Genomic DNA, 55,619 nt, shown 5'->3' on the forward strand with positions numbered 1-55,619 from the left:
CTCACTGACCACGTTGGCCATTACAGCGCGTATCGGCTCTTCGCGCAGCCCCTGTGACGGTTCCGTGAAGTCCCTGAGAGCACCGCTCGCCGTGCGCGCCGGGCGTTCAGGAGGGAGCCTTGATCCGGGGGACCCGTCGCGCGGCCGTGCGTGTACGAGGAGGTGGTCGGCGTGTCCGAGGGCCGACCGTCCGGACTGGCGCCGCCGACCGGCACCGGAGCGGTCGGGCGACCGCTGCTGTCCCTGGCGCTGGCGGCCATGATGGACGAGGTCCACGCGCACTCCGGTGCGGTCTATCTGCTCGCGCCCGACCGGCCGGTGCTGGAGATGGCCGTGATGGCGGGCATGCCCCGCGCGTTCGCCGCGCCCTGGGAGCGGGTGGGGCTGAGCGCGCCGGTGCCGGTCGCCCAGGCGGTGCGCGAGCGGGGGCTGGTCTGGGTCGGCGGGGAGGAGGAGATGGCCCGCTGCTTCCCGCGGATCGCCGTGGTCCTGCCCTATCCGTTCGCGCTGGCCGCGCTGCCCCTGGCGACGCCCTCCGCCGTGTACGGCGCCGTCTTCGTGACCTGGCCCGCCGAGCACCCTCCGGTGCTGGGCGACTGGGAGCGGGAGCATCTGACCGGAGCCTGCGCCCGGCTGGCGAGGCGTCTGGAGCGGGCGGCGACCGAGCGCCGCAGGCTGCCTCCGGAGCCGGATCTCCTCGCCGTCCCGCCGGCGGGCGGCACGGCCGGGGGGCTGGGCTCCATCGAGGCGGCCCGTATGGTGCACCGCCTGCCGTACGGACTCGCCTCGCTCGATCTGCACGGCCGGGTGTCCTACGCCAACGCCGCCGCGGCGGAGCTGCTCGGCCTGCCCGTCAGCGAGCTGCTCGGCACCCGGCTGTGGGCGTCGGTGCCCTGGCTGAACGACCCGATGTACGAGGACCGCTACCGGGGCGCGCTGCTCAGTCAGCACGTCACGTCCTTCGTGGCGCTGCGCCCGCCCGGGGACTGGCTGTCGTTCCGGATGTACCCCGACACCACCGGGCTGAGCGTCCGGATCAGCCACGCCCGGGCGGTGGCGGAGCTCGGCCGCGCGACGCCCCCGCCCGGCGAGTCCTCTCCGCCGCCCAGTCTGGTGACCATCTCGCAGGTCCTGAGCCTGGCCGGGGCGCTGACCGAGGCCGTGGGCGTGCAGGACGTGGTGCAGCTGGTCGCGGACGAGATCGTCCCGGCGGTCGGCAGCCAGGGCCTGATGATCCTCGGTTCCCAGTCGGGGCGGCTGCAGGTGCTGGGGCAGCGCGGCTACCGGGACGCGCGGGCCGTCGAGCAGTTCCACGGGACTCCGCTGTCCGCGCCGGCGCCGAGCACACACGTGCTGACGACCGGGGCGCCCGCGTTCTTCGACTCCCGCGAGCAGCTGGAGCGGCTGTATCCGGTCCGGCAGGCGATCCGGGACGGCTTCGCCGCCTGGGCGTACCTGCCGCTCATCGCGTCCGGGCGCCCGGTGGGCACCTGTGTGCTGGCCTACGCCGACCCGCATCCCTTCCCCGCGGAGGAGCGGGCCGTGCTGACGAGCCTGGGCGGGCTGATCGCGCAGGCGCTGGAGCGGGCCCGGCTCTACGACGCCAAGCACCGGCTGGCCCACGGTCTGCAGCAGGCGCTGCTGCCGCACTCGCTGCCGCGGCTGCCCGGTTTCGACGCGGCGGCCCGCTATCTGCCGGCCACCCAGGGCATGGAGATCGGCGGCGACTTCTACGACCTGGTGCCCGCCCGGCCGACGGCCGCCGCCGTGATCGGGGACGTGCAGGGGCACAACGTGACCGCCGCCGGCCTGATGGGACAGCTGCGTACGGCCGTACGCGCCTACACGACGGTCGGGCAGGAGCCGCAGGACGTCATGCGGAGCACCAACGGGCTGCTGATGGACCTGGGAGTCGAACTGTTCGCGAGCTGTCTGTACCTGCGGCTCGACGCGGCCGCCGGCTCCGCGGTGATGTCCCGGGCCGGGCACCCGCCGCCGCTGCTGAGACGGCCGGACGGACGGGTGCGCGTGCTCGACCTGGCGGGCGGCCCGCTGCTGGGCATCGACCCGGCCGCCACGTATCCGACGACACGCGTCGACCTCGCCCCCGGCTCGGTGCTCGTCCTCTACACCGACGGGCTCGTCGAGACCCCCGGGGCGGACATCGAGGACGCCCTCGCCGAGCTGGGACAGCGGCTCGGCGCGGCCGGGGACGTGCCGCTGAGCCAGCTGGCCCATGTCCTGGTGGAGCAGTCGGCGGTGGTACGGGAGCGGATCGACGACGTGGCGGTGCTGCTGCTGCGGGCGCGCGGGAACCGCTGACGCCGAGGGGGCGGACGGGACGGCGGTGGAGGGGCCGGGGAAGTACGGATCGGTCCGGCCGTCCCGCCGGAGAGCCGGACCGATCCACTGACCGGTGGGAACCGCCGGGTGTACCGGTCAGTGGCTCTGGGCCGTCCCGGAGCCGTCTGCCGCGCCGGAGTTGTCCGCAGCGCCGGAGTTGTCCGCAGCGCCGGAGCCGTCCCCGGTGCCCGACGGGTCGCCGGGCGCGGTCTCCGAGCCGGCGCCGGACTGCTGGTCTCCACCGGCCTGCTGGTCACCGCTGCCCTGCGCGCCGCCGGTTCCCTGGTTCCCGGCACCCTGCTGCCCGGCACCGTCGCCCGCGCCGTTGCCACTGCCGCTGCCGGCGCCGAGGGTCGCGCCGGTCGCCTGAAGCGCCGCGGTGACCGGCTGGAAGAAGGTCTCGCCGCCCTGGGTGCAGTCTCCGCTGCCGCCCGAGGTGAGGCCGACCGCGCCGCCGTCCTGGGTGAACAGCGAGCCGCCGCTGTCGCCGGGTTCGGCGCAGACGTTCGTCTGGATGAGGCCGCCCACCGTGTCGACGCCGTTCGGGTCGGTCTCGCTCTGGAAGTTGACGGTGGCGTCGAGGCCGGTGACGGTCCCGTTGTGCAGGCCGGTGGTGCTGCCCATGCGGAAGACGGTCTCGCCGACGGTGGCGTCGGCGGCCTGGGTGATCTGGACGGTCTGCCCGTTGCCGACGTTGACCTCGCTCGGCGCCCGGGTGTTGGGGTCGTCGTACTTGACCAGGGAGAAGTCGTTGCCGGGGAAGGTGGCCTGGTCCACCGTGGCGATCGGCCGGCCGTTCTGGGAGTCGGCCCACTGCTTGGCCGCGACGCCGCAGTGCCCCGCGGTCAGGAAGGCCGGACTGCCGTCGGAGGAGGTGACGTTGAAGCCGAGGGAGCAGCGGACGGTGCCGCCCTGCGCCTGGGCGAAGATGGCGTCGCCGCCGGAGGCGAAGGTCTTGAAGGTGCCGGCGGACCTCTTCAGGGTCGCCATGCCGGAGCCGAGGCTCCGGACGGTGGACTGGAGTCTGTCCCACCGGGCGCCGGTGACCGTGCTGTCGGCGGTGACCTGGACCTTGTTCGTCCGCGGGTCGACGGCCCACGAGGTGCCGGGGATGGTGGCCCTGGCCTTCAGGGTCCGCGCGGCCGACTTCAGCTCGGCGGTGCTGTTGTCGACCCGGCGCACGGCCGCGCCCGCCTTCTTTGCCCGGACGACGACGTTGTCGTCGCCGCTCACCACGTTCACGACCAGTTGCTGCCTGGCACTGTCGTAGTAGGCGCCGGCGAGGGCGTCGCCGAGCGACGCGGCCAGTCGGGTGGCGAGGTCCGAGGCGTCCGTCGCCTTGAGGGTTCTGGGGGTGGCGTCGTCCGCCGCGCCGTCCTGGGAGGCGTTGGCGTCGGGGAGCAGCATCGCCGCCGCGCCGAGCGCCACCACGCCGCCCGCCGCTATCGCGGCCTTGCGCTTCGGAATTCGCTTGTGACTCAAACTTCTCGACCTCCTGGGGACGGGGCCGGGACCGCCGTCCGGCAGTGGGTTGGGGGGCGCCTGGATGGCTGTTGGTACGCACGGCTCGGGCGGGGCGTTCAATTCCGTTTCCCGGCCGGCCCCGTGCTGCGCTTCCCAACTGGCCCCGAGGCGCACGGAATCGGCGACTCGCCCCTCGGGCGCGGGCAACTGACACTCACGGCGGACGGACTACGCGAAGCGATCGATCGACGACGTTCCGTCGACGAACCGCCGTCGATCACGAGCGGAATCACGGCTTCAGCGAATCTGCACAGCGAATGCCCAACGAAGTCACCGCGCGCGGCGGATCTGCACAACCGCACACCCCCGGAGGCGGCATTGGCGCGGAGTGCCGGATTCGTCACCACCGGGGCAAGGGCCTGAACGCGCCGATGCCGTGGGGCATGTGAAGAAGTGGCCGACAAGTCGTGCCCGCACATGCACGGATGGGACGGACGAAGCGACAAGTTCCCAGGTGAGAGGCCTGGTTGAGTGGAATCCACGGGTGGCGGCGTGCTTTGATCCATCGCACCGCGGGGCCCGCCGGTCGCACCTGAGTCCGGTGTCCGGCACCCGTGGTCGCGGCCGTCCATCTGTCCAGAAGGGGCCGCTTCCCCCTTGTGAATCCCCATAGGAAGGGAAGTTCCATCATGAACTCCACCCCCCAGGTTGAGACCGTCGAGATCTCCGACGCCGAGCTCGACAACGTCTCCGGCGGTCTGTCGGCGAACGCTCTCGGCACCGCCACCGGCCTGGTGGACGGCGTTGCCCCGGTGTCCGGTCTGGTCGACACGGGCGTCGGCACCGTCGAGGGTGTGACCGGCCTGAGCACCGCCCCGGTCACCAACCTGGTCGCCGGTCTCTGATCGCACCGCGTCACCTGAGTCCCGGAGCCGATTCCTGGTTCCGGGGCTCTCGGGCGTGCCCCATTTCTTATGGCTCGGTTCGCCTCCGGGGCGCCGCAGCGCCGGATATGCGGCTACCGCCGCGTGGCGGTGTCGAGAGCCCGATCGTGCTCAGCGCTCCGTGCCTCCGCGCTCCCCCACGCTCGAATGCGCTCGCGCGGGGGGACCCCCATGCTCTCTCGATACCGGCGCGCCCCTTCGGCTCGCTCGCCGAGCTGTCCGCAAGTCATCACAAGTGAGCGAGGTTCCGTGCAGTTCCGCCAACAGGCCCTCGCCAAGCTCCAGTCACCCGAAGAGCTCGACCTTCCGGTCCGGCTCGCCCGTCCGCAGGGCTGGCTCGTGCTGTCCGTCACGCTCGTGGCGATGGCCGCCGCCTGTGTGTGGGCCGTGACCGGGTCGGTGGCCTCCACGGTCTCCGCGCCGGCCGTCCTCACCCACGGTCAGGGCAGTTACATCCTGCAGAGCCCGGTCGCCGGACAGGTCACCGCGGTCCTCGCCGAGCAGGGCCAGCGGCTGCCCGCGAACGCGCCCGTGCTGAAGGTGCGGACGGCTCAGGGCGAGTCGGTCGTCCGCTCGGTCGCCGCGGGCCGGATCACCGCGCTCGCCGCCACCATCGGGCAGATCGTCTCCACCGGTGCGAACGTCGCCGCCGTCGAGAAGGTTGCCCACGCCTCCGACCCGCTGTACGCCACCGTCTACGTCCCCGCCCAGAACGCCGCCGCCATCCCCGCCCGCGCCGCCGTCGACCTGACCGTCTCCTCCGTGCCGGCCCAGCGCTACGGCGTGCTGCGCGGCCATGTGAAGTCGGTGGACCGCTCGGCGCAGTCGGCCCAGCAGATCGCCGCGTACCTCGGGGACAGCCAGCTGGGCGAGCAGTTCAGCCGGAAGGGACGCCCGGTCGCCGTGCTCGTACGGCTCGATGTGTCGTCCAGGACGAAGAGCGGCTACCGGTGGTCGTCCGCGGACGGCCCGCCGTTCCGGCCGGACTCCATGACCCTGGCCACGGCCTCGATCCGGCTGGCCGACCAGCGTCCCGTCGATTGGCTGCTGCCGTGACCACCACCGCTCCCGAGACCCGGGGCCGCCGCCGCGCCGCCCCGCCCAGGCGCCCGGTCCCCAAGGGACGGGGCCGGACCGTCCGTACACCCACCGTGCTCCAGATGGAGGCCGTGGAGTGCGGCGCCGCCTCGCTCGCCATGGTGCTCGGCCACTACGGCCGCCATGTCCCGCTGGAAGAGCTGCGCATCGCCTGCGGTGTCTCCCGCGACGGCTCGCGCGCCAGCAATCTGCTGAAGGCGGCACGGAGTTACGGCCTGACGGCCAAGGGCATGCAGATGGACACCGCCGCCCTCGCCGAGGTGAAGGCGCCGGCCATCCTGTTCTGGGAGTTCAACCACTACGTCGTCTACGACGGCATGGGCCGCCGCCTGGGCCGGCGCGGGGTGTTCGTCAACGACCCCGCCAAGGGCCGGCGTTTCGTCCCCATGGAGGACTTCGACACCAGCTTCACCGGTGTGGTGCTGGTACTGGAGCCGGGCGAGGGCTTCACCCGGGGCGGGCGCAGGCCCGGGATCCTGGGCGCCATGCCGGCCCGGCTGCGCGGCACCGCGGGCGCCCTGCCGGCGGCGATGCTGGCGAGCCTGCTGCTGGTCGTGGTCGGCGCGGCGGTGCCCGCGCTCAGCCGCACCTACATCGACACCTACCTCATCGGCGGGCAGACGTCGCTGCTGGGCGTGCTGTTCGCGTCGATGGGCGCTTGCGTGCTGCTCACCGTCGTGCTGACCTGGCTTCAGCAGGCAAACCTGCTGCACGGCCGGGTGATCTCCTCCACCCTGGCCGGGGCCCGCTTCCTGCGCCATCTGCTGCGGCTGCCGGTGACGTTCTTCGCCCAGCGCAGCCCGGCCGACCTGGTGCAGCGGCTCCAGTCCAACGACCAGGTCGCCGAGACGCTGGCCCGCGACCTGGCGGCGGCGGGCGTGGACGCGGTGGTCGTGGTGCTGTACGCGGTGCTCCTCTACACCTACGACCCGCAGCTGACCTTCGTCGGCATCGGTGTGGCGCTGCTCAACATCGTGGCGATGCGCGTGGTCGTCCGGCTGCGCGCGACCCGTACGGCGAAGCTGCGGGCGGACACGGCGCGGCTGACGAACACCGCCTACACCGGGCTTCAGCTGATCGAGACGATGAAGGCGACCGGCGGCGAGGACGGCTACTTCCGCACCTGGGCCGGGCAGCACGCCGCCACGCTGGAGGAGCAGCAGCGGCTCGGGGTGCCGAGCGCCTGGCTGGGTGTGGTCGCGCCGACGCTGGCGACGCTGAACAGCGCGCTGATCCTGTGGATCGGCGGGATGCGGGCGGTGGAGGGCCACATCTCGGTCGGTCTGCTGGTCGCGTTCCAGGCGCTGGTGACCCGGTTCACCGCGCCGCTGACCCGCCTCAACGGTGTCGCGGGCCGTATCCAGGACTTCGCGGCCGACGTGGCCCGGCTCAAGGACGTGGAGAACTTCCGCACGGACCCGCTGTACGCCCGTCCCGGCGCCGGCGACTCCACCCGCCGGCTGCACGGCCATGTGGAGCTGCAGAACATCAGCTTCGGCTACAGCCCGCTGGACAAGCCGCTGCTGACGGGCTTCGACCTGGCCGTGGGGCCGGGGCAGCAGGTGGCGCTGGTCGGCGGCTCGGGCAGCGGCAAGTCGACGGTCTCGCGGCTGATCTCGGGTCTGTACACGCCCTGGGAGGGCGTGATCCGCATCGACGGGCAGCGGCTGGAGGACATCCCCAGGGGGGCCCTGGCCGCCTCCGTGTCCTTCGTCGACCAGGACGTGTTCCTCTTCGAGGGCACCGTCCGCGACAACGTGGCCCTGTGGGACCCCTCGATCCCGGACGAGGCCGTGGTGGAGGCGCTGCGCGACGCCGCCCTCCACGACGTGGTGGTGCGCCGTCCGGGCGGCATCCACAGCCGGGTCGAGCAGGACGGCAGGAACTTCTCCGGGGGGCAGCGACAGCGCCTGGAGATCGCGCGGGCACTGGTGCGCCGGCCCAGCATTCTCGTCCTGGACGAGGTGACGAGCGCGCTGGACGCCGAGACCGAGCAGGTCGTCATGGACAACCTGCGGCGGCGCGGCTGCGCCTGCGTGGTGATCGCGCACCGGCTGTCCACCGTGCGCGACAGCGACGAGATCGTGGTGCTCCAGCACGGCACCGTCGTCGAACGCGGACGGCACGAGGAGCTGGTGGCGCGCGGTGGCGCGTACGCGGCACTGGTCAGGGAGCGGTGAGATGACGACCGTCGGCGAAGGCGATCTCGTCCTCGGGGCGCTCGCGTCCCTGGGCACGCCGGTGGACTGCACGGGCCTGAACCGGCTCGACCTGGAAGGGCCGCAGGTGCTGTGGCTGGTCGCGTCCGGCGCGGTGGACCTGTTCGCGGTGGACGCGGCGCAGCAGGGCCACTGGCACCATCTCGGCCGGCTGGAGGCGGGCTCGCTGCTGCTCGGCCCGGTCGCGGGCCCCCGCCACACCCTGGTGGCGCGACCGCTCAGGGACTGCGTGGTGCACCGCATCGGGCTGCGCGAGCTGTACCAGCCGGCCGCCACCCAGACCTGGTCGTACGACGAGTACGGCAACCCCCAGTACGTGCCGCCCACGACCAGCCCGCTGGAGTACGCGCTCGCGCTCGGCGTGGGCCGCAGCCTGTCCGTCCTCTTCCAGGCCCCGATGGCCGAGGACCGGTCCGCGGCGCCCGCCGACGACGACGTGTTCTGGATGCAGGTGCCGCCGGGCAGCGTGCAGTACGGGGCTCTGTACGGCGCCGAGGCGGCGGCCGACCTGCTGATGGATCCCGCCGTGTGGCAGTCCATGGTGGACCAGCAGTACCGGCTGCTGACCTCCCTCGATCGCTGGATCGAGGAGCTGGAACGCACCCACGAGACCCGGACGGCGGCGGGTATCAAGGCCGGTGAGGCGGTCCGCGCCCAGGCCGACCGGACGCTGCTGGCCTCCATCGGCCGGTCCTCGGGGAAGCGTGCCACGGCCGCGGACGCCGATGCCACGTACGCGGCCTGCGAGCTCGTCGCCCGCACCGCCGGGATCCGGCTCGCCGCTCCGCCGCAGTCCGGCACCGGCGGCGACCGGCTGGATCCGGTGGAGCGGGTCGCCCTGGCCTCCGGGGTGCGCACCAGGGCCGTACGTCTGCACGGCAGCTGGTGGCGGGAGAACGTCGGCCCGCTGGTGGGCCACCGCGCGTTGTCGGGCGCGCCGGTCGCGCTGCTGTGGCGGCGCGGCGGCTATGTCGCGGTGCACCCCGCCACCGGGCGGGAGACGCCGATCGAGAAGGCGAACGCGGAGGAGTTCGAACCGCGCGCGGTGATGTTCTACCGGCCGCTGCCCGAGGGCCGGCTCGGCCCCGTCGGGCTGCTCCGCTTCAGTCTGCGCGGCACGCGCGGGGATCTGCTGAATCTGCTGGTCAGTGGGCTGGTGACGGTCGCGATCGGGGCGCTGGTGCCGATCGCGACCGGCAAGGTGCTGGGCGAGTTCGTGCCGCGGGCCGAGCAGGGGCCGATCGCGCGGGTGTGTCTGGCGGTGATGGTCAGCGGTCTGGTGGCGGCGGCCTTCATGCTGCTGGAGAACCTGACCATCCTGCGGTTGGAGGGTCGTATCGAGGCGACTCTCCAGCCGGCCGTGTGGGACCGGCTGTTGCGCCTGCCGACGAAGTTCTTCACCGAGCGGTCCACCGGTGAGCTGGCGAGTGCCGCCATGGGCATCAGCGCCATCCGCAGGCTGCTGGCGGGGGTCGGTCCGGTGGTCGCCCAGTCGGTGACGGTGGGCGTGATGAACCTGGCGCTGCTGTTCTGGTACAGCGCGTCGATGGCGCTGGCGGCGATCGGCATGCTCGTGGTGATCGCGGCCGTGTTCCTGGGGCTCGGGCTGTGGCAGGTGCGTTGGCAGCGGCGACTGGTGGTGCTCACCAACAAGCTGAACAACCAGGCCTTCCAGACTCTGCGCGGGCTGCCGAAGCTGCGGGTGGCGGCGGCCGAGAACTACGCGTACGCGGCGTGGGCCGAGCGGTTCGCGGACAGCCGGGAACTGCAGCAGAAGGTGGGCCGGATCAAGAACCTCACCACGGTGCTGGGCGCTGTGTACCTGCCGGTGTGCACCCTGTTGATGTTCATGCTGCTGGCCGGTCCGGCACGGGGCTCGATGTCGGCGGCGGCCTTCCTGACCTTCAACACCTCGGTGACGATGCTGCTGACCTCGGTCACCCAGCTGACCGGCGCGTTCGTCTCGGCGGTGGCCGCGCTGCCGCTGTTCGAGGAGATCCGGCCGGTGCTGGACGCCGCGCCGGAGGTGCGCGCGGCGAGCACCCGGCCGGGTCCGCTGTCCGGGGCGATCGAGGCGCGGCGGCTGTCGTTCCGGTACGCCGACGACGGGCCGCTGGTCCTCGACGACGTGTCGTTCCAGGTGCGGCCGGGCGAGTTCGTGGCGATCGTCGGGCCCAGCGGCTGCGGCAAGTCGACGCTGCTGCGGCTGCTGATCGGCTTCGACCGGCCGCTGTCGGGCAGTGTGCTGTACGACGGCCAGGACCTGGCGGCGCTCGACCAGTCGGCGGTGCGCCGGCAGTGCGGGGTGGTGCTCCAGCACGCGCAACCCTTCACCGGCTCGATCCTGGACGTCATCCGCGGCACCGAGCCGTGCTCGCCGGAGGAGGCGATGGCGGCGGCGGAGATGGCGGGGCTGGCCGAGGACATCAGGCGGATGCCGATGGGGCTGCACACCATCGTCTCGGGCGGCTCGGCGGTCTCCGGCGGCCAGCGGCAGCGCCTGATGATCGCCCAGGCCCTCGTACGGCGTCCCCGGATCCTCTTCTTCGACGAGGCGACCAGCGCCCTGGACAACGACACGCAGCGCACGGTGATCGAGAGCACCCGCAAGCTCAACGCCACGCGCGTCGTCATCGCGCACCGCCTGTCCACGGTGCTGGACGCCGACCGGGTCGTCGTCATGGAGGACGGCCGGGTCGTCCAGCAGGGCACGCCCTCGGAACTGCTCGCGGACACCGGCGGCCGGCTGCACGAGCTGGTGCGGCGGCAGCTGGCGTGAGACGTCCGGGCCGGTCAGTCCGCCGAGGGCCGGTCCACGCCGGGGATCGGAGCCCCGGAAGGGAGCCCGGCCGCGAGGTAACCCTCGTAGAAGCCCTGCCACGCCGTGCGGACCCCGGCGTGCGGGCCCTCGACGCGCTCGCCTCGTGCCTTCGCGTCCAGGGCGGACAGGCAGACCTCCCAGCCGGCGCCGTTGCGCGCGGCCGTGTTCTCGGCGCTCAGCACGTTGGTGAGGGTGAAACGGGTGCGCTTGTCGTCGAGCTCCTCCAGGTCGAAGCGGAGTTCGTCGCCGCCCCAGTCGAAGGAGACGTGCCGGGGCGGGTCGACGGCGAGCACGCGGCCGGTCGACTCCGGCATGTTCGGGTCGCCGCTGAACGTGATGGCGCCACCGGGACGCAGGTCGATCTCGGCGCGGGAGGGGAACCACTCGGACAGTTCGTCCGGGTCGGTCACGAAGCGCCAGACGCGCTCCACGGGATGGTCGTAGGTGCGGCTGAAGCGGACGGCGGGGCGACCGTCGTCGAGCGTGACGTAGCTGCCGGTGAGGTCGGCGGTCATGGGATCAGTCCTTCTCAGCGTGCGGAGGTCGTTCCCGGGGGGCGTCCGGTGCCGTGTCGAGACGGCGTCCCAGCGCGTCGAGGCTCTCGTTCCAGAGCTTGCGGTACGGGGCGAGCCAGGCGTCCAGTGCGGCCATCGGGGCCGGGTCGAGGGCGTAGACCCGACGCTGCGCGTCCTGCCGCACCCGCACCAGACCGGCGTCGCGCAGCACCCGCAGATGCTTCGAGGTGCTCGGCTGGCTCAGGCCACAGGCCTGAACGATCTCACCCACCGGCCGCGGCCGCTCGAGGAGAAGGGTGACGATGGCACGTCGGTGGGGGTCGGCGAGCGCGGACCAGAGAGCGGCGTCGGACACGAGCTCCAATATGCCTCCACAGTTATATTCCCGTCAAGGCATGTACGCCGGACGGACGACCTGCCCTAAGGCGTGGACGACCCCGCGGCGGGTACCCACCGGCCCGTGCGCACCGGCCCGGTGCGCACGAGGCGGCGAAAGGGAGACGAGAGCGCCATGAGTGAGCACCACGGCGGGCGGCGTCAGGACCGCCCCGACAGCGCGGCCGGCGAGATCCTGCACGAGATCGAGGACGCCGAGACGGACGTCGACGACTCCCGGAAGCGGCGGCACCTGGGCGAGGCCGCGGACGCGATCACTCCGAACGAGCGCGCCCAGGAGGAGTCCCGGGCCGAGGGCGACCGGGAGCGGTAGGCGCCACGCCCGGCACGGTGCGCCGCGGTGGATGGCCGGGCGTTCCGCGGGTACCTGCCTCGCATGGAGCACGATCGTCGAGGGCCCGCACTGCCGGCCGCCCGGGGGCCGGTCTCCGCGGCCGTGGCGGCATACCTGCGGGGGGCCGGCCCGCCGCCCCGTGCCGAGGACGTCGCCGGCGCGCCGGCGTACGACGACGACCTCCAGCTCGCCCTGTACCTGTGTTACGAGCTGCACTACCGCGGCTTCGCGGACACCGCCCCGGACCACGAGTGGGACCCCGATCTGCTGCGGGTGCGCGCGGCGATGGAGCAGCGCTTCCTCGCCGCCCTGCACGCCGACACCCGTGGGCACGCCGGCCTCGACGACGCGCTCGCCGAACTGCTCGTGGAACCGGTCCGGGGCACGGGCGTCTCGCACTACCTGCGGGACGAGGGCGAGCTGTGGCAGCTGCGCGAGTACGCCGCCCAGCGCTCCCTCTACCACCTCAAGGAGGCGGACCCGCACGCCTGGGTGCTGCCCCGGCTGTGGGGCCGGGCCAAGGCGGCCATGGCGGCGGTGGAGTTCGACGAGTACGGGGGCGGGCGGGCCGACCGGGTGCACGCCCGGCTGTTCGCCGACCTGATGGCCGACCTGGGCCTGGACACGACGTACGGCCGCTATCTGGAGTCGGCCTCGGCCGAGGCCCTGGCCACGGTGAACCTGATGTCCCTGTTCGGTCTGCACCGCGAGCTGCGCGGCGCCCTGGTGGGCCACTTCGCCGCGGTCGAGATCACCTCCTCCCCCGGCTCCCGGCGGCTGGCCGAGGCGATGCGCCGCACGGGCGCCGGCCCGGCCGCCGAGTTCTTCTACGACGAGCACGTCGAGGCCGACGCCGTGCACGAGCAGGTCGTGCGCCACGAGGTGATCGCCGGGCTGCTCGAGGAGGAACCGCGGCTGGCACCGGACGTCACCTTCGGCATCGATGCGACGGGACACCTGGAGGACCGCTTCGGCGGCCGGCTGCTCGCCGACTGGCGGGCGGGCCGGTCGTCGCTGCGCGTCCCGCTCGACGCACAGACGGAACACATCGCCCGTATATCGTGAATCAACCCATATCTCGTGAGCCCCGGGGTATTCGCGGGACGTGAGTGAACTGGTGCTTCCCGGTGTCTACGCCCCGCAGGACGACACCGCGCTGCTGGCCGAGGTTCTGTCCGGCGAGCCGTTCCGGCCGGGCGCCCAGGTCCTGGACGTCGGCACCGGCAGCGGCGCGCTGGCGCTGGCGGCCGCGCGGCGGGGCGCCGAGGTGACGGCGGTGGACGTGTCCCGGCGAGCGGTGTGGACGGCCCGCCTCAACGCCTGGCGGGCGAGGGTTCGCATCCGCGCCCTCAGGGGGAACCTCTTCGGTCCGGTGCGCGGGCTGTCCTTCGACGTGGTCCTGGCCAATCCGCCGTACATGCCGGCCCCCGACGCCCCGCGCGCACCGCACGGCAGGTCCCGCTCCTGGGACGCCGGAGACGACGGACGTCTCGTGCTGGACCGGATCTGCCGGGACGGACCCGGGCTGCTCCGGCCCGGCGGTGTGCTGCTGCTCGTGCAGTCCGCGCTGAGCGGCCCCGGCGGCAGCCTGTGCCTGCTGCGCGCGGCCGGCCTGAAGGCCGCCGTGGTGAGCCGCCGCTGGATCGCCTTCGGCCCGGTGCTGCGTTCCCGGCAGGGATGGCTGCGGGAGCGGGGACTGCTGGGCGCGGCCGACGCGAGGGAAGAGCTGGTGGTGATCCGTGCCGAACGTCCCCTCTGAGGCCCCGCGGGGTGACGGGCGCTCCGGCCCGCCTCGCCGGGTGACGATGCAGCGGTGCGGCCCGATCCTCGTCGACGGCCCGGTCGAGGTGGAACTGGAGGACGGCACCACGGTCTCCTCCGACCGGTTCCGGGTCGCCCTGTGCACCTGCCGCCGCAGCCGCCGCTGGCCGTGGTGCGACACCAGCCACCGCGAGCGAACCTAGGGCAGACCCAGGGCTGCCCTAGGAGGGTCGCGCCCCCTGGAACCCACGCGCATTTCCTGTTGTCACGAAGATGCCAGGGGCCGGCGGGCGGCCCCACTCCGCCCGGCCGGCCCCTGGTGCGAGATCGCCGCCGGTCCCCGCGCCAGGGGCTCGCACTCCCCAGCTACGGGACCCTTCAGTGCTGCGCGGGGACCGCGCGATCCCGGTCTCTCAGAACGCGAAGACGCTTGTGACGGAAGCGTTCTTCACGCACTCGTTGGCGAAGGTGCGCTCGTAGGAGACACGCTTGCCCTGCCAGACGCCGGCGGCGGTGATCACCACGGGGTTGTACTCCTTGGTGCACAGCGCGTCACCGCCCACCGTCAGGGCGTCGAAGTCGCCGCTCACGCCGCGTAGTTCGGCGCACGCCTCGACGGCCGCCGGGTGCGTGCCGGAGGCCGCAGGGGCGCAGGTGAGGGTGACCGCGCGTTCCGGGGTCGCGGTGGCGGCGCTGTCCCCGTGGCCCACGGTGAGCACCAGGGCCGACGGGGCGTACAGGGAGGCAGAAGCGCCGGCCGGGGTGGCGAGGGCGGCCCCGGTGAGGGGTCCGCAGACGGCGGTGGCCGTCAGGCCGAGGGTGGCGGCCCAGCGCGCGGTGTTCCGCATTGTGTGCTTCCTTCCGCAGGTTTCGATGAGAGACGCCGTGTCCGACTCGGACGGGAGCCGGACCGGCGAGCGGGAGTCTGCCGAGTCCGCCGCCGAACTCCCAATCGGACCCACGCGTTTCAGTAACCTTGCGTATTGAATCAGTGGCGTGAAGTCACGGAATTCGAACGTTCCAACCCCCGAACCACGGGCCCGTCGATCACGGAATCCGGCCGGTTGGCTGGATTACCTGCGTTGGTTAATCGTCCTGAAACATTCCGCTCCCGCTCCGGGCCGACCGCTCCACGACCCCTTGTGTTCATGTTCGAGCGTGTCCCGCTCCGGGCCTCCCCGCGCGCCGGCCCGTGCCTACCGGCCAGTATGGTCGGCGTACAGCGCAGGACCGGACCGGTGGCGAGACGCGGGAGGGCACGGATGGCGAAGCACTGGGCGGACTTCCAGTACGAGATCTATCTGAACGGGATGACGGGCGCGGTGCCCCGGCTGCCCACCGATCTGACCCGGCTGGAGGAGCTCACGGAGCAGCGGCTCGGCCCGGGCCCGGTGGGCTATGTCGCGGGCAGCGCGGGCAACGGCAGTACGGCCCGCGCCAACCGGGCGGCCCTGGACCGGCGCCGGATCGTCCCGCGGATGCTGCGGGACGTGCACGAGCGCGATCTGTCGGTCGAGGTGCTGGGCCGCACGCTGCCCGCGCCGCTGGCCCTGGCGCCGGTCGGGGTGCTGTCGATCATGCATCCGGACGCCGAGCCGGCGGCCGCGCGGGCCGCCGCGGCGCAGGGTGTGCCGTTCATCCTGTCGTCGGCCTCCAGCACCCCCATGGAGCAGGTCGCGGAGGCGATGGGGGACGCCGAGCGCTGGTTCCAGCTGTACTGGGCCAAGGACCGCGAGGTGACGCGGAGTTTCCTGAACCGGGCGAAGGCGTCCGGGTTCAGCGTCCTGGTGGTCACCCTGGACACCCCGCTGCTGGCCTGGCGGCCCCGCGACCTGGACCACGCGTATCTGCCCTTCCTGCACGGGGTGGGCACCGCCAACTACTTCTCCGACCCGGCCTTCCTCGCGGGCCTGGCCAAGCCGGTGCACGAGGACCCGAACGCGGCGGTGCTGCACTTCGTCGGCATGTTCGCCGACCCCGGCAAGACCTGGCCGGACCTGGCGTTCCTGCGGGAGAACTGGGACGGCCCGATCGTCCTGAAGGGCGTCCTGCATCCGGACGACGCCCGCCGCGCGGCCGAGGCCGGGATGGACGGCGTGGTGGTGTCCAACCACGGCGGCCGCCAGGTGGCCGGTTCCGTCGCCGCCGCCGACGCGCTGCCGGGGGTGGTGGACGCGGTCGGCGACCGGCTGACCGTGCTGTTCGACAGCGGTGTGCGCACCGGCGACGACGTCTTCAAGGCGCTCGCACTGGGCGCCCGGGCGGTGCTGCTGGGCCGGCCGTACGCCTACGGTCTCGGCCTGGACGGTCAGGCGGGCGTGGAGCATGTGATCCGCTGCCTGCTCGCGGAGTTCGACCTCACCCTGGCCCTGTCCGGGCACGCAGGCCCGGCCACCGTCGGCGCCGCCGATCTGGTGGAGGACACCGTCTGACCCGGCGCGGCACCCCCGTGGACCCTCGCCCGGGCGGGCGGCCCCGGGACGTCCGGTGGTGCCGGTGCCGTTCGTGCGCCCCGCGTGAAGGACGAGCCACCGCGTGAAGGACGCGCGAATGCGTGAAGGACGCGAGCCTGTGTGAAGTACACGGACCCGTGTGAAGGACACGCACGCACCGGCGGGCCGCGCACGCTCCCGGCGCGGCCGTCCGGGCGGTGCACTGGAGTCGGCCCCTCGGAACAGGCCCCGTCGCCCGGGGCCCCGCGCAGGACGGCGGCTCTCCTGCGTGCGACGGCCGCCGGCCCCGTTTCTCCCGCCCTCGGTCGGCGGCCAGGGGGCGACCCTGCGGCGAGGGGGGGGGCCGCGCCACAGGCGGACGCGCCGTCAGATCTCCCAGGAGCGCAGCCGGTCGGCGGCGCCGTAGACGTCGGTCTTGCCGTTCATCAGGTCGCGGGCGAGGTCGACGAGCGCCCCGTAGGGCGGGTCGATGCCGACGCCGCTGACGAACATGTAGGCCACGGCCGTCGCGCAGGCGAAGCGGGCGTTGGCGGAGGGCAGGGGCTTGAGCACGGCGAGGGTGTGCAGCAGCGCGGCGGCGCGCCAGGCGGGGTCGGAGTCCACGCCGAGGCGCGGCGGGTCCACGCGATGGCGGGCCACGGCGGCCACCAGGGCCGAGAAGTCGTTGACCGTGGGCTGGTCCGGCAGCACTTCCTCATGGCGCTGGAGCAGCCAGGGCACGTCGATATGGATGACGGGGCTCATCGGTCAGGCGGCCCGTCCCTCTCCCTTGGTGGGCGGCTCGTCGTCGGGGAAGGCGGCGGCGAACTCGTCGGCGTGGGCGGCGAAGAACCGGCGGAAGGCCTCGGCGCCCTCCTGCAGGGCCCGGTGCCTGGCTATGTCGGCGGCGGCGGCCTCGCGCACGAGCGCCTTCATCGACGTACCGCGTTCCTTGGCGATCTGCCGCAGGTCCTCTAGCTCGCGGTCGCTGAACTCCACATTGAGCGCTGGCATGACCCACACGGTACCGCTCGGGTACTTGCACGTAAATAGCCGCAGGTCACAGGGGTGGGCAGACGGTACCGAGCAGGGTGCGCAGGGGTGCGGCACGGGTAGCGGAGCCGGGCGGGGCCGGCCTGGTCGTCCGCGCCCCGGACACCCATCCATGCGTGATCTGCATCACATTCATCCGTGCCGTGTCACACCCCGGCCCCTCACCCTCCTCACAGTGGTGAGCACGCCACCGGGAGGCCCACGCATGTCCGAAAGCACCCCCGCACCCGCCGGGGACACCCCCGAGGACACCTCCGTCGAGGACCCGCTGCGGCGGGCGACCGACCTCTTCCTCGCCCATCGGGAACTGCTGTTCGGCGTCGTCTACACCATGCTCGGCAGCGTCGCCGACACCGAGGACGTCCTCCAGGAGACCTGGCTGTCGTGGACCGCCCGGGGCGCCGGCGCCCCGTTGGAGCGGGTCGCCAACCCGCGCGCGTACCTGGTGCGGATCGCGGTGAACCACGCGCTGGCGCGTCGTGCCGCGATCAGCCGCCGCCGTGAGACGTACGTCGGCCCGTGGCTGCCCGAGCCGCTGGTCGCGGACGAGGCCGCGGACGCCGGCGATCCGGCACTGCGGGCCGAGTCGGTGTCCCTGGCGATGCTCGTGGTCCTGGAGTCCCTGACCCCGCTGGAGCGCGCGGTGTTCGTGCTGGGCGAGGTGTTCGGGTACGCGCACCGGGAGATCGCCGAGATCATCGGCCGCACGCCGGCCGCGGTACGCCAGCTCGCGCACCGGGGGCGCGCCCATGTGCACGCCCGGCGCCCGCGGTACGCGGCGCATCCGCGGGTACGGCGCGAGGCGACCGAGCGGTTCGTGCGGGCCGCGCTCGGCGGGGACATCGCCGCCCTGATGGAGATCCTCGCCCCGGACGTGACGGTGTGGACGGACGGCGGCGGCCTGCGCCGGCAGGCCGGCCTCCGCCCGGTGCACGGGCGCGACAAGGCCGTCCGTCTCCTCACCTCCTACGCCGCCCAGCGCGCCCCGCGGGAGCTGGAGATCCGCCACCGCCGCGTCAACGGCGACGACGCGGCGGTGCTGTTCCAGGGCGACGCCCCCTTCGCGGTGATGGTCATGGACCTCACGCCGGAGGGCGATCAGGTGTCCGGGGTCTACATCGTCACCAACCCCGACAAGCTCCACCACGTGCGGCCCGAGGCCACGGAGGACGCCCCGGACACCGCTACACCTCCAGCTTGCTGATGCGGACAGCTCCTTGGGCCTGACCGGGGCGGCTGCTGGTCAGGGTGAGCCGGATCCGGGAGCCGCGCACCGCGTCGAAGGTGATCACGGTGGGGGCGTCCGAGGTGTCGGCCCAGGCGGTGCGCGCACCGCGCACCGGTGTCCAGGCGCCGTCGCGGAAGACCGCCACCTCGACCGCGGCCGGGAGGCTGTGCGTGGCGTCCACGGTGAAGGAGACGGCCACGCGGTCGACGGTGCGGGTCCGGCCCCAGTCCAGGGACACCCAGTCCTTCGGGCGGGCCCCCGAGACGGCGGGCAGGAGCGCGGTGGCCGCCTTGCTGAAGGCGTTGGTCCAGCCGGTGGCCGGGTCGCCGTCGAGCATGGCGGCGGGCGGCGGGCGGCGGGCAGCGTGTGGTGTGTGTGTCTGCGAGGACTTCGAGGCGGAGCTGAAGGAGTTCAACGGCGAACGCGATCACGTCCACCTCTTGGTGCACTACCCGCCCAAGGCAGCCGTCTCCAAGCTGGTCAACAGCCTCAAGGGCATCTCCGCCCGCCGGATACGGCAGGAGTTTCACCGGCCGGATCGACCGCGCCATCATGCACGGGCACCTGTGGTCGCCCTCATACTTCTCCGCATCGTGCGGCGGAGCACCGCTGACCATCGTCCGCCAGTACATCGAGCAGCAAAAACGTCCGCTCCAACGTGCACGTCAGAGCAGTCTCGAGAGGCATTCATCCCCGGCGTGAACGCCGGGGCTTTCCGCAAGTATCCCCGTAACTCGCGTCCGCGCGCTCCTCGGCCACTCGGCTGGCGGCTCCCGCCCGGTGCGGCCGGGGTCGCCCGACCGCGCGGAGCCGGTACGCACTACGCTGGAACGCGAGTGACACACCTGATCACCGTGAGTGTGCGCGATGGAGTGGCGACGATGAGTCCGGCGTATCCGTTCGACGAGGCCGCCACGGCACGGGCGGTCGTCGACGCGCACGGCGTCCTGGTCGAGTGGAGCGAGGGCGCGCGCCGACTGCTCGGCTGGGCGCCGGAAGAGGTCGTGTCGAAGCCCGTCGCGATCCTGCTCGCGGGCGGCGCGCGGCGCGCCCTCCCCGAGGACGACCGCGCCAGCGGCACACTCATCCTGCGCCACCGCGACGGGCACACCGTCTCCGTCTGGGTACTGGCGCACCGCCGGAGCCCGGAAGAGGACGGCGGCTGGCTCCTGGTCACGCCCCTGGAGGGCGGCCCCGTCCCGGCCGAGGACGCCCATCCCCTGGACCGGGTGCTGCTCACCCAGTCCCCCTGCGCGGTCGCGATCTACGACGAGCGGCTGCGGCTGCACTCGATGAACGACGCCATGGCCGAGGCGCTCGGCGTCCCCAAGGAGCCGCCGCGGGGCCTGCGCGCGTCCGAGATCGGCGGGCGGCCGCAGAGCGCGGACATCGAGGCGCGAATGCTCCGGGTGCTCAGAACCGGCCGGGGACACGACATGCAGTCGTACATCCCGATGGGCGGCGACGGCAACGGGCACGCCTGGCTGGCCCGGATCTCCCCGATCACCGACGCCGAGGGGCGGGTGCGCGGGGTGTGCGTCGCCGCCCACGACTTCACCGAGCAGTACCGGGCGCGCGAGCGGCTGCAACTGGTCAACGAGGCCAGCGTGCGCATCGGCACCACGCTCGACGTCACCCTGACGGCTCAGGAGCTCGCCGACGTCTGCGTGCCGGCCCTCGCCGACTTCGTCAGCGTCGACCTGGTGGACCCGCCCGAGGACGGCGGCGAACTGCCCATCGGGCCGCTCACCGTACCCGCCGCCCTGCGCCGCGTCGCCCACCGCTCCGTACGGCCGGGCGACCCCGACCCCGTGATCCCGGCCGGGCAGTGCGAGGTCTACCCGGCGGCCTCGCCCCAGGGCGCGTCCCTGCTGTCGGGGCAGCCGATCGTCGTCGCCAAGACCTCGGGCGACCTCGGGAAATGGCTCGCCTGGCATCCGGAGCTCGTCCGGCGGGTGGAGCGGCTCGGCATCCACGCCGTCATGTCGGTGCCGATCCGCGCCCGGGGCGTGACCCTCGGGGTGGCCGTCTTCACCCGGTTCGACCAGCCCGCCGCCTTCACACCGGACGACGTGCTGCTGGCCGAGGAGGTCACGGCCCGGGCCGCCGTCTGCATCGACAACGCCCGCCGCTACTCGCGCGAGCGGGAGACCGCCCTCGCCCTGCAGCGCAGCCTGCTGCCGCGTACCCTGCCGCGCACGGCCGCCGTGCAGGCGGCCTCCCGCTACCTCCCGGCGGCGCGTGCCGGAGTGGGCGGCGACTGGTTCGACGTGATCCCGCTGTCCGGGATGCGGGTCGCGCTGGTCGTCGGGGACGTCCTCGGGCACGGGGTGCGGGCCTCGGCCACCATGGGCCGGCTGCGCACCGCCGTGCGCACCCTCGCCGACATCGACCTCGCCCCGGACGAGCTGCTCACCCACCTCGACGACGTCGTCGCCCGGATGTCGAACGAGGCGGACGCCGAGGGCGAGGGCCGGCCCGCCGAGGTCGGCGCGAGGTGCCTGTACGCGGTGTACGACCCCGTCTCGCGGCGCTGCGTCCTCGCCCGCGCCGGACACCCCTCCCCCGTGCTGCTCCCGCCCGACGGCCCGCCGCACCGCATCGAGCTGCCGCCGGGTCCCCCGCTGGGCGTGGGAGGACTGCCGTTCGAGTCGGCGGAGCTCGACCTGCGCGAGGGCAGTGTGCTCGCCTTCCACACCGACGGGCTGATCGAGAACCGCGCGCGCGACGCCGACGCCGGTCACCGGCTGCTGTGCGAGGCGCTGGCCCAGCGGGCGGGCTCGCTGGACGCGGCCTGCGACCGTGTGCTGCACACGGTGGTGCCGACGGGCGGCTTCGCCGACGACGTGGCCCTGCTGCTCGCCCGCACCCGGGGCCTGCCCGCCGCCCAGGTGGCCACCTGGGACATTCCCTCCGATCCCTCGCTGGTGGCCCCGATCCGCAAGCAGGTCCTCGACCAACTCGACGACTGGCGTCTGAGCCTGGCGGCGTTCACCACCGAGCTGGTGGTGAGCGAGCTGGTCACCAACGCCATCCGGTACGGCACCCCGCCCATCCGGCTGCGTCTGATCCACGACGACGCCCATCTGATCTGCGAGGTGTCCGACACCAGCAGCACCGCCCCGCACCTGCGCCGCGCCAGGACCTGGGACGAGGGCGGCCGCGGACTGCTGCTGGTCGCCCAGCTGACCCAGCGGTGGGGCAGCAGGCACACCGCCGAGGGCAAGACCATCTGGGCGGAGCTGAGCCTGCTGGAGGAGGAGTGAGGGCTGACTGGGGCGCGAGGGGGCTCACCGAGGCTTACCGGGGCTTACCGGAGCTTGTTGAGGAGTGAGGGGCTCACCGAGGCTTGTCGAGGCGTGAGGGTCTCACCCGCGCTCACGGCGCACCGGTCAGCCAGGGCCTGACCTGGCGGCGCGCCTCGTGCAGCCGCGACTTGAACGTGCCCAGCGGCACACCGGCCCGCTCGGCGGCCTCCGCGTACTCCAGCTGGCAGATGTCCCGGTACACCAGAGGCGCCACCAGGTGCGGATGCTCCCGCTCCAGCCGCTCCAGCGCCTCCAGGAGGTCGACGCGGGAGCCCGCGATGACGCTGGTGGTACGCGGGTCGGCGAAGTGCGCCGGCTCGATCGGGGCGGGCTGCTCCGCGGCGCGCCGCTTCAGCTCCCGGTACTTCTGGCGGCAGCAGTTGGCGACGACCGTGTAGAGCCAGGTGGAGAAGCGGCTGCGGCCCCGGAACGTGGAGATCCGCCGCGCGACCTGGAGCAGGACGTCCTGTGCGGCCTCCTCCGCGTCCTCCCGGCAGGGCAGGAAGCGTCCGCAGCGCCGCAGCACCTCGGGACGGATCTCCTGCAGCAGTTCCTCCAGCGCCGTGGCATCGCCGGCGGCGGCACGCCGGGCGAGGTCGTCGGTCACCGCCGGGTCCGGCACGGCAGGCCCCCTTGGAGTCGATCTCAGGGCAGGCATGATAGTCGCATGCACTCCGTCGAGCGGATCGGCCGCTACCGGGTCGAACGACGCCTGGGCACCGGGGCCTTCGCCACGGTGTGGCTGGCCCACGACGACGAGCTCCAGGCTCCGGTGGCCGTCAAGGTCCTCGCCGAGAACTGGTCGCACCGCCTCGACGTGCGGGAGCGGTTCCTGTCCGAGGCGCGGCTGCTGCGCAAGGCGGGCTCGCCGCTGGTGGCGCAGGTCCACGACATCGGTGAACTGCCCGACGGCAGACCGTACTTCGTCATGGAGTACGCCGACGGCGGCACCCTCGCCGACCTGCTCGCCGCGGATCTCCCGCTCGTGCCGGAGGCGCTGCGGCTGACCGCGCTCGCCGCCCGCGGCGCGCAGGCCCTGCACGACGCCGGCGTCGTGCACCGGGACGTCAAGCCCAGCAACATCCTGCTGCGCACCGCGCCGGACGGCACCCGGCGGGTGCTGCTCGCCGACCTCGGGCTCGCCAAAAGCCTGGCGGAGGCCTCGGGGCTGACGCTGGCCGCGGGCTCGGCCGGCTACCGGCCGCCGGAGCAGGCCGAACCGGGCTTCGGCATCGACGCGCGGGCCGACGTCTACAGCCTGGGCGCGGTCGGCTACCGACTGGTCACGGGCACGGTCCCGGCCGCGCCGGGCAGGGTCGTGCCGCTTCAGCGGCTGCGGCCGGATGTGGACCCCGGCGTGGCGCGGGCGCTGATGCGCGCGCTGGAGCCGGAGCGCGAGCGGCGCTGGCCCAGCGCCGAGGCGTTCGCCGAGGAGCTGGAGCGGCTGGCCGCCGCGGGGCCGTCCCGCGTCCGGCCCCGCCGACGCGGGAGGGTCGTCGCGGCAGCCGCAGCGGTGGCGGTGGTCGCCGCGGCGGGCGTGACCCTGGCACTGACGTTGCGGCCGTCCCCCGCGTCGAGCGTGCGGGTCGCGGACGCCACCGGCCGGGTCGCCCTGGAGGTGCCGGACGGCTGGGGGCGGCAGCTGCGGGACTCCGGCTGGGACCCGAGCGCCCTGGGGCTGCCCGCCGGGCACGAGCCGGGGCTCGCCGTCGCCGACGACCTGTCCCGGTGGCAGGACCTCGGAGCCGACGTGCGAGGCGTGTTCGTCGGCGTGAGCGAGGACGGCGACGTCACCGCCCGGGTGAACGCCGTGGACCACCCCGGCTGCCACTACGACGGCAGCCGCGCCTGGACGAGCCCGCGCTGGGACGGCCGGATCCGGACCTGGACCGGCTGCCCCGGCGGCGGCCGGCTCACCGAGACCGCCCTGGTCCCGGCCGGCTCCGCGCGGCAGCCCGAGGTGTACGTGCAGATCCGCCAGCACGGCGGCGACGACGCCACCGACCGCGTACTCGGCTCCCTGCGGGTCACCTGACTCCCGAACGGCGTGCGGGGCACCCCGCGCGTAAGGGAGCCCGGCAGCTCCCCGGCACCGCAGGAGAGCCAGGCGGGTACCTGACCCCCGTACGGGTGAACGGCACCCGGCCCGGAAACGGGAATGCATCAGGTGCCCGGCACAGGAGTCGGGTGAATGGGGGAAACGCGCGGCACTCCGCGAACTTTCCGCCGCGACCGTGCATCGGACACCATGTCGGCGCACCAGGCGCCGGACGCACGCCCGACCGCGTGCGACGAACTCCAGGAGCGTGGAACATGGCTTATACCTCCCTCTCCCGCCCCCGCACGGCGCTGCTCGCGAGCTCGGTGGCCGTGCTGGGCCTGCTGACCGCGTGCGGCAACGGCACCGGAACGGTCAGTCCCCCGCAGAAGGTGCCGGGCACCGCCGCGCCCGCGACCGGTGGCCCGACGACCGGCGCGCCCGCCACGAGCACCGCACCGGGCAGCGCGCCGAGCGGCACCACCACCGCCCCGGGCGGGACCGCGACGCACCCGGGCTCCTCCTCGGCCCCGGCCGGCGGCGACTCCGGTTCGGGCACCGGCACCACGGCCCGCGGCACCCGCTGCCACACCTCCGAGCTGAAGGCGACCGTGGGCCGCAACGACCCCGGCGCCGGCCAGGAGAACTTCCCGGTCGTCCTCACCAACACCTCAGGCCGCACCTGCACGGTGCACGGCTATCCGGGCGCCGCCTTCGTGGACGCCTCCGGCCGGCAGCTGGGCCCGGACCCGAAGCGCGAGTCGGGGACGCCCAGCACCGTGACGCTGCGGCCGGGCGCGAGCGCCTGGGCGGGACTGACCTTCTCCAACCCCGGTGTGAGCGGGGCGCGGACGGCGACGCCCGCCGCGCTGATCGTCACGCCGCCCGACGAGCGCGACCACCTGACGGTGACATGGACGGCCGGGCAGGTTCCCGTGGGCGGCAACGCCTCCTCGGTGTTCCTGACGGTCCTCAGCCCCGGCACCGGCCCCTGACGCGCACCGGTCCTCGCACGTCCGCCCGGATCCCCCGCGGCCGTTTGCTTTGATGTGCGGGCACCGTTGATCGCGTCCGGAGGAACGAGCCCTGAACACCCCGCTCGCAGAGGCACTGTCCGTCGCCCTGCTCGTCGCCGTCCTCGCCTGGGCCGTCATCCGCCCCTTCGGCCTGCCCGAGGCGGTGATGGCCGTCCCCGCCGCCGCCCTGGCCGTCGCCACCGGCGCGATCTCGCTGGACCACGCCCGCGCCGAGGCGGAGCGGCTGGGACCGGTGGTCGGGTTCCTGGCCGCGGTCCTGGTCCTCGCCCACTTCTGCGACCTCGAAGGGCTGTTCGAGGCGTGCGGGGCGTGGACGGCCCGCTGGGCCGGGGGCCGTCCGGTCCGGCTGCTGACGGCGGTGTTCGCCCTGGCGTCCGCGATCACGGCGGTGCTCAGCCTGGACGCCACCATCGTGCTGCTGACCCCGGTGGTGTTCGCCACCGCCGCACGTACGGGCGTGCGCCCCAAACCGCATGTGTACGCCTGCACGCACCTGTCCAACACGGCCTCGCTGCTGCTGCCCGTCTCCAATCTGACCAACCTGCTGGCGTTCGCGGCGAGCGGACTGAGCTTCACCCGGTTCGCCGCGCTGATGGCGCTGCCCTGGCTGGTGGCGATCGGCGCCGAGTACATGGTCTTCCGTCGCTTCTTCGCCCGCGACCTGGCCGTCGCGGCGCCCGCTCCGGCCTCCGGCGAACCGCCCGAGCCGCCGCTGTTCGCGCTGGTCACGGTCGCCTGCACGCTGGCCGGGTTCGTCGTGACGTCCACGTTCGGCGTCGATCCGGTGTGGGCCGCGCTGGCGGGTGCGCTGGTGCTCGCCGGGCGCGCGCTGGCACGCGGCAAGGCCGGCGTGCCGACCGTGGTGCGGGCCGCGGCACCGGCCTTCCTGGCGTTCGTCCTGGCCCTGGGCGTCGTCGTGCGCGCGGTGGTGGACAACGGGCTCGCCGACGCGCTCGGGCACGTCCTGCCGGCCGGCACGGGGCTGCCCGCGCTCCTCGGGGTCGCGGCGCTGGCCGCCGTACTGGCCAACCTGATCAACAACCTCCCGGCCGTGCTGGTCCTGCTGCCGCTGGCCGCACCGGCCGGGCCGGGTGCGGTGCTCGCCGTGCTGCTCGGGGTGAACATCGGGCCGAACCTGACCTACGCCGGGTCGCTGGCGACCCTGTTGTGGCGGCGGATCGTGCACCAGCACGAACACGGCGTGGACCTCAGGGAATTCACCCGGCTCGGTCTGCTGGCCGTGCCGTCGGCACTCGTACCCGCGGTGGTGGCACTGTGGGGGGCGCTGCGGATTCTGTGAGTTCCCGTCAAAGGGTCCGACACGCCCGGAGGGCGGGAAGGCTGAGGGAGGCCGTCGTATGCGAGTGATCGCCTGGCTGGTCGAGGGCACCTGGCCCGCCTGTGTGGACGCGGTGCGCACCCATGCGCCCGACGCGTCCGACGTGGTGCTGCTGCATGTCAGCGGGCCGGAGGTGCCCGGCGTGGCGCACGGGGCGTTCGCAGGGCTGCTCGGCCGGGGCCGTCCCGAGCGGGATCCGGGCGACCGGCTGGCGGATCTGGAGGCCACGTCGGGGGCCGAGCTGCTTCAGGCCGCCGCGGCCCGGCTCGGGCGGCCGTGCACCCGGCTGGAGCGGGCCGGGCGGGCGGAGCGCGAGGTGGTGGCGGCGGCCGAGGACGCCGATCTGCTGGTGCTGGCGCGCGACGGGGACCGCGAGCGGCTCGGCCCGCACAGCCTGGGGCCCGCCGTACGGTTCGCCGTCGACCACGCACCCTGCCCGGTGCTGCTGGTGTGGCCGGAGGCGGCGCCGGACCTCACGACCCTGCCGCCTCCACCGCCTTCGGCGCCCCCACCGCCACCCCCGCCGGGACCGCCCCGGCATCGCTGAGTGCGTCGGGCGACCCGGCCGTGACGGCGTTCAGCGGCCGGCCGTCCGGTGCGCCGATGCGCCACCGTCCGGGATCCAGTCGGCCACGTCCATCTGGAGCTCCGGTGCGGCGGGGTCGATCGCCCAGCGCTGGGTGTCGCTCCGGGCGCGGGTCTTGAGGACGAGGGCGCCCGCGCCGTCGGTCGCGGCGGGGGTCAGGGCCAGATCCTGGTCGAAACGCGGGACGAGGGTGCCCTGGAGGGTGAAGTCGTAGCGGACGTTCCTGGCGCCCGGGGCGGAGGCGCCCGGGCACGTGGCCAGCTGGACGGACCAGCCGAGGTGGGAGTCCAGGCAGAGGCCGGGCGCGGCGCCACTGCGCAGCAGGCCGTCGCTCTCGTACGCCCACTGCTGACCGGGCGCCGAGGAGCAGGTCGTCAGCTCGGTCTCCGCGCCCTTGACGGCCTTGCCGCCGACGATGCCGACGCACAGCCCCGAGGCGACGTTGTGCAGCCGTCCGCGCAGGGTGGACTTCCCGGCCCCGCCCGCACCGGCCCAGGACGATCCCGGGCTCGATCCGGGGCTCGCGGTGCCCGAGGAAGGGCCGGGAGTGCCGGAGGGCTGCCGGCCGGAGCCCGGAGCGTCGTCGTCGCCGGAGCCGAGCACCGACCACAGGGCCAGGGGCAGTACGACAAGTCCGCTCACCGTCGCCACCGCGATGGCGAGATTGCGCCGGCGGACGGCACGCCGGGCGGCCCGGTGCGCCGACCGGCGCGCGCCGGCGCGCCGCCCGGGCGTCGCCGTGCCCGGCCGCACGGCCGCGCGTATGCCCGGCGCCGGCTGCCGGTCCGAGCGCCGGGCACCGGAGGCGCCCGGCGTGTCCTGCCCGGGAACGGCACGCGAGGCGGCCGCGGACTCCGCGCCGGAGGCGCCGGGCGGGACGAAGCTCTCCCTGGCGAGCCGGGCTCCGTGGCGGGCCCGGTCGAACGGCACGAACGCGTCCGGCCACCCCGAGGCGGGCCCGCCGGACGAATCCGCACCCACTCCCCCCGCAGCGGGCGGGACATCGGCATCCCCGGCAGTCCGGGCGCGACGACGCCCCCGGTCGAACAGCGCGGGCCTGGCCGCTCGTCGCGAGGCGGGGCCGCCGGACGGGACGGTGCCGAAGGCGTCACCTCCCAAGGAAGTCACGCCAGGCCCGCCGGACGAGCCGAACGCCTCGGCTCCGTCCGGTGCGACGGGCGGGGCGCCGGGCGGGGCGGTGGTGAAGTCCTCGCCGCCGACGAACGCCGTGGACGGTGGGGGCGTGAGTGACCCGTCCTCGGCGGGCGGTGCGGCTCCGGCCGCGCGGCTCTCCCGGTACTCCCGCGCGCCCCAGCCGAGCACGCCTTCGGCGAGCGCCGTGCCGAGGCCGTCGTCGAACCGCGCCAACTGGTCGGCGGTGTACCGGCAGTGCGTGCATCGGGCCAGGTGCTCGCGCAGGTCGGGGTCGATGTCGACACCGCCGCGCCGCCAGGTCACGTCCAGCAGCCGGAAGTAGCGCAGACAGTCCTGTGCCGGGGCAAGTTCGCGGTGGGCCTGGAGGCACTCCTCGCGCAGCCGCTCCCGGGCGCGCCGGAGTCCGACGCGCGCGTCCTCCTCGTCGATTCCGAGCAGCCGGGCCGGCACCGCGAGGGGCTCGGCCTCGACGTCGGCGTGCCACAGCAGCGCGCGGGCCGTCTGGGGCAGCCGCTGGAAGGCCTGGGGCAGCAGGCGGCGGTCGGCGGCCGGCAGCAGCCGGGCGGCGATCCGGTCGTCCGCGGCGGCGGCCCTGAGCTCGGGGTGCAGCATCTCCCGCCGGTGGTCGGCGGCCCACTCGGCGGCGATACGGCGCACGGTGATCAGCAGTTGGGGCCGCCAGGCGGCCGTCGGTCCGGCCTGACGCAGCGTCTGCCCGAACAGCCGGGTGAAGGAGGCGGTGGTCAGCATGCCCGCCGGGTGCGGGCCGTCGGTGCACAGCCGGGCGTAGGCGAAGGCCGCTTCCCAGTGCCGGTCGAGCAGTTGACCGACGGGCCGGAGCGCGGGGGTGGCGCCGGTCCACTTGCTCAGTTCCGTGCTCAGCTGCTGGTCCGTCGCGTCGAACGGGCCGGGCGGTTCGGGGGAATGGGACAGGCCTGGGTCTTTCACGGCTGGTCTTCCTCCGGGCCCATCGTCCGCGCGCCGACAGGGCCACACCTTTGCACAGGTCAGCGCGGAGCAACAAGGGATCACACGGTCTTCCGCAAACGCCCCTGGTTTCTGCTCAGTCGACCGCGCCGGCGCGCACGCGGTGGGCCGTGGCGCCGCACGGCCCACCGGGGAACTACGGCTTCAGTGACCGCTGACCTCGTGCGGAGTGTAGGGCCGCTCGAGTTCCTCGATCTCCTTGTCGCTCAGCTCCAGTTCGACGGCGGCCACCGCGTCCTGGAGGTGCTGCGGCTTGGACGCGCCGACGATCGGCGCCGTGACCGTGTCCTGGTGCAGCAGCCAGGCGAGGGCCACCTGCGCGCGCGGGACGCCCCGCTCCCCGGCGATGCGGGTCACGGCCTCCACGATGGCGCGGTCGCCCTCCGGGTAGAGGCGGCTGCCGAAGGCGTCGCTCTCGCTGCGGTGCGTGGTGGTGTCCCAGTCCCGGGTGAGACGGCCGCGCGCGAGCGGGCTCCAGGGCAGCACGCCGACGCCCTGGTCCGCGCACAGGGGCAGCATCTCTCGCTCCTCCTCGCGGTAGAGGAGGTTGTAGTGGTTCTGCATGGAGACGAAGCGGGTCCAGCCGTGCAGCCGGGCCGTGTACTGGGCCTTGGAGAACTGCCAGGCGTACATCGAACTCGCCCCGATGTAGCGGGCCTTGCCCGCCTTGACGACGTCGTGGAGCGCCTCCATCGTCTCCTCGACCGGCGTGTGCGGGTCCCAGCGGTGGATCTGGTACAGGTCGACGTAGTCGGTGCCCAGGCGGCGCAGGCTGTGGTCGATCTCGGTCATGATCGCCTTACGGGACAGGCCGCCGCCGTTGGGGCCCGGCCGCATCCGTCCGTGCACCTTGGTGGCGAGCACGATCTCGTCGCGGCGGGCGAAGTCGCGCAGCGCCCGGCCGACGATCTCCTCGCTGGTGCCGTCGGAGTAGACATTGGCGGTGTCGAAGAAGGTGATCCCGGCCTCCAGGGCCTGCCGGATCAGCGGTCGCGACGCCTCCTCGTCGAGGGTCCACTCGTGCGTGCCGCGGTCGGGCAGACCGAAGGTCATGCAGCCCAGACAGATCCGCGACACGTCCAGGCCCGTCGAACCGAGCTTCACGTACTGCATCGTTGCTGCTCCTGCCTTCCGGATGGTCCTCGACCAGAGCGTAGGCCGTGGCCGATCACGACGGCGGACCGTGCCGCATGCCGGACTCGGCCGGGCGGGGTCCCCGGGGACGCGGGAACGCCTCGAGCAGATCCAGCGCCCGTTCCCAGGCGAAGTCCGGCCGCCCGCCGCCCTCTTCGGCATCACCGGAGGCGGCCTCCCCGAAGCGCACGCCCATGGCCCGCAGCCGTACCAGGCTCTGCTGGTAGGCGGGGTGGGCGGCCAGCGTGCGGGCCACGCAGGGCAGGACGGCGACCGGGACGCCGAGGCCGTACGCCTCGCACAGGGTGGCGAGCGCCAGGGTGTCGGCGGTCCCGGCCGCCCACTTGTTGATCGTGTTGAAGGTGGCGGGCGCCACGGCCACGGCGTCCGGCGGCGGGAACGGCCGCGGGTCTCCGGGGCTGCGCCAGGCGGACCGGATGGGGCGGCCGGTCAGCCGCTCCACCTCGGCGGTGTCGAAGAAGCCGCCCAGGGCGACCGGCGTCGCGATGACACCGACCTCCCAGCCGCGCGCCCGCGCGGCGGTGATCAGCCGCCCGACGCCGGAGGCGATGCCCGCGGCGCAGACGACGACGTACAGGAAGGGTGTCTTCACGGGCTCCCCGGCGTGTTCCGTCACCCGGCCGACCCTAGTCAATCACCCGTCGTCGAAGTGGCGGGCTTGCACAACGGGCACCACTGGCTGTGGCACTGCGTTTGCGTCCAGCCCCGCCCCGCTGGCGCGGGGGTGGGGCAGGGGCCGTTGACTGGGCCCCGCGTCGCCACAACTCCCACGCGCGAGCGCGGATGTTGCGGGAGCTGTTCCGGTCCGCGTGATCAACGAATCCGCAGGACCGGCACGCGAACCAGGCCTGCGAGACCCGGTTCGCCCTGTCGATGTGCCCGCACTCGGCGCAGGTGCGGGAGGTGTAGGCCGGGTCGACGTACACCACCGGCACCCCCGCGCGGCGGGCCTTGTACGCGATGAACGCCCCCCAGCTGGGCGAAAGCCCAAGAGGAGTGGGTGGCCCGTTGGGGCTTTCGGAGCCGTACCCGTTCGCGGATGCCCGTCAGGTCTTCCAGGGCGATCCCGCGACCGGTGCTCCCCCACTGCCTTGACGGCGTGGGAGGTACCCCCAAGCCTCGGCCACCACATGCTTCGCGATCTTGTGGTTGATGTCCCGCGCCCGTCGCGCCTCCTTGCGCCGCCGCTTCTTCAGCCGACGCCTGACGGACGGGGTGTTCTTTTGCTGCAGCTTGGCGCGCAGCCCGCGTTCTCGCACACGGATACGGTTGAGCTCGCGCCCGGCCATGATCTTGCCGTCCGAGGTGGTGGCGATGTTGACGATGCCCAGGTCGATGCCGAGGAAGTCCACCGGATCCGTGTGCAGCGGGGCTTCGGGGACCTCGCACGTGGCCATGAGGAACCACATGCCGTCCCGGCACACCAGGTCGGACTCGCCCTTGCGATACAGGGACAGGGTGGCCAGCTGCTCCGGCGCGGCGGTGAACGCCACGTCCTTCACCCGGCCCGACACCGTCCAGATGGAGATCCGTCGCCCGGGAATCTGCCAGGACAGCATCCGGTCGTCGTACGGCTGTGCGCTGTCGGGCCGGAGGGCGACCGGCTTCCCGGCGGCCTTCCGGTGGCGCCGCGAGCCGGGCCTGCCCAGGTTCCCGGCCCGAAGGTTCGCCTTCAGCGCGGCGTACGCGTCGCACGTCTTCTTGATCACGTGCTGGGCTGCCTGCTCACCCAGGCCCCATCGGGCCTTCGCCTGGTCGTAGGTGAGTCTGCGCAGCGCGAAGTTGTTCTTCACATCCTTTTCGAAGGCGACTTCACTCACCCATGACGCGGCCTCGTTGCAGGCGTGCAGAGTTGCCCCAAGTGCCGCCGCCTGCACGGGCGTCGGCAGCAGCTTCACCTGCACCACCAGCTTCACAGCCGCGACGCTACCCGGCCCCTCCGGGCCCCCGCATTCGAACACGGCAAAGTCCCCGACCCGGCTGCCGGGCGCTCCGCGCCGGATGCTGCTGCGGTGCTCCGCACCACTCAGCCGGGGACGCGATCCCGCTAAGGGCGTGAACACCCGGGGTTCCCTCGCAGGAACAGGCTGAACCGCCTGCGGCCGCGCCGGCTCGGGCGGGCGGTGGCCGGGCCCTACCTCCGCGGACAGGCGCCGGGGCTCAGGCGGCGGCCAGGGTCCGGACCTGTTCCCGGGCCGCGGCGAGCGACTGCCGTGCCAGGTGCTCCAGGCCGGCGAGTTGTGGCAGGACGTCGACGCGGGTCAGTTCGGCGGCGATCAGGTGGAGGCGGCCGGGGGCCACGCCCAGGTTGCCGAACCAGGCCTTCAGGTACGGCGTCTGGAAGTCGAAGGACTCCCGCGGGGTGCCCGGTCCGTAGCCGCCGCCGCGGGCCATGACCGCGACCACCCGGGTGCCGCCCAGCAGGCTCTCGCCCGTGTCCGGGTCGGCGAACGCCCCGGGGAAGGTCACCCGGTCGATCCACGCCTTCAGGGACGCGGGCACGGAGAAGTTGTACATCGGGACGCCGAGCAGCACCGTGTGCGCGGAGCGCAGCTCGGTGATCAGGGGCAGGGTCAGGTCCCACTCCCGCTGCTCGGCGGGGCCCTCGATCAGCGCGGGCACCTTCGAGGGGGGCACGAAGCCCTGGTGCTCCACCCTGCGGCCCAGGGTGGTGCAGGCGGCGGTCAGGGGTGGCACGGGGGCGGCGGCCAGGTCACGGTGGCGGTACTCCGCCGTGCCGTGCCGCTCCCGCCACACGTGTACGAAGTCGGCGGTCAGCCGGCGGCTCACCGAGTCGGCGGTCGCGTCGGCACTGGAGTCGATGTGCAGCAGCATGGAAAGGTCACCTCGGTCGTGTCCGGTTCGTCAGTGGGGTGACGGAGCACGGCACGGAAGGGTGACCGATGGGCCTCATGGCGGGCGACGACGAACTGGCCCGGCGGTTCGAGGAGCGGCGCGCACACCTGCGGGCGGTGGCGTACCGGATGCTGGGCTCGCTCAGCGAGGCGGACGACGCCGTGCAGGAGGCCTGGCTGCGGCTGGACCGCACCGGCGCGGACGGCATCGGCAACCTGTCCGGCTGGCTGACCACGGTCGTCTCCCGGGTCTGTCTGGACATGCTGCGCTCCCGTGCGGCGCGCCGCGAGGAGCCGTACGGGCACGAGGCTCCGGAGGAGGCGGGCGCCGTCGAGGGGCGGGCGCCCGAGGAGGAGGCGCTGCTCGCCGAGTCGGTGGGCGTGGCCCTGCTGGTGGTGCTCGGCACGCTGAGCCCGCTGGAGCGGGTGGCGTTCGTGCTGCACGACCTGTTCGCGGTGCCCTTCGACCGGATCGCGGCGGTCGTGGACCGCTCGCAGCCGGCCGCGAAGAAACTCGCCAGCCGGGCCCGGCACAAGGTGCGGGGCGTCCCGGTGGCCTCCGGGGCGGAGCTGGAGCGGCACCGGGGGATCGTGGAGGCGTTCCTGGCCGCCGCGCGGGGCGGGGACCTGGGCGCGCTGCTGGACGTGCTCGCCCCGGACGTGGTGCGCCGGGCTGATCCGGCCGCCCTGCCGGCCGGGGTTCCGGTGGAGCTGCGCGGGGCGCGCGCGGTGGCCGAGGGCACGGTCGCGCTGCGCCACCGTGCCCGGTTCGCCGCCGTCGCCCTGGTCGACGGCCGGGTCGGCGCGGTGGTGGCGCCGCAGGGCCGGCTGCTGTTCGCCCTGGACATCGCCGTACGCGACGACCGGATCGCCTCCTACAAGGTGATCGCCGCGCCGGAACGGCTGCGCCTGCTGCCGCTGGCCGTGCTCGACGTGCCGGGCGCGGACGCCGCCGTCACCCCACCGGCGCCGTGCCGGTGACGTCACTCCGCCGACGCGGTGACCGTGGCGTCAGTCCGCCGGCTCGGTGACGGTGATCGCGCCGACGGGGCAGGCCCGGGCGGCCTCGCGGACCATCGGGTCGCCGCCGCCGTCCTCCTTGCCGGGCAGCAGGGTGCTGAAGCCCTCGTCGTCCTGGGTGAACACGTTCGGGGCGGCCAGCGCGCACTGGCCGGCGCCGATGCAGCAGTCCCTGTCGATGTCGATGCGCATGGCGGTACGCCTCTTACCAGCTCACGGGGAGTTCGAGCATCCCCTGGATCGTGTCGCCGGGCTTGAAGGGAATCTCCTCCGGCGGGGCGGCGAGCCGGAGGGTGGGCAGCCGTCGGACGAGGCTGCCCAGGGCGATCTCCAGCTCGATGCGGGCGAGGTTCTGGCCGAGGCACTGGTGGATGCCGAAGCCGAAGGCGATGTGGTGGCGGGCCGGCCGGTGGAAGTCGAGGGTGTCGGGGGCGGCGTAGACGTCCTGGTCGCGGTTGATGACGGAGGTGGAGAAGACCACGCCGTCGCCGGCCCGGATCGTCGTGCCGGCCACCTCGATGTCCTCGGTGGCCACGCGCAGCAGTCCGTCCGCGATGGACAGCAGCCGCATGAGTTCCTCCACCGCCGCCGGGAGCAGTGCGGGGTCGGCGCGCAGCTCGGCCAGCCGCTCGGGGTGCTGGAGGAGGGTGTAGGTGCCGAGGGAGATCATGTTGGCGGTGGTCTCGTGGCCCGCGACGAGCAGGATGACGGCCATCGCGAGCAGCTCCTCGCGGTCCGGCCGGCCCTCGCGCCGCTGCTGCTGGACCAGGTCGTCCAGTACGCCGTCGCCGGGGTCCTTCCGCTTGCGGTCGACCAGGTCGCCCAGGTACTCCTCCAGCCGGTTCCGCGCGTCCTGGGTCTCTCCGGCGGTCGGGCCGCGCAGCAGCCGCCGTGACTGCTCCTCGAAGAACTCATGGTCGGCGTAGGGGACGCCGAGCAGCGCGCAGATCACCATGGACGGCACCGGCAGCGCGAACGCGCCGACCAGTTCGGCGGGCGGCCCTTGGGCGATCATCGCGTCCAGCAGGCCGTCGACGGTGCGCTGGATCCGGGGCCGGAGCTCGGTGGCGCGTCTGAGGGTGAAGCTGGGGATCATCATGCGCCGCTGGGCGTGGTGTTCGGGGTCGTCGACGCCCAGGAGCGCGGTCCTGCGGTCCTTGACCGCCGCGAAACGGGGTGTGGTCATGGGGAAGCCGTCGCGGTTGCGGTCGGTGGACAGGCGCGGGTCGGTCAGCAGTTCCCGGGCGAGCGCATGTCCGGTGACGAGCCAGGCCGGACGGCCGTCGTAGAGGGTGACGCGGGCCAGTGGGCGGGTGGCGCGCACCGGGTCGTAGCCGGCGGGCGGGTGGCAGGGGCAGGTGCGGTCCTGCGGGAAGGCGACGGGCTGGGACGGTCGGGTGGTCGGGTCCGGCATGGGAGACCTCGCAGACGAAGGGTGCGTCGTGCCGATCTCCATGGGATGCCCCAGGCATCCATGGGGCGACGCGAAGTTCGGCCAGATCGGTGACCTGCGGGATCTGGCTGGGAAGCGTCTCTTCCGCTTCATTGACAGGTTGCCTCGTTCATAAACGAGTTGCCTCGGCGGACCCCGCTCGCGCAGGATCCGGCCATGTCCACGATCGACGTTCTCCCGCTGCCTCCGTCCGCCGCCGCCGTCCCGGCAGCGCGCCGACAGCAGCCCGGCCGTCCCCGGAGGCCCGGTCCGCCGCGAACGTGACGGCCGCGCTCGTCGCGGGGCTGGTCGCGGGCTACGGCATCGCCGTGCCCGTCGGCGCCGTCGCGACCCTCCTCGTCTCCCTGACCGCCCGTACGTCCCTGCGGACCGGTGCCTGCGCCGCGCTCGGCGTCGCCACCGCCGACGGTCTCTACGCCCTGCTGGCCGCCCTCGGCGGCACCGCCCTGGCCGACGCGTTGCGGCCCGTCCTGGTGCCGCTGCGCTGGGCGTCGGCCCTGGTCCTGGCCGCACTGGCGGTGCGGGGCACGGTCGCCGCCGTACGGCAGCACCGGCAGGGCCGGCACACCGCCCGCCCCGTCGCTCCCCCGCCCGGCCCCGCACGGGCCTACCTGGCGCTGCTCGGGATCACCCTGCTCAATCCGACCACGGTGATCTACTTCGCTGCGCTGGTCGTCGGCGGTGCCGGCGCCGCGGACACCGTGCCGTTGCTGGAGCAGGGGGTGTTCGTCCTGGCCGCGTTCGCCGCGTCGGCGAGCTGGCAGCTGCTGCTGGCCGGCGGCGGCGCCCTGCTCGGCCGGGGTCTGACCAGCCGCCGGGGGCGGCTGGTCACCGCCCTGGTCTCCAGCGCCGTGATCATGGCACTGGCGGTGCGCACGGCGGTGTCGCCGTGAGCCGGGGCCACGCGGCCCCGCCCGGCGCGATACGGCACCTGGGCGGCCGCCGCGGGCCGCCGGATCGCGCCAAGGGGAACGGTGTCGTCGGCGTCGGTGTTGAATGACGGTGCACGAACCGTCACAGCACGCGACGAGAGGACGTACGCCATGCCTCTTGAGGGCGAGTACGAGCCCAGCCCGGCCGGCTGGGTGCGGGAGCAGGTGGAGCTGTACGAGAGCTCCGGCGGTACCAAGGGGACCACGCTCCTGGACACGGGGCTGCCCGTGATCCTGCTGACCACACGGGGCGCGCGCAGCGGCAGGCTCCGCAAGACGCCGCTGATGCGGGTGGAGCACGACGGGCGCTACGCCGTGGTCGCCTCGCAGGGCGGCGCGCCCAAGCACCCGTTCTGGTACTTCAACCTGAAGGCCGACCCCCGGGTGGAACTGCAGGACGGTCCCGTCAGGCAGGACATGACGGCCCGCGAGGTCACCGGCAGCGAGAAGGCCGAGTGGTGGGAGCGGGCGGTCGCCGCGTATCCGCCGTACGCCGAGTACCAGGCGAAGACCTCGCGGGAGATCCCGGTGTTCGTGCTGGAGGCCGCGGAAGGCCGCTGAACCGGTCGGCCGCCGTCCGCAGGGCGCCGCCCGCCGTCCGGGAGAAATCCGGGCCGGGCAGGCATGGAGCGGCGGCCGGCCGGGCAGCGGTCCTTCAGGCCCCGCCGCGCTCCCCCGTCGCGGCGGGGCTCTCGCGTGCCTCCTCGGCCGGCCGGTCGGTCACGTCGAGGAAGATCTGTTCCGCCTCGGGGACGGTGCGGGCGATGGAGCGCTTGATGCGCATCGCGACCTCCTCGACCCGTTCGCTGTCCAGACCGGGCACCAGGTCGACGCGGGCCGCCACCAGCAGCGAGTCCAGGCCCGTCTTCATGGTGAACAGCGCCTCGACGCTGTCGATCTCCGGCTGCGCCCGCAGCAGGCTGCCGATCCGGCCGCTCAGCTCCGGGTCCGCCGCCTCCCCGATCAGCTGGTCGCGCGCGTCGCGGCCGAGGCGGTAGGCGACGTAGACCAGCAGCGCGCCGATCGCGAGCGAGGCCGAGGCCTCCCACACGACCTGCCCGGTGACCATGTGCAGCGCCATGCCGAGGATGGCGAGTGTGACGCCCAGCACCGCGGTGCCGTCCTCGGCCACGACCGTGCGCAGCGCCGGGTCCCGCAGCCGGCTCGTGCCGCCCTGCCCGCGCACCTGGTGCAGCGCCCGCAGCAGCGAGATGCCCTCGGCGAGGAGGGCGACACCGAGCACGACCAGGCCGACCACGTAGCCGGTGAAGTCCTCGTGCGCGCCGTTGCGCAGGGCCTCGACGCCCTGGAAGAAGGAGAAGCAGCCGCCCATGACGAAGATGCCGACGGCGGCGAGGAGCGACCAGAAGAACCGCTCCTTGCCGTAGCCGAAGGGATGGCGCCGGTCGGCGGGGCGGCGGCTGCGGCGCAGCGCGGCGAGCAGGAAGATCTCGTTGAGGCTGTCGGCGACGGAGTGCGCGGCCTCCGACAGCAGGGCCGGGGAGTGCGCGAGGAGACCGCCCACGGCCTTGGCGGCGGCGATGACCAGGTTCGCCGCGAGCGCCACCAGCACGGTGACGCGGGTCCTGCGGTCCGAGGCCGATCCGGGGCGGCCTCCGGTCGGGCGCCGGGCGGCCTTGTGCTCCTTCGGGTGCGTTTCGCGTGTGTTCTCTGGTGTCCCGCTCACGCTGGCCGATTGCCCCCGCCGCCACGGCTCACACCGTGCCGTCCGCGGATTTCGGGGAACGTGTCCACCAGGACACCCGCGCGGCAGGTGTCCGGCAGGACACCCGTGCGGCAGGAGGGACGAGGCATGAGCGAGGGCGGCGAGGGCAACCGTGCGTACGGCCACAAGGCCTTCAAGCGTTCGAAGAGCCACTTCGCTGACCGGATCACCGCCGACGGCCGGGACGGCTGGCCCGTGGAGCCGGGCCGCTACCGGCTGGTCGTCAGCCGGGCGTGCCCGTGGGCGAGCCGGGCGCTGGTCGCGCGGCGGCTGCTCGGGCTGGAGGACGCCCTGTCCCTGGCCGTCGTCGATCCGATCCAGGACGACCGCAGCTGGCGCTTCACCCTCGACCCCGGCGGCCGGGACCCGGTGCTGGGCATCCGCTTCCTCAGTGAGGCCTACGACCGGCGGGAGACCGGCTATCCCGGCGGGGTGAGCGTGCCCGCGCTCGTGGACGTACCGAGCGGCGCGCTTGTCACCAACGACTTCCAGCAGATCACCCTCGACCTGGCCACGCAGTGGACCGACCTGCACCGGCCCGGCGCGCCGGACCTGTATCCGCCGGAGCTGCGCGGCGAGATCGACACGGTGATGGCCGAGGTGTACGCGGACGTCAACAACGGCGTCTACCGGGCGGGCTTCGCCACGAACCAGGAGGAGTACGAGGCGGCGTGCGCGGGCGTGTTCCGGCGGCTGGAGCTGGTGGCCCAGCGGCTGGCGGGACAGCGCTATCTCGTCGGCGACACGATCACCGAGGCCGACATCCGGCTGTTCACCACTCTGGTCCGTTTCGACGCCGTGTATCACGGACACTTCAAGTGCAACCTGTGGAAACTGGTGGAGAATCCGGTGCTGTGGGCGTACGCCCGCGATCTCTACCAGACGCCCGGGTTCGGCGACACCGTCGACTTCGACCACATCAAGCGGCACTACTACCAGGTGCACACGGGCATCAACCCGACCGGCATCGTGCCGCTCGGGCCCGACACGTCGGGCTGGCTGACACCGCATCACCGCGAGGAGCTCGGCGGCCGTCCCTTCGGCGAGGGCACGGCACCGGGTCCCGTACGGGGCGGTGAGGAGGTCCCGCCCCAGGGCAGGGCCTGACCGAGGTATCCGCACAAGGAGACACAGGTGGCCAAGAAGAAGAAGCACAAGCTGTCCCTCGCCTACCAGCCCGTCGGCTTCGTGCTGGGCTGGGCCGGTGGTTCGCTGGCCGGAATGGCGTTCCGCGCCACGTGGAAGGCCATGCGGCACGAGGACGACGCGCCCGACGCGCTCGACCGGGACCGGCGCTGGGGCGAGATCCTGCTGGCCGCGGCGGTGCAGGGGGCCATCTTCGCCATGGTGCGCAGCGCCGTGGACCGCGCGGGCGCCAAGGCCATCGAGCGCTCGACCGGGGTATGGCCCGCGAAGGAGGCCACGAAGACGGCGGAGAAGAAGAGCGGGCGCGGACGCGTCTGAGCCGGCGCGCGGACCCGGGCGGGCTGGTCCACCATGGGCGAGGTGAACACCGTGAAGACGATGCGTGCCATCGGCCAGGACGTCCTCGGCGGCCCCGACGTGCTGAAGGTGACCGAGCCGGCGCGGCCCGCGCCGCGCCCCAACGAGGTGCTCGTCCGGGTGCGGGCCGCCGGAGTGAATCCCACCGACTGGAAGCACCGTGCCACGGGCGGCTTCCTCGGCGAGCCGCCCTTCGTCCTGGGCTGGGACGTCTCCGGCGTGGTCGAGGCGACGGGCGTGGGCGTGGCCCTGTTCCGGCCCGGTGACGAGGTCTTCGGCATGCTGAGCTACCCGTTCGGCCACGGCTCGCACGCCGAGTACGTCACCGCCCCGGCGCGTGTCTTCGCGCCGAAGCCCGCCGGGATCGACCATGTCCGGGCGGGCGCCCTGCCGCTGGTGTCGCTGACGGCGTGGCAGGCACTGGTGGAGCGGGCCGAGGTGCGGGCCGGGCAGCGGGTGCTGATCCATGCGGCGGCGGGCGGCGTGGGCCATGTGGCGGCGCAGATCGCCAAGGCGCGCAGCGCGCACGTCATCGGCACCGCGAGCGCGGGCAAGCACGACTTCCTGCGCGGGATCGGCGTGGACGAACCCCTCGACTACCGCACGACCGACTTCGCCGAGGCCGTGCGCGACGTCGACGTCGTGCTGGACACCATCGGCGGCGAGACCGCGCTGCGCTCGCTGCGGGTGCTGCGGCCCGGCGGGGTCGTGGTGTCGATCATCCCGATGGGCTCCGACGACTTCTACGAGGAGGCCGAGCGGCTCGGCGTCCGGGCGGTCCGGATGCTGGTCGACGCCGACCACCACGGAATGCGGATGATCGCGGGCCTCGTCGAGGAAGGGAAGCTGAGCGCCACGATCGCCGGTACGTTCCCGCTGGCCGAGGCCGCCAAGGCGCACGAGCTCGGCGAGAGGGGACGCACCACGGGCAAGCTGGTTCTGGTGGTCGACTGACCTCAATTCACAGACATATGTCAATCGAACATGCTGGAATTCGCTCCAACGAGGGTAACTTGCTGAGCGGGGGCGGGTGTTGGTTCGGCTGAACCGCACCCCCGCAGCAGCGGAGTCCGGTGGGAGGCGAGGTCGTCGTGGGGAACGAACGCGCGCCATTCACCCGGCATCTGCGGGTCCGCCGGGAGCGCGGGCACACCGTGCTGGAGTTGCACGGTGAGATCGACATCGCGGCGGCGGTGGAGATCATCCCGTACCTGGACCGGATCACGGCCCGGCCCGGGGCACGGGTGGTGATCGACCTGAGCGGGATCGACTTCTTCGACTGCTCCGGGCTGCGCCTGCTCTACCGGGCCCGGAGCCGGCTCATCGACCACGGCGGCGAGCTGCGCCTGGTGTGCGCGCACCCGCTGACGCTGCGCGTGCTCAAGGTCACCGGCCTGTCCCGGCTGCTGCCGCCCCGCCCGACGCTGGACGCGGCTCTCGAGCAACCCGAGGCCGCGTCGGGCCCGGTGTGAGCGCTGCGGGTCATGCGCCGCGCGGCGCGTCGACTCGGGGTCATTCGCCGCGCGGCGCGTCGAACAGCGCGCTGACGGACTCCCCGTTGTGGATGCGCCGTACGGCCTCGGCGAGCGCCGGGGCGATGGACAGGATCCGGAGCTTGTCCTTGTGGTCCCGGTACTCCTCGTGGTCCTCCACCGGCACCGGCACGGTGTTGGTGCACACGATCTCCAGCACGTCGGGCTGCTCGCTGAGCCGCTTGAGCGCGCCCGCCGCGAACAGGCCGTGCGTGCAAGCGATCCGGATGGAGCGCGGCTCCGACACGCGCAGCCGGTCCAGGAGTTCCAGCACCGTGCTGCCCTTGGCGATCTCGTCGTCCAGCACGATCACGTCCCGCCCGGACACGTCACCGATGACCGAGCTGATGGTCACCCGGTCGTCGGCGTAGCGCTGCTTGGCGCCGGCGGCCACCTGGGCGCCGATCATCCGGGCGAAGGCGGCGGCCTCCTTGGCGTTGCCGAGGTCCGGCGAGACGACGGTGGTGCGCGTCAGGTCGTACTGCCGGAAGTGCGCGGCCAGTTCGCGCAGCGCGTGCAGATGGTCCACGGGCACCGAGAAGAAGCCGTGCACCTGCGGTGCGTGCATCGTCATCGCCAGGACACGGCCCGCGCCCGCGGCGACCAGCAGGTCGGCCACCAGCCGGCCGCCCAGCGAGATGCGCGGGGCGTCCTTCTTGTCGGAGCGGGCGTAGGAGTAGTGCGGCATCACGACCGTGATCCGGCCGGCGGAGGCGCCGCGAGCCGCGTCGCACATCAGCAGCAGTTCCACCAGATGCTCCTGCACCGGCCTGACCAGCGGCTGGACCAGGAAGACGTCCCGTTCCCGGCAGTTGGCCTGGAGCTGTACCTCCAGGCAGTCGTTGGCGAACCGGCTGACCCGGGTCGGGCTGAGCGGAACACCCAGGTGCGCGCAGACCTCCGCCGCCAGTTCGGGATGTGCGCTGCCGCTGAACACCGCGATGTCTCGCACGATCCGCTCCTCGCATGATCATTCGGGCTCCCGGGCTCATGCTACTGACCGCTCTCGCGGCCGTCCGGCCGCCGGTCAGCGCAGGATCCCGGGCAGGGTCAGTGCGCCCAGGAGGGTCGTACCCACCGGCAGCCGGGTCCCGACCGGGCCGAGCAGGGCCAGGAGCAGGGCGGGGCCGTCCCGAGACCGACCGCCGGCACCACCGTCACAGCCAGGCTCCAGCCGTTCACCGCGGCCTCACGGCCGCGCGCCGGCCGGCCCGCGCGACCAGCACGCCCGCACCCGCGGCGCACACCCCGACCACCCACTCCAGGGTGTCGACGGTGCCGATCGGCATCAGCCGGAGCGCCACGAGCGCGGCCCACCAGGCCGGCACCTCGCGGACGGCGAGCAGCGTCGTCCACGCCTTCACACGCCACCTCCGCGGGCTCGGCCCGTGTTCGCCTCCCGGCACATCCAAGCACCGCCCCGGCCGCGGGCGGCGCGGCGGCGCGCGGGTCCGCAACCCGGTTGCCCCGACAGCAGCAGCGGAAACGGCGGAGGACTGTCCGGCATCGACCACACGGTGCGCTTCTGTCTGAGTCTCCGTCAGAAGCGGTCTGTACCAAGGACTTGACGGGTCCTTACTTCACTCCTTAAATCAAGAGTCGACCCCGACCCCCCACAACGGTCGGCGCGCCCGTGCTCCGGGCCGCCGCACAGAAGGGAGAGCCGTGGCCTCTCCACGACTGCTCCGCAGATGTCTCCTCGGCGCGCTGTCCGCCGTGCTCGCCGGTTCCGCCGCGATCGGCCCCGCGCGGGCGGACACACCGGCCGCCTCCCCCGCCGCCGCCACGGTGACGACGTTCTCCGACACCTTCGACGGGCCCGCGGGCGCGGCCGTCGACCCCGCCAAGTGGCAGACGGAGACCGGCGACAACGTCAACAACCACGAGCGGCAGTACTACACGTCGGGCAACAAGAACGCCGCCCTGGACGGCCAGGGCCACCTGGTCATCACCGCCCGGCGCGAGAACCCGGCCGACTACCAGTGCTGGTACGGCACCTGCCAGTACACCTCGGCCCGGCTGAACACCTCGGGGAAGTTCGCCGCGCAGTACGGGCACGTCGAGGCGCGGATGAAGATCCCGCGGGGGCAGGGCATGTGGCCCGCGTTCTGGATGCTCGGCACCGACATCGGGCAGGTGGGCTGGCCGAACTCCGGCGAGATCGACGTGATGGAGAACGTCGGCTTCGAGCCCTCGACGGTCCACGGGACGATCCACGGCCCCGGTTACTCCGGCTCGGCCGGCATAGGCGCGCCGTACTCGCTGCCGAGCGGCCAGGCGTTCGCGGACGCCTTCCACACCTTCGCCGTCGACTGGGCGCCGGACTCGATCACCTGGTCGGTGGACGGCACCGTCTACCAGCGTCGCACCCCGGCCGACCTGGGCGGGAAGACGTGGGTGTTCAACAAGCCGTTCTTCCTGATCCTCAACCTGGCGGTGGGCGGCTACTGGCCGGGCGACCCGGACGGCTCCACCGCCTTCCCGCAGCAGCTGGTGGTCGACTCGGTGTCCGTGACCACGAGCACCACCTCCACCGGCGCCGCGATCCGCGGGCTGGCCGGCAAGTGCGTGGACGTGGCCGGCGCGAACCCGGCCAACGGCACCCCGGTCCAGCTCTACGACTGCAACGGCACCGCCGCCCAGCAGTGGATGTTCGCCTCCGACGGGAGCCTGCGTGCCCTCGGCAAGTGCCTCGACGTCACGGACAACGGCACCGCGGACGGCTCCAAGGTCCAGCTGTGGGACTGCACCGGCGGACCGAACCAGAAGTGGGTCCTGTCCTCGGCGCACGACATCGTCAACCCCCAGGCGAACAAGTGCCTGGACGTCACCGACAACAACTCCGCCAACGGCACCCGCCTCCAGATCTGGACGTGCACGGGCGGCGCCAACCAGAAGTGGTCGGTGGGGTGAGGTGAGGGGCCCTGCGGGGCCGGGAACGGTCCTGCGGGGCCGGGAGGCTTCCGCGGGGCCCGGGGAACGGCCGGCCTAGTGCAGGGTCCATTTGAACTTGTCGCCGCCCACCCATCGGACCACGTCCGGATCGTCCAGGTCGTGGACCCGGATGCCGAACGCCGCGGCGGCCTGGAGGACATCGGTGACGGTCTTCGCCTCGCCGACCACCTCACCGTCGATCTCCACGATGCGGAAAGGCGGATGGCCCGGCTGTACCCCGAGCACCATGATTCGCGGCTGGGAGACACGGGGGCTCGCGCTTTCGGTCATGTCATCAAGCCTAGGACGGGACCGCCCGCGACGAGTCCCCGCACCGCTTTCGAGCACGGGTGAAACCGGGGCCGCCGCGGCTGCTCGCACACGGTCGCACGCGCACCGTCGAACGCGCGCGGTCGCACGGCGCCCCGCTCAGGGGCGCCGCCAGTCGTCGCCGGTCAGGTGGGAGCCGGCCATCGGGCCCATCCGCAGCATGCCGCCGTCCACGCTCCAGGACGCTCCGGTGACGTAGGAGGCGTCGGGGCCGGCGAGGAAGGCGATCACGGCGGCGACCTCGCGGGCGTCGCCCGGGCGGCCCAGCGGCACGCCAGGGCGGCGCTCGGTGTGCACGTGGGTGTCCTCCTGGCCGGTCATCGGCGTGGCGATCTCGCCGGGTGCCACCGCGTTCACCGTGATCCCGTGCTCGGCGAGTTCCAGGGCCATCACCTGGGTGAGCAGGCCGAGGCCCCCCTTGGCCGCGCAGTACGGAGCGGCTCCCACCCGCGGCTGGTGCTCGTGTACCGAGGTCACATTGACGATCCGGCCGCCGTCGCCCTGCGCGATCATCCGCCGGGCCGCCTTCTGCCCGCACAGCAGCGGCCCGACCAGGTCCACGTCCAGCACGCGGCGCACGTCGTCCAGGCGGAGGTCCAGGAACGGCGTGGCGGTGCCGGTACCGGCGTTGTTGACCAGGACGTCGATCCGTCCGCCGAGCTCCCCGGCCAGTTCGTCGAGGGCGTCCGCGGCGGCGGGCAGCCGGGTGAGGTCCATCCGGGTGACGGCGGCCCGGCGCCCTTTTCCGCGGACCTCCTCGGCGGTCTCCGCGGCACCCTCCTCGTCGCTGTGCCAGGTGATGCCGATGTCCAGCCCCGCCTCGGCCAGCCGGACGGCGGTGGCACGGCCGATGCCGGAATCCGATCCGGTGATCAGGGCCACCTTGGCGATGTCCGGCCTGGAAACGGAAGCGGACATGGCACACTCCTCCCGCCGCGTCCCTGCGCAGCCTCGCGGACGAGCCATCGCAGTACCCGAGGGGCGTCCCGGGCAAACCTGGGGAACCCTGGTGACGGAGGTGGCGATGGACCCCGTCGAGGCACTGGACCGGATCGCCTTCCTGCTGGAGCGGTCGCAGGCGCCGACGTACCGCGTGCGCGCCTTCCGTACGGCGTCCCGGACGCTGTCGCGGATGCCCGCCGAGGAGGTCGCCCAGCGCTCCTCGGCGGGGACGCTGGAGTCGCTCAGGGGCGTCGGTCCGAAGACCGCGCAGGTGGTGCGGGAGGCGCTGGCCGGGACCGTGCCCGGATATCTGCGCAAACTGGAGGACGAGGCGCAGGAGCCGCTCGCCGACGGTGGCCGGGAGCTGCTGGCGCGCCTGCGCGGGGACTGCCATCTGCACTCCGACTGGTCGGACGGCGGCAGCCCCATCGACGAGATGGGCCGGGCCGCGGCGGGCCTCGGGCACGACTGGGCGGTGCTCACGGACCACTCACCGCGGCTGACGGTGGCCCGCGGACTGTCCGCGGAGCGGCTGCGCGAGCAGCTGGAAGTGGTGGCCGGGCTGAACGAGACCTGGGCCCCGTTCCTGCTGCTGACCGGCATCGAGTGCGACATCCTCGAGGACGGCTCGCTCGACCAGGATCCGGAGCTGCTGGAGCAGTTGGACGTGGTCGTCGTCTCGGTGCACTCCAAGCTGCGGATGGACGCCCGCTCGATGACCCGCCGGATGGTGGCCGCCGTCCGCGATCCGCACTCCGACGTGCTCGGACACTGCACCGGACGGCTGCTGACCGGGCGGGGGCGGCCGGAGTCGGAGTTCGACGCGGACGAGGTGTTCGCGGCCTGCGCCGAGACCGGTACGGCCCTGGAGATCAACAGCCGCCCGGAGCGGCTGGATCCGCCGCGGCGGCTGCTGCGCCGTGCGGTCGAGGCGGGCGTGCTGTTCTCCGTCGACACCGACGCGCACGCGCCCGGCCAGCTGGACTGGCAGATCCACGGCTGCGCGCGGGCCGAGGAGTGCGGGGTGCCGCCCGAGCGCGTGGTGACCACCTGGTCGCGGGAGGAGCTGCTCGCCTGGGCGCGGGAGCGCCGGACGCCGTCCGGAGTGGCGGGCGCCTGACGTGGTACCCGGGCCTCCCCGGCAACCGACGTGAGCGAGGGGATGCGCCGATGGTGGACCGTGCCGCCGTGTTCGACGTCGACGGAACGCTCGTCGACACCAACCACCTCCACGTCACGACCTGGTGGGAGGCCTTCCGGCAGGCGGGTCACCGGGTGCCCATGCACGCCATCCACCGATCCGTGGGGCTCGGCTCCACCGACCTGATCGCGCACCTGCTCGGCGACGACCGCGACCAGGACCAGGACGCCCGGCTCAGCGCGGCGCACACCGCGCTGTACGCCCAGTATTTCGACCGGCTGCCCGCCCTCGCCGACGCCGGGCGGCTGCTGCGGCGCCTGCACCAGGACGGCTGGACGGTGGTGCTGGCCACCTCGGCGAGCGGTCCGGAACTGAGTGCGCTGCGCCGCGCGATCGACGCGGACGACGCCATCGCGGCCACGGCGAGCGCCGACGACGTGGAGGAGGGCAAGCCCGCGCCCGAGCCGGTCGAACACGCCCTCGAACTGGCCGGGGTGCCCGCCGAACGGGCGGTGTTCGTCGGCGACACCGTCTGGGACATGCGGGCCGGCAGCCGGGCCGGGGTGCGCTGCGTGGGCGTTCTGTGCGGCGGCATCCCGCGCGACGACCTGGAGCGGGCCGGGGCGCACGCCGTCTACGACGACCCCGCCCACCTCCTGTCGTCCCTCCCGGCCGGCCCCCTCGGCCGCACCGGCTGACCGTGCCGCGCGCCGCACCGCACGTCATCGCACGTCATCGCAGCGCACCGCACCGGAGTGATACAGATCACCACATAACCTGGCAGATGCCGGAACACCGGACCGTCGCTCCCCGTTGTACCGAGCGTGGGTGCGGATGGGACAGTGTCCCCGGGCCTCACCTATTGCCCACAGGGACGATCGTTCGGCTGAAGCCCTGTGGAGCGTCTCGCCGAGAGGCGACCGCCATGCGTGCCCACACCCTGACCGCCCCGACCGTGATTCCCCCGTCCGGTCGGGGCTTTCCTCTGTCCGGGATTCCCGACGGTCGGATCCGGGACCCCGGCGGACGGCTCCGGTGATCCCCGGCGGACGGCTCCGGGCCGTCCGCGGTTGACTTCGAGAGCACTCCAATTCGTAGCGTTCCCGGCATGAGCACTTCGCAACAGCACAAGATCGGTTCGGGTTTCGGCGCGACGAGCACCGCCGACGACGTCCTGCACGGCATCGACCTCACCGGAAAGCTCGCGGTCGTCACCGGCGGCTACTCGGGCCTCGGCCTGGAGACCACGCGCGCGCTGACCCGTGCGGGAGCCCACGTGGTCGTCCCCGCCCGGCGGCCCGCCGCCGCGCGGGAGGCGCTGGAGGGCGTCGAAGGTGCCGAGGTGGACGAGCTCGACCTCGGCGACCTCGACAGCGTCCGCGCCTTCGCCGATCGGTTCCTGGCCTCCGGCCGCACCATCGACATCGTGATCGACAACGCCGGGATCATGGCCTGCCCGGAGACCCGGGTGGGGCCCGGCTGGGAGGCCCAGTTCGCGACGAACCACCTCGGCCACTTCGCCCTCGTCAACCGGCTGTGGCCGGCCATCGAGCCGGGCGGCGCCCGCGTGGTCTCGGTCTCCTCCCGCGCCCACCACTTCTCCGGCATCCGCTGGGACCTCCACTGGCAGCGGGGCTACGACAAGTGGCAGGCCTACGGCCAGGCCAAGACCGCGAACGTCCTGTTCGCCGTCCACCTCGACTCCCTCGCCCGCGACCGAGGCGTCCGGGCGTTCGCCCTCCACCCGGGCGGCATCATCACCCCGCTCCAGCGCCACATCCCGAAGGAGGAGATGATCGAGCGCGGCTGGATCGACGAGAACGGCACCGTGCTGAACCCCGAGGGCTTCAAGACCCCGCAGCAGGGCGCGGCCACCCAGGTCTGGGCCGCGGCCTCCCCGCAACTTGCCGGCCTGGGCGGCGTCTACCTGGAGGACTGCGACATCGCCGAACCGGCCCAGGAGGGCGATGAGCGCGGCGGAGTCAAGGACTGGGCCGTCGACCCCGACCAGGCGGCCCGCCTGTGGGACCTCTCCGCGGAGCTGACCGGCGTGAACGCGTTCGCGTCCGGAGGACGGAGCTGACACCGACGGCGTCCGTTCCCGACCGGTGTCTCTTTCCGCCGGGTCGATCGGCCGGGGTTGACCGGTCGCGTCGACCGGGCCTGTCGACCGGGCCGGGTGGATCGGCGCGGACCGGGGTACTCGGGGGTCCGCACCGTCCGCCCCGCCGAGAGGAGCCGCAGGTGAGCAGCGCGTCGGGCAGCAGGATCGTGGTCACGGGCGCCACCGGCAACGTCGGTACCAGCGTCGTCCGCCTCCTCTCCGAGGATCCGGAGGTCGCCTCGGTGCGCGGCCTCGCCCGCCGGGTCCCGCGGTGGACGCCGCCGAAGACGGAGTGGGTGGCGGTCGACGTGGCGTCCGAGCAGGCCGGGCTCGCCGGGCAGTTCGAGGGCGCCGACGCCGTCATCCACCTGGCCTGGGCGTTCCAGCCGACCCACGATCCGGCGACGACCTGGCGCACCAATGTGCTCGGGAGCATCCGGGTGTTCGACGCGGTGGCCGCCGCGCATGTGCCGGTGCTGGTGCACGCGTCCTCGGTCGGCGCGTACTCCCCGGGGCCGAAGGAACACGCCGTGGACGAGTCGTGGCCGACCCACGGCTGGCCGGACGCCGCGTACACCCGGGAGAAGGCATATCTGGAGCGGGCCCTGGACACCTTCGAGCGGGACCACCAGGACGTCAGGGTGGTGCGCATGCGCCCGGCGTTCCTCTTCAAGGCGGAATCGGCGAGCGAGCAGCGCCGCATCTTCGGCGGCCGGTTCCTGCCGGGACCTCTGGCGCGGCCCGAGCTGCTGCCGTTCCTGCCGGACATCCCGGGCCTGCGCGTGCAGGCCCTGCACACGGACGACGGCGCCGAGGCCTACCGGCTGGCGCTGCGACACGAGGTACGGGGGGCCTTCAACCTGGCCGCCGACCCGCCGCTGGACGCCGAGGTGCTGGGCGAACTGCTGGGCACCCGGCCCGTACGCCTGCCGCGGGCCGCCGCCCGCTCCGCGATCGCCGCCGCCTGGGGCCTGCACCTGCTGCCCGCCTCGCCCCAGCTCTTCGACGCGGTGCTCCGCCTTCCCCTGATGGACTGCACACGGGCGCACACCGAACTGGGCTGGCGCCCGGAGCGCACGGCGACCGAGGTCATCCAGGAGTTCCTACAGGGGCTGCGGCGCGGCGAGGGCCTGGACACCGCGCCCATGCAGGGCCGCAAGGTCGGCTGAGCCCGAGGGGCGCCTGACGGGCAAGGATGGCCGGCCCGGACCGGCGCCGGCCGCGGCCGACGATCGGTGCGCGAGGCCCGTCAGCCGGGTGGCTCGTCCGGTGCGGGGTGCTCGGGGTGCACGGTCGCCGCGTTCGGGCTGTCCTTGCGGCCGGTGCCCGCCTCGTCGGTGTCGGGGACGTCCTCGTCGGTGCCGGACTCGGGGCGGGCAGGACGGCGGGCGCTGGACTGGGCCGCCTCCCAGGGGTCCGCACCCGGCCGGGCCTGCTGGTCCGGCATGTCGCGGGGTACCGGCTGGCCGGTCTCGCCGGGGGCCTCTCGGCGGTGCTCGGTCACGGCGTACTCCTCTCGGGTCCGTCCTCTCACAGGCGAGGCGCGGGTACCTCTCCCGTGACCTGCGAAACCTCTCGACCTCGTCAGTCGCGCAACCGCAGTGCCCTCATCTGCTCCTCCAGCGGGCCGAGGCCGACGTCCTGCCGGCGCTCGTCGAGCGTCTCCGGCCGCCGGACCGGGTACGGGCGCAGCGTCAGGGGGTTGATCCGGGTCCCGTAGTACTGCGGCTCGCCCAGTTCCACGGCGCAGTGGTCGGCGATGTAAGCCAGGTGGACGGCCGGGCAGCGGCCGTCGGCCGCCGCCTGTGCGATCAGATCCCGGCATCGCAGCCGGAAGCGCAGGCCGGGGGCGTGCAGCAGGATCATCAAGGCGGCGGTCGACGCGGCCGGTCCCACGAGGTCTACGGCCGGCCAGCCGTGCCTCCGCACGATCGCCGCGAGCGCCTCGGCGTTTTCGCGGTGGCACTCGACGACCCGGCGCCGACGCTCCGGAGTGGGGGTGCTGCCCGCCTTCCGGGTCAGTTCCCGGTCCTCGCCGGCCCTGCGGACCAGTTCGGCCGCCAGCGCCGAGGCGCCCTCCGCGGGCATGTCCCGCACGGCGTCGAGCGCGGGCGGCGAGTTGTCGGCGTGCGCCTGCGGGCATCCGTCCTGGGCGGGCGCGGGTGCGGTCCCGGCTGCCGGTGGTTCCGCCGCTCCTCCTTCGGGGTACGGCGCCGGCGTCCGCCGCGGATGCCCGGCCGGCGCCGTCCGGTCCGCCCGCCGCGCCGTCTCCGCCACGATGGCCGTGACAGGCGTGCCCACGAAGGCGGCCGCCGGACGCGTCACCGTCACGGCCGCCGCCGAGGCCGGCGCGTCGGGCGGCGCGGGGCACGGGCGCACCGTCCTGGCCGCCGCCGAGACCGTGTCCACCGCACGGGCCGGGTACGCCGCCAGCGTCACCGCCTCGCCCACCACCCCCGCTTCGCCGTCCGTGCCCGCGCTCTGACGCGGCACCGCGGGACCCGCACCTCCTGCCACTCCCCCGTCCTGACGCGGCACCCCCGCGCCGAGCGTCGTCGCCGAGTCCGCGCGCACCGGGCCGCCGTGGGCGCGATCCCCGGACACCCGGCCGCCGCAGGCCCGATCGCCGGACACCGGGCCGCCGTAGGCCCGATCCCCGGACACGGGACCGCCCGAGAGCGGGTCACCGGCCAGCCGCCGGACCGGCTCCGGGTCACCGGCGGGTGGACGGCCCGGCACGGGCTCGCCGGCCGGTGCGCGGCTCGTGGCCCGCGCGGCGGGCACCGCGTCGTCGTACGTCATGGCGTCCCGCCTCGCCGCCGCAGGGTGAACCACACGCGCTTGCCCGGACGGCCCGGCTCCGGCGGTGCCATCCCCCAGTCGTCGGCGAGCGCGGCGACGATGGACAGCCCGCGCCCCGACTCGGCCGCGGGGTCCGCCGTCCGGAGCCGGGGCAGCACCGGCGAGCGGTCGGCCACCGTCACCCGCAGGCCACGGGCGTTCCACTCGACGGTGAGCGTGACCGTGTCGCGCGGGTCGGTGCTCGCGTGCCTGACCGCGTTGGCGAACAGCTCGTCCGTCGCCAGCACCGCGCTGTCGCACTGGTCGGCCGGGAGTCGCAGCCCCGCGAGGTGTTCCGTCACCAGGCGCCGCACCGCCGGCGCCCAGGAAGGATCGGCGGGCACCGTGGAGCGCAGACCGCCGGGGCGAGCGGGCCCGCCCGGCGGGACGGGGTCGTCCACGGCGGGTCCCCCGGACTCAGGCGCCCCGGGCTCGGGTGCACCGGCGACGCCGGTGGCCCCGGGGGGCCGGACCAGTGCGGTCGGTGTGCCACAGCCGACCGGGCCGTCCTCGGCGTTCGGCTGTCCGTCGGTCACGGTGGTCATCCAGGTCTCGCCTCGCAGTCCCGTGCGGTGGGGGGCGGGCACCGTACCTGTCGGATCATCAGCTCCGGTGCCACCGCGTGCAGTTGGCCGTCCTGACGGCGGCCGGTGCGGCAGCTCCCCGGATCACTATGATGTGGCACACACTCAGCTCGCAACCTGCGTTCTGATAATTTCAGACAGACGCGCATCACCCTGTATCCGGCGCCGACGGCATGGCACACTGCACGCTGTGACGGGCCGTCCCAGGAGGTCAGGAGTGAGCGAGAACCGCTCTGGGGGCAGCGCGCCCACGGTCCTGCGGATGGTTCTCGGCAAGCGCCTGCGCCAACTGCGGGAGCAGGCCGGAGTGTCCTTCGAGGACGCGGCACGGGCCATCGAGGTCACCCCGCTGACGGTCCGCCGCATCGAGAAGGCCGAGGTCGGGCTGCGTATCCCGTACGTCAGGGAGCTGCTGCGCGCCTACGGGGTCCCGGCCGCGGAGATCGACGACTTCGTCGCGATGGCCAGGGAGGCCAACAAGCCCGGATGGTGGTACAAGTACCGCGACGTACTGCCCGAGTGGTTCAAGGCCTATGTGAGCCTGGAGAGCGAGGCGAGCGTCATCCGCCTCTACGAACCCCACTACGTCCCCGGCCTGTTGCAGACGCCCGAGTACGCCGCCGCCCTGCTGCGCACGGGTTTCCCCAACGAGTCGAAGGAGGGGCTCGCCCGCCGCGTGGACCTGCGCGTCCGGCGCCAGGACCTGCTCGCCAAGCCGGACGCCCCGGTGCTGTGGGCCATCCTGGACGAGACGGTGCTGCGCCGCCCCGTCGGCGGGGCCGAGGTGATGCGGGCCCAACTGAACCGGCTCGTCGAGGCCTTGGACATGCAGAAGGTGCGCATCCAGATCATGCGTTTCTCCGTGGGGGCCCACCCGGGCGCCTACGGCCCCTTCCACCACTTCCGCTTCGGATTCTCCGAACTGCCCGACGTCGTCTACACCGAGAACCTCGCGGGCTCGGTCTACTACGACCGTCCGGAGGACGTCGTCGCCTACCTCGAAGTACTGGACCGGATGTCCGTGCAGGCGGAACCGGTCACCCGCACCAGGCAGATCCTGGCCGAACTGCGTAAGGAGTTGTGATCCATGGCATCCAAGGCATCCGGCGTCCCCGTCCGCAACGGCATGCCCGCCGGCGAACTGGGCCGCGAGGGCTGGCACAAGCCCTGGAGCGGCACCAACGGCGGCTCCTGCGTCGAGGCCAAGCGCCTGCCGGACGGCAGGGTGGCCGTGCGGCAGTCCACCGACCCCGAGGGCCCGGCGCTCATCTACACCCGGGAAGAGATGATCACCTTCCTCCAGGGCGCCAAGGCGGGGCTGGCGGACTTCCTGGTCGACTGACCCGGGGGCCGCGACCGGACCAGGGCCGGACAGCGGCCGGGCCCCGGCCGAACCGGGCCGGGCCGCCGGACGGCCCGACCACGCGGGACCACCCGCACGACACCTCCCGCCGTGCGGGTGGTCCCGCTCCCCACCCATCGCCCACGGCGATGGAGCGAATCACCAACTCGAGCCATCCATAAAGACGTTGACGGTAGCTTGGACGGACCGCAGACCGCGTGTGACGTACAGCAGGAGAACTCCATGGCAGACGAGCGGCTCACCCCCGACCAGGACGCGTTGTCCAAGATCGACACGACGGTGCCGCACTCGGCCCGTATCTGGAACTACTGGATGGGCGGCAAGGACAACTACGAGGTGGACCGGATCGCGGGCGACGCCTACCGCGAGCACGCGCCCACCATCGAGACGATGGCCCGCGCCTCCCGCCAGTACCTGATCCGCGCGGTGACGTACGTGAGCGGCGAACTCGGCATGCGCCAGTTCCTCGACATCGGCACCGGGCTGCCGACCTACGACAACACCCACCAGGTCGCCCAGCGCATCGCCCCCGAGTCGCGCATCGTCTACGTCGACAACGACCCGCTGGTGCTGCGTCACGCCCAGGCCCTGCTCACCAGCACCCGGGAGGGTGTCACCGAGTACATCGACGCGGACCTGCACGACCCGGAGAGGATCATCGAGCGGGCCGCGAAGACCCTGGACTTCGACCGGCCGGTCGCCCTGATGCTCATGGGCATCCTCGGTCACATCCAGGACTACGAGGAGGCGAAGTCGATCGTCCGCCGCCTCCAGGCCGCCCTGCCCTCCGGCAGCTGCTTCGTCCACTACGACAGCACCGACACCGACCAGGCGCTCAAGGAGGCCCAGCAGGGCTACGACGACACCGGCGCCATTCCGTACGTCCTGCGCAGCCCGGAGCAGCTCGCCGCCTACTACGAGGGGCTCCAGCTGGTCGAGCCCGGCATCGTCTCCTGCCCGCTGTGGCGCCCCGAGCCCGGCACGGACCCCGAGCCCACGGACATCCACGGCGGCGTGGCCCGCAAGCCCTGAGCTGTCCCGTACGTCCTCCCGGCCCGACGCGTCACGTACGCCCTCGTCCCGTTGTGAGCTGTGTCGTCATGACCTGCGCTCGTCCAGCGCCGCCCGCCAGGCCGGGAGCCGGTCCGCCGGCTCCGGTTCGGCGCGGCGGCCGCCCCGGGCGAAGAAGTCGGCGAGCGGCAGGATGGCCGCTCCGACGGTGACCGCGTCGGGACCCAGGCGTCCCAGTTCGACGGTCACCTTCTCGGCCGGGTGGCGCAGGGCGTACGCCGTGGCGTGGCGGCGTACGGCGGGCAGGAAGCGCGCCCCCAGCTGGAGGCCCGCCCAGCCGCCGATGAGGATGCGCTCGGGCTGGAACAGGTTGATCAGGTCGGACAGACCGGCTCCCAGGTACTCGGCGGTCTCCTCGAGCACGGCGAGCGCCACGGGGTCGGCGGCGGTGCCCTCGGGCGGGTACGCGGCGGCCAGCATGGCGGTCAACGCGGTCTCCTCGTCGGTGTCGCGCGGCGGCCGTCCCCCTTCCTCGCGCCAGCGGGCCAGCAGCGACTCCGCGCCGGCGTACGCCTCCAGACAGCCGAGCGCTCCGCACCGGCACCGGCGGCCCCGCACGCGGACGGTCAGGTGCCCCCACTCGACGGCCCGGCCGCGTTCGACCTCGGGCGTGACCAGGCAGGCGCCGACACCGGAGCCGAAGAGCACCACCACCGCGTTGCCCGCGCCGCGCCCCGCGCCGAACCACATCTCGGCCTGGCCCAGCGTCTTGGCGCCGTTGTCGATGAAGTACGGGACGCTCTCCGGAAGTTGCGAGCCGCTGCGGAGCAGCGCCTCCAGGGGTACCGCGTCCCAGCCGATGGTCTGCCCGTGCACGACGGCACCCCGGTCCTCGGTGCGCTCGACGATGCCGGGGACGCCGATGCCGACGCCGAGGAGCCGCTCGGGGGCCGGCCCGGCGCCGGCCAGGACCTCGGCGATCCCGTCCCGGATGTGCCCGGTGATCACCTCGACGTCGTAGCGCTGCGCCGCGAGCGGCCGCTCGGCGCGCGCCAGCTCCGTGAGGGTGAGGTCGAACAGCTCGATGCGCACCCGGGTCTCGCCGACGTCCACACCGATCATGTGACCGCTGTCC

Annotated in this window: 54 protein-coding genes and 3 pseudogenes (2 of these 57 running past the window's edge); 32 read left to right on the top strand and 25 right to left on the bottom strand. The window is 73.5% G+C overall.

From position 1 onward, the window contains the following. Nucleotides 1-21, bottom strand: the 5' portion of a protein-coding gene (locus R2S09_RS16345) for a SpoIIE family protein phosphatase (protein ID WP_316741717.1). Its footprint begins 2,430 nt before the window's first position; the window shows 21 of its 2,451 coding nt (coding positions 1-21); the start codon lies at nt 19-21; its stop codon lies beyond the left edge, outside the window. 141 nt (nt 22-162) lie between these two features. On the opposite strand from R2S09_RS16345, the gene R2S09_RS16350 reads away from it, so the two are divergent. Further along, nucleotides 163-2,322: a SpoIIE family protein phosphatase gene (locus tag R2S09_RS16350; protein ID WP_316741719.1), complete on the top strand. Its 2,160-nt coding sequence runs from the start codon at nt 163-165 to the stop codon at nt 2,320-2,322. 117 nt (nt 2,323-2,439) lie between these two features. Here R2S09_RS16350 and R2S09_RS16355 read toward each other — a convergent pair whose 3' ends face one another. Continuing rightward, nucleotides 2,440-3,825, bottom strand: a complete 1,386-nt coding sequence (locus R2S09_RS16355) for a S1 family peptidase (RefSeq protein WP_316741720.1) — start codon at nt 3,823-3,825, stop codon at nt 2,440-2,442. A gap of 671 nt (nt 3,826-4,496) precedes the next feature. On the opposite strand from R2S09_RS16355, the gene R2S09_RS16360 reads away from it, so the two are divergent. The 4 genes from R2S09_RS16360 to R2S09_RS16375 all read left to right on the top strand — a co-directional run bounded on the left by R2S09_RS16360 (nt 4,497) and on the right by R2S09_RS16375 (nt 10,847). Continuing rightward, on the top strand, nt 4,497-4,712 hold the full coding sequence (locus R2S09_RS16360; RefSeq protein ID WP_316741722.1) for a type A2 lantipeptide: 216 nt from the start codon (nt 4,497-4,499) through the stop codon (nt 4,710-4,712). A gap of 288 nt (nt 4,713-5,000) precedes the next feature. Then, nucleotides 5,001-5,807 carry an HlyD family efflux transporter periplasmic adaptor subunit gene (locus tag R2S09_RS16365; protein WP_316741723.1) on the top strand — a complete coding sequence of 269 codons (807 nt, stop codon included), beginning with the start codon at nt 5,001-5,003 and terminating at the stop codon, nt 5,805-5,807. A gap of 104 nt (nt 5,808-5,911) precedes the next feature. Next, nucleotides 5,912-8,029: an NHLP family bacteriocin export ABC transporter peptidase/permease/ATPase subunit gene (locus R2S09_RS16370; RefSeq protein ID WP_399143975.1), complete on the top strand. Its 2,118-nt coding sequence runs from the start codon at nt 5,912-5,914 to the stop codon at nt 8,027-8,029. Nucleotide 8,030: 1 nt separating this feature from the next. Continuing rightward, entirely contained in the window at nt 8,031-10,847 is a 2,817-nt protein-coding gene (locus R2S09_RS16375; protein ID WP_316741725.1) for an NHLP bacteriocin export ABC transporter permease/ATPase subunit, read from the top strand. Between the two features lie 14 nt (nt 10,848-10,861). On the opposite strand, the gene R2S09_RS16380 is transcribed toward R2S09_RS16375, so the two are convergent. Further along, nucleotides 10,862-11,404 carry an SRPBCC family protein gene (locus R2S09_RS16380; RefSeq protein WP_316741727.1) on the bottom strand — a complete coding sequence of 181 codons (543 nt, stop codon included), beginning with the start codon at nt 11,402-11,404 and terminating at the stop codon, nt 10,862-10,864. A 4-nt stretch (nt 11,405-11,408) separates the two neighbouring features. Next, a complete protein-coding gene (locus tag R2S09_RS16385) occupies nt 11,409-11,759 on the bottom strand; it encodes a metalloregulator ArsR/SmtB family transcription factor (protein ID WP_316741728.1) in 351 nt (116 codons plus the stop codon). A 156-nt stretch (nt 11,760-11,915) separates the two neighbouring features. Here R2S09_RS16385 and R2S09_RS16390 point away from each other — a divergent pair, with 156 nt between their 5' ends. The 4 genes from R2S09_RS16390 to R2S09_RS16405 all read left to right on the top strand — a co-directional run bounded on the left by R2S09_RS16390 (nt 11,916) and on the right by R2S09_RS16405 (nt 14,098). Next, nucleotides 11,916-12,113 carry a hypothetical protein gene (locus R2S09_RS16390; RefSeq protein ID WP_316741730.1) on the top strand — a complete coding sequence of 66 codons (198 nt, stop codon included), beginning with the start codon at nt 11,916-11,918 and terminating at the stop codon, nt 12,111-12,113. 63 nt (nt 12,114-12,176) lie between these two features. Next, nucleotides 12,177-13,199, top strand: coding sequence for an iron-containing redox enzyme family protein (locus R2S09_RS16395; protein ID WP_316741731.1), 1,023 nt, complete (start codon nt 12,177-12,179; stop codon nt 13,197-13,199). A gap of 40 nt (nt 13,200-13,239) precedes the next feature. Beyond that, nucleotides 13,240-13,893 (top strand): HemK2/MTQ2 family protein methyltransferase, encoded by a 654-nt coding sequence (locus R2S09_RS16400; protein ID WP_316741732.1) that lies wholly within the window; start codon nt 13,240-13,242, stop codon nt 13,891-13,893. Continuing rightward, nucleotides 13,874-14,098, top strand: coding sequence for a CDGSH iron-sulfur domain-containing protein (locus R2S09_RS16405; protein WP_372337788.1), 225 nt, complete (start codon nt 13,874-13,876; stop codon nt 14,096-14,098). The genes R2S09_RS16400 and R2S09_RS16405 overlap by 20 nt, the downstream gene beginning before the upstream one ends. A gap of 210 nt (nt 14,099-14,308) precedes the next feature. On the opposite strand, the gene R2S09_RS16410 is transcribed toward R2S09_RS16405, so the two are convergent. After that, nucleotides 14,309-14,743: a protease inhibitor gene (locus R2S09_RS16410; RefSeq protein WP_306191103.1), complete on the bottom strand. Its 435-nt coding sequence runs from the start codon at nt 14,741-14,743 to the stop codon at nt 14,309-14,311. Between the two features lie 414 nt (nt 14,744-15,157). Between R2S09_RS16410 and R2S09_RS16415 the strand changes: the two genes are divergently transcribed. Next, nucleotides 15,158-16,327, top strand: coding sequence for a lactate 2-monooxygenase (locus R2S09_RS16415; RefSeq protein WP_316741733.1), 1,170 nt, complete (start codon nt 15,158-15,160; stop codon nt 16,325-16,327). Nucleotides 16,328-16,714: 387 nt separating this feature from the next. On the opposite strand, the gene R2S09_RS16420 is transcribed toward R2S09_RS16415, so the two are convergent. After that, nucleotides 16,715-17,092 carry a hypothetical protein gene (locus tag R2S09_RS16420; RefSeq protein ID WP_030172513.1) on the bottom strand — a complete coding sequence of 126 codons (378 nt, stop codon included), beginning with the start codon at nt 17,090-17,092 and terminating at the stop codon, nt 16,715-16,717. Between the two features lie 3 nt (nt 17,093-17,095). Further along, the gene (locus tag R2S09_RS16425) at nt 17,096-17,341 is read right to left on the bottom strand and encodes a hypothetical protein (RefSeq protein ID WP_030172510.1); all 246 of its coding nucleotides are present in this window, start codon (nt 17,339-17,341) and stop codon (nt 17,096-17,098) included. A 244-nt stretch (nt 17,342-17,585) separates the two neighbouring features. Here R2S09_RS16425 and sigJ point away from each other — a divergent pair, with 244 nt between their 5' ends. After that, entirely contained in the window at nt 17,586-18,584 is a 999-nt protein-coding gene (sigJ, locus tag R2S09_RS16430) for an RNA polymerase sigma factor SigJ (protein ID WP_316741735.1), read from the top strand. Here sigJ and R2S09_RS16435 read toward each other — a convergent pair. Next, nucleotides 18,565-18,954, bottom strand: a pseudogene (locus tag R2S09_RS16435) (discoidin domain-containing protein); the annotation flags it as partial. The gene sigJ and the pseudogene R2S09_RS16435 sit on opposite strands and share 20 nt — an antisense overlap. 31 nt (nt 18,955-18,985) lie before the next feature. Between R2S09_RS16435 and tnpA the strand changes: the two are divergent. Together tnpA and R2S09_RS16445 are read left to right on the top strand one after the other, a co-directional pair. Then, nucleotides 18,986-19,310 (top strand): annotated as a pseudogene (gene tnpA, locus R2S09_RS16440) (IS200/IS605 family transposase); the annotation flags it as partial. 179 nt (nt 19,311-19,489) lie between these two features. Next, nucleotides 19,490-21,874, top strand: a complete 2,385-nt coding sequence (locus R2S09_RS16445) for a SpoIIE family protein phosphatase (protein WP_316741736.1) — start codon at nt 19,490-19,492, stop codon at nt 21,872-21,874. 112 nt (nt 21,875-21,986) lie between these two features. Here the strand turns inward: R2S09_RS16445 and R2S09_RS16450 are convergent, their stop codons facing one another. After that, nucleotides 21,987-22,538: an RNA polymerase sigma factor gene (locus R2S09_RS16450; protein WP_316741738.1), complete on the bottom strand. Its 552-nt coding sequence runs from the start codon at nt 22,536-22,538 to the stop codon at nt 21,987-21,989. A gap of 45 nt (nt 22,539-22,583) precedes the next feature. On the opposite strand from R2S09_RS16450, the gene R2S09_RS16455 reads away from it, so the two are divergent. The 4 genes from R2S09_RS16455 to R2S09_RS16470 all read left to right on the top strand — a co-directional run bounded on the left by R2S09_RS16455 (nt 22,584) and on the right by R2S09_RS16470 (nt 26,877). Next, a complete protein-coding gene (locus R2S09_RS16455) occupies nt 22,584-23,951 on the top strand; it encodes a serine/threonine-protein kinase (RefSeq protein ID WP_316741739.1) in 1,368 nt (455 codons plus the stop codon). Nucleotides 23,952-24,229: 278 nt separating this feature from the next. Next, complete coding sequence (locus tag R2S09_RS16460; protein WP_306191096.1) at nt 24,230-24,949, top strand: DUF4232 domain-containing protein; 720 nt, start codon at nt 24,230-24,232, stop codon at nt 24,947-24,949. Nucleotides 24,950-25,040: 91 nt separating this feature from the next. After that, nucleotides 25,041-26,291, top strand: coding sequence for an SLC13 family permease (locus R2S09_RS16465; RefSeq protein ID WP_316741781.1), 1,251 nt, complete (start codon nt 25,041-25,043; stop codon nt 26,289-26,291). Nucleotides 26,292-26,349: 58 nt separating this feature from the next. After that, nucleotides 26,350-26,877 carry a universal stress protein gene (locus R2S09_RS16470; protein WP_316741741.1) on the top strand — a complete coding sequence of 176 codons (528 nt, stop codon included), beginning with the start codon at nt 26,350-26,352 and terminating at the stop codon, nt 26,875-26,877. 30 nt (nt 26,878-26,907) lie between these two features. Here the strand turns inward: R2S09_RS16470 and R2S09_RS16475 are convergent, their stop codons facing one another. From R2S09_RS16475 to R2S09_RS16495, 5 genes and pseudogenes are all read right to left on the bottom strand, one after another. Then, on the bottom strand, nt 26,908-29,019 hold the full coding sequence (locus R2S09_RS16475) for an RICIN domain-containing protein (protein WP_316741742.1): 2,112 nt from the start codon (nt 29,017-29,019) through the stop codon (nt 26,908-26,910). Between the two features lie 183 nt (nt 29,020-29,202). Beyond that, nucleotides 29,203-30,171, bottom strand: a complete 969-nt coding sequence (locus R2S09_RS16480; RefSeq protein WP_189901163.1) for an aldo/keto reductase — start codon at nt 30,169-30,171, stop codon at nt 29,203-29,205. Nucleotides 30,172-30,226: 55 nt separating this feature from the next. Next, the gene (locus R2S09_RS16485; RefSeq protein WP_316741743.1) at nt 30,227-30,829 is read right to left on the bottom strand and encodes a flavoprotein; all 603 of its coding nucleotides are present in this window, start codon (nt 30,827-30,829) and stop codon (nt 30,227-30,229) included. A 10-nt stretch (nt 30,830-30,839) separates the two neighbouring features. Further along, nucleotides 30,840-32,129 (bottom strand): annotated as a pseudogene (locus tag R2S09_RS16490) (RNA-guided endonuclease InsQ/TnpB family protein). Between the two features lie 244 nt (nt 32,130-32,373). Then, nucleotides 32,374-33,048 (bottom strand): NAD(P)H-dependent oxidoreductase, encoded by a 675-nt coding sequence (locus R2S09_RS16495; RefSeq protein ID WP_316741744.1) that lies wholly within the window; start codon nt 33,046-33,048, stop codon nt 32,374-32,376. A 77-nt stretch (nt 33,049-33,125) separates the two neighbouring features. On the opposite strand from R2S09_RS16495, the gene R2S09_RS16500 reads away from it, so the two are divergent. Further along, entirely contained in the window at nt 33,126-34,049 is a 924-nt protein-coding gene (locus R2S09_RS16500) for a sigma-70 family RNA polymerase sigma factor (protein WP_306191145.1), read from the top strand. 30 nt (nt 34,050-34,079) lie between these two features. On the opposite strand, the gene R2S09_RS16505 is transcribed toward R2S09_RS16500, so the two are convergent. Together R2S09_RS16505 and R2S09_RS16510 are read right to left on the bottom strand one after the other, a co-directional pair. Further along, nucleotides 34,080-34,280 (bottom strand): ferredoxin, encoded by a 201-nt coding sequence (locus R2S09_RS16505; protein ID WP_316741745.1) that lies wholly within the window; start codon nt 34,278-34,280, stop codon nt 34,080-34,082. A gap of 13 nt (nt 34,281-34,293) precedes the next feature. Then, the gene (locus R2S09_RS16510; RefSeq protein WP_316741747.1) at nt 34,294-35,502 is read right to left on the bottom strand and encodes a cytochrome P450; all 1,209 of its coding nucleotides are present in this window, start codon (nt 35,500-35,502) and stop codon (nt 34,294-34,296) included. Nucleotides 35,503-35,801: 299 nt separating this feature from the next. Between R2S09_RS16510 and R2S09_RS16515 the strand changes: the two genes are divergently transcribed. Together R2S09_RS16515 and R2S09_RS16520 are read left to right on the top strand one after the other, a co-directional pair. Continuing rightward, a complete protein-coding gene (locus R2S09_RS16515; protein ID WP_306191090.1) occupies nt 35,802-36,434 on the top strand; it encodes a LysE family transporter in 633 nt (210 codons plus the stop codon). 150 nt (nt 36,435-36,584) lie between these two features. After that, nucleotides 36,585-37,034, top strand: coding sequence for a nitroreductase family deazaflavin-dependent oxidoreductase (locus tag R2S09_RS16520; protein ID WP_306191089.1), 450 nt, complete (start codon nt 36,585-36,587; stop codon nt 37,032-37,034). A gap of 94 nt (nt 37,035-37,128) precedes the next feature. Here the strand turns inward: R2S09_RS16520 and R2S09_RS16525 are convergent, their stop codons facing one another. Further along, nucleotides 37,129-38,160 carry a cation diffusion facilitator family transporter gene (locus tag R2S09_RS16525; protein WP_372337787.1) on the bottom strand — a complete coding sequence of 344 codons (1,032 nt, stop codon included), beginning with the start codon at nt 38,158-38,160 and terminating at the stop codon, nt 37,129-37,131. Nucleotides 38,161-38,286: 126 nt separating this feature from the next. On the opposite strand from R2S09_RS16525, the gene R2S09_RS16530 reads away from it, so the two are divergent. From R2S09_RS16530 to R2S09_RS16545, 4 genes are all read left to right on the top strand, one after another. Next, entirely contained in the window at nt 38,287-39,306 is a 1,020-nt protein-coding gene (locus R2S09_RS16530) for a glutathione S-transferase C-terminal domain-containing protein (protein ID WP_316741749.1), read from the top strand. 27 nt (nt 39,307-39,333) lie between these two features. Then, nucleotides 39,334-39,663, top strand: a complete 330-nt coding sequence (locus R2S09_RS16535; protein WP_306191087.1) for a DUF4235 domain-containing protein — start codon at nt 39,334-39,336, stop codon at nt 39,661-39,663. A gap of 33 nt (nt 39,664-39,696) precedes the next feature. Beyond that, entirely contained in the window at nt 39,697-40,656 is a 960-nt protein-coding gene (locus R2S09_RS16540) for an NADP-dependent oxidoreductase (RefSeq protein ID WP_316741751.1), read from the top strand. Between the two features lie 137 nt (nt 40,657-40,793). Next, nucleotides 40,794-41,174, top strand: a complete 381-nt coding sequence (locus tag R2S09_RS16545) for an anti-sigma factor antagonist (protein ID WP_306191085.1) — start codon at nt 40,794-40,796, stop codon at nt 41,172-41,174. A gap of 40 nt (nt 41,175-41,214) precedes the next feature. Here the strand turns inward: R2S09_RS16545 and R2S09_RS16550 are convergent, their stop codons facing one another. Both R2S09_RS16550 and R2S09_RS16555 read right to left on the bottom strand, forming a co-directional pair. After that, entirely contained in the window at nt 41,215-42,186 is a 972-nt protein-coding gene (locus R2S09_RS16550) for a ribose-phosphate pyrophosphokinase (RefSeq protein ID WP_306191084.1), read from the bottom strand. A gap of 226 nt (nt 42,187-42,412) precedes the next feature. Next, complete coding sequence (locus R2S09_RS16555; protein ID WP_316741753.1) at nt 42,413-42,598, bottom strand: hypothetical protein; 186 nt, start codon at nt 42,596-42,598, stop codon at nt 42,413-42,415. 301 nt (nt 42,599-42,899) lie between these two features. Between R2S09_RS16555 and R2S09_RS16560 the strand changes: the two genes are divergently transcribed. After that, nucleotides 42,900-44,147 (top strand): lectin, encoded by a 1,248-nt coding sequence (locus tag R2S09_RS16560; protein ID WP_316741755.1) that lies wholly within the window; start codon nt 42,900-42,902, stop codon nt 44,145-44,147. Nucleotides 44,148-44,222: 75 nt separating this feature from the next. On the opposite strand, the gene R2S09_RS16565 is transcribed toward R2S09_RS16560, so the two are convergent. Together R2S09_RS16565 and R2S09_RS16570 are read right to left on the bottom strand one after the other, a co-directional pair. After that, the gene (locus R2S09_RS16565; RefSeq protein ID WP_189901133.1) at nt 44,223-44,459 is read right to left on the bottom strand and encodes a hypothetical protein; all 237 of its coding nucleotides are present in this window, start codon (nt 44,457-44,459) and stop codon (nt 44,223-44,225) included. Between the two features lie 138 nt (nt 44,460-44,597). Next, nucleotides 44,598-45,416, bottom strand: coding sequence for an SDR family oxidoreductase (locus R2S09_RS16570; protein ID WP_306187184.1), 819 nt, complete (start codon nt 45,414-45,416; stop codon nt 44,598-44,600). Between the two features lie 106 nt (nt 45,417-45,522). Here R2S09_RS16570 and R2S09_RS16575 point away from each other — a divergent pair, with 106 nt between their 5' ends. The 4 genes from R2S09_RS16575 (at nt 45,523) to R2S09_RS16590 (ending at nt 49,854) form a co-directional block, all read left to right on the top strand. Next, entirely contained in the window at nt 45,523-46,560 is a 1,038-nt protein-coding gene (locus R2S09_RS16575) for a PHP domain-containing protein (protein ID WP_316741783.1), read from the top strand. A gap of 53 nt (nt 46,561-46,613) precedes the next feature. Next, complete coding sequence (locus tag R2S09_RS16580; protein ID WP_306187470.1) at nt 46,614-47,279, top strand: HAD family hydrolase; 666 nt, start codon at nt 46,614-46,616, stop codon at nt 47,277-47,279. 410 nt (nt 47,280-47,689) lie between these two features. Further along, on the top strand, nt 47,690-48,664 hold the full coding sequence (locus R2S09_RS16585; RefSeq protein WP_316741758.1) for an SDR family NAD(P)-dependent oxidoreductase: 975 nt from the start codon (nt 47,690-47,692) through the stop codon (nt 48,662-48,664). Nucleotides 48,665-48,825: 161 nt separating this feature from the next. Then, on the top strand, nt 48,826-49,854 hold the full coding sequence (locus R2S09_RS16590; RefSeq protein ID WP_306187188.1) for an SDR family oxidoreductase: 1,029 nt from the start codon (nt 48,826-48,828) through the stop codon (nt 49,852-49,854). 80 nt (nt 49,855-49,934) lie between these two features. Here R2S09_RS16590 and R2S09_RS16595 read toward each other — a convergent pair whose 3' ends face one another. The 3 genes from R2S09_RS16595 to R2S09_RS16605 all read right to left on the bottom strand — a co-directional run bounded on the left by R2S09_RS16595 (nt 49,935) and on the right by R2S09_RS16605 (nt 52,071). After that, nucleotides 49,935-50,189: a hypothetical protein gene (locus tag R2S09_RS16595; protein WP_316741760.1), complete on the bottom strand. Its 255-nt coding sequence runs from the start codon at nt 50,187-50,189 to the stop codon at nt 49,935-49,937. An 80-nt stretch (nt 50,190-50,269) separates the two neighbouring features. Continuing rightward, nucleotides 50,270-51,487: a DUF6624 domain-containing protein gene (locus tag R2S09_RS16600; RefSeq protein ID WP_316741762.1), complete on the bottom strand. Its 1,218-nt coding sequence runs from the start codon at nt 51,485-51,487 to the stop codon at nt 50,270-50,272. Continuing rightward, nucleotides 51,484-52,071, bottom strand: coding sequence for an ATP-binding protein (locus tag R2S09_RS16605; RefSeq protein ID WP_306187193.1), 588 nt, complete (start codon nt 52,069-52,071; stop codon nt 51,484-51,486). The genes R2S09_RS16600 and R2S09_RS16605 overlap by 4 nt, the downstream gene beginning before the upstream one ends. Nucleotides 52,072-52,327: 256 nt before the next feature. Here R2S09_RS16605 and R2S09_RS16610 point away from each other — a divergent pair, with 256 nt between their 5' ends. The 3 genes from R2S09_RS16610 (at nt 52,328) to R2S09_RS16620 (ending at nt 54,505) form a co-directional block, all read left to right on the top strand. Next, entirely contained in the window at nt 52,328-53,194 is an 867-nt protein-coding gene (locus R2S09_RS16610) for a helix-turn-helix transcriptional regulator (RefSeq protein WP_306187194.1), read from the top strand. A gap of 3 nt (nt 53,195-53,197) precedes the next feature. After that, nucleotides 53,198-53,452 (top strand): DUF397 domain-containing protein, encoded by a 255-nt coding sequence (locus R2S09_RS16615; protein WP_030172391.1) that lies wholly within the window; start codon nt 53,198-53,200, stop codon nt 53,450-53,452. A 243-nt stretch (nt 53,453-53,695) separates the two neighbouring features. Further along, the gene (locus R2S09_RS16620) at nt 53,696-54,505 is read left to right on the top strand and encodes an SAM-dependent methyltransferase (RefSeq protein ID WP_306187198.1); all 810 of its coding nucleotides are present in this window, start codon (nt 53,696-53,698) and stop codon (nt 54,503-54,505) included. A gap of 66 nt (nt 54,506-54,571) precedes the next feature. Here R2S09_RS16620 and R2S09_RS16625 read toward each other — a convergent pair whose 3' ends face one another. Then, nucleotides 54,572-55,619, bottom strand: the 3' portion of a protein-coding gene (locus R2S09_RS16625) for an ROK family protein (protein ID WP_306187199.1). It continues 239 nt past the right edge of the window; only the last 1,048 of its 1,287 coding nucleotides appear in the window; its start codon lies beyond the right edge, outside the window — the gene reads right to left on this strand; it ends in the stop codon at nt 54,572-54,574.

Origin of the sequence: Streptomyces sp. MK7, assembly GCF_032658145.1 — a bacterium.
Taxonomy (GTDB): domain Bacteria; phylum Actinomycetota; class Actinomycetes; order Streptomycetales; family Streptomycetaceae; genus Streptomyces; species Streptomyces spiralis.

What these genes read in the sequence shown, in the direction of transcription:
- R2S09_RS16390 (WP_316741730.1), top strand. Translation starts at nt 11,916, where the DNA reads ATGAGTGAGCACCACGGCGGGCGGCGTCAGGACCGCCCCGACAGCGCG.
- R2S09_RS16495 (WP_316741744.1), bottom strand. Translation starts at nt 33,048, where the DNA reads ATGCTGCTGCACATCGACTCCAGTGCCGACGCGACCGCCGACTCGGTG.
- R2S09_RS16425 (WP_030172510.1), bottom strand. Translation starts at nt 17,341, where the DNA reads ATGCCAGCGCTCAATGTGGAGTTCAGCGACCGCGAGCTAGAGGACCTG.
- R2S09_RS16460 (WP_306191096.1), top strand. Translation starts at nt 24,230, where the DNA reads ATGGCTTATACCTCCCTCTCCCGCCCCCGCACGGCGCTGCTCGCGAGC.
- R2S09_RS16470 (WP_316741741.1), top strand. Translation starts at nt 26,350, where the DNA reads ATGCGAGTGATCGCCTGGCTGGTCGAGGGCACCTGGCCCGCCTGTGTG.
- R2S09_RS16605 (WP_306187193.1), bottom strand. Translation starts at nt 52,071, where the DNA reads ATGACCACCGTGACCGACGGACAGCCGAACGCCGAGGACGGCCCGGTC.
- R2S09_RS16540 (WP_316741751.1), top strand. Translation starts at nt 39,697, where the DNA reads ATGGGCGAGGTGAACACCGTGAAGACGATGCGTGCCATCGGCCAGGAC.
- R2S09_RS16415 (WP_316741733.1), top strand. Translation starts at nt 15,158, where the DNA reads ATGGCGAAGCACTGGGCGGACTTCCAGTACGAGATCTATCTGAACGGG.
- R2S09_RS16370 (WP_399143975.1), top strand. Translation starts at nt 5,912, where the DNA reads ATGGAGGCCGTGGAGTGCGGCGCCGCCTCGCTCGCCATGGTGCTCGGC.
- R2S09_RS16585 (WP_316741758.1), top strand. Translation starts at nt 47,690, where the DNA reads ATGAGCACTTCGCAACAGCACAAGATCGGTTCGGGTTTCGGCGCGACG.
- R2S09_RS16360 (WP_316741722.1), top strand. Translation starts at nt 4,497, where the DNA reads ATGAACTCCACCCCCCAGGTTGAGACCGTCGAGATCTCCGACGCCGAG.
- R2S09_RS16380 (WP_316741727.1), bottom strand. Translation starts at nt 11,404, where the DNA reads ATGACCGCCGACCTCACCGGCAGCTACGTCACGCTCGACGACGGTCGC.
- R2S09_RS16510 (WP_316741747.1), bottom strand. Translation starts at nt 35,502, where the DNA reads ATGCCGGACCCGACCACCCGACCGTCCCAGCCCGTCGCCTTCCCGCAG.
- R2S09_RS16615 (WP_030172391.1), top strand. Translation starts at nt 53,198, where the DNA reads ATGGCATCCAAGGCATCCGGCGTCCCCGTCCGCAACGGCATGCCCGCC.
- R2S09_RS16575 (WP_316741783.1), top strand. Translation starts at nt 45,523, where the DNA reads ATGGACCCCGTCGAGGCACTGGACCGGATCGCCTTCCTGCTGGAGCGG.
- R2S09_RS16520 (WP_306191089.1), top strand. Translation starts at nt 36,585, where the DNA reads ATGCCTCTTGAGGGCGAGTACGAGCCCAGCCCGGCCGGCTGGGTGCGG.
- R2S09_RS16420 (WP_030172513.1), bottom strand. Translation starts at nt 17,092, where the DNA reads ATGAGCCCCGTCATCCATATCGACGTGCCCTGGCTGCTCCAGCGCCAT.
- R2S09_RS16500 (WP_306191145.1), top strand. Translation starts at nt 33,126, where the DNA reads ATGGCGGGCGACGACGAACTGGCCCGGCGGTTCGAGGAGCGGCGCGCA.
- R2S09_RS16570 (WP_306187184.1), bottom strand. Translation starts at nt 45,416, where the DNA reads ATGTCCGCTTCCGTTTCCAGGCCGGACATCGCCAAGGTGGCCCTGATC.
- R2S09_RS16565 (WP_189901133.1), bottom strand. Translation starts at nt 44,459, where the DNA reads ATGACCGAAAGCGCGAGCCCCCGTGTCTCCCAGCCGCGAATCATGGTG.
- R2S09_RS16455 (WP_316741739.1), top strand. Translation starts at nt 22,584, where the DNA reads ATGCACTCCGTCGAGCGGATCGGCCGCTACCGGGTCGAACGACGCCTG.
- R2S09_RS16395 (WP_316741731.1), top strand. Translation starts at nt 12,177, where the DNA reads ATGGAGCACGATCGTCGAGGGCCCGCACTGCCGGCCGCCCGGGGGCCG.
- R2S09_RS16375 (WP_316741725.1), top strand. Translation starts at nt 8,031, where the DNA reads ATGACGACCGTCGGCGAAGGCGATCTCGTCCTCGGGGCGCTCGCGTCC.
- R2S09_RS16445 (WP_316741736.1), top strand. Translation starts at nt 19,490, where the DNA reads ATGAGTCCGGCGTATCCGTTCGACGAGGCCGCCACGGCACGGGCGGTC.
- R2S09_RS16620 (WP_306187198.1), top strand. Translation starts at nt 53,696, where the DNA reads ATGGCAGACGAGCGGCTCACCCCCGACCAGGACGCGTTGTCCAAGATC.
- R2S09_RS16530 (WP_316741749.1), top strand. Translation starts at nt 38,287, where the DNA reads ATGAGCGAGGGCGGCGAGGGCAACCGTGCGTACGGCCACAAGGCCTTC.
- sigJ (WP_316741735.1), top strand. Translation starts at nt 17,586, where the DNA reads ATGTCCGAAAGCACCCCCGCACCCGCCGGGGACACCCCCGAGGACACC.
- R2S09_RS16600 (WP_316741762.1), bottom strand. Translation starts at nt 51,487, where the DNA reads ATGACGTACGACGACGCGGTGCCCGCCGCGCGGGCCACGAGCCGCGCA.
- R2S09_RS16480 (WP_189901163.1), bottom strand. Translation starts at nt 30,171, where the DNA reads ATGCAGTACGTGAAGCTCGGTTCGACGGGCCTGGACGTGTCGCGGATC.
- R2S09_RS16505 (WP_316741745.1), bottom strand. Translation starts at nt 34,280, where the DNA reads ATGCGCATCGACATCGACAGGGACTGCTGCATCGGCGCCGGCCAGTGC.
- R2S09_RS16410 (WP_306191103.1), bottom strand. Translation starts at nt 14,743, where the DNA reads ATGCGGAACACCGCGCGCTGGGCCGCCACCCTCGGCCTGACGGCCACC.